Origin of the sequence: Maribacter zhoushanensis (assembly GCF_029350975.1) — a bacterium.
In the GTDB taxonomy this organism is placed as follows: Bacteria; Bacteroidota; Bacteroidia; order Flavobacteriales; family Flavobacteriaceae; genus Maribacter; species Maribacter zhoushanensis.
The window spans coordinates 1-57,671 of the sequence record NZ_JARKMR010000008.1; the positions used below are offsets into that span (position 1 = coordinate 1).

Genomic DNA, 57,671 nt, shown 5'->3' on the forward strand with positions numbered 1-57,671 from the left:
GGCTTTTGGCTTTTGGCTTTTGGCTTTTGGCTTTTGGCTTTTGGCTTTTGGCTTTTGGCTTTTGGCTTTTGGCTTTTACTGATAAAAATTTAGCATAGCTAAATACTTGAAATCAAAAAAGTCTATTTTCTAAACTCTATTTTCTTTATTCCAACCTTATACCTCGTACTTCAGAATTCATACTTACTACTTTATACTCTTTACTTAATACCGGCTTTGGTCGATTTGCGATTTACCCTTGACACCTATAAATTTCTTATCTTAGTCATTGGCTTACAAATCAACTAATTGCTTCAAAAACACTTAACGCTATGGACTACCTATCCCCTACCTATTTTTTTGATTTTGAAAGTGACGAGATTCAAGATTTGGTTTCTGAATTTAAAAACACCACACTTTCTGAAAAAGAAATTTCCATTGCACTATACAACACGGTAAGAGATACCTGGCGTTATGACCCCTACAGCTTAAGTTTTAATAAAGAGAAATACCGTGCCAGTGAAATTGTAAAACGCACCAACGGTCATTGTATTGATAAATCTATCATCTTGATTGCCGCACTCCGCGCGCTTGGCATACCTGCACGAATTCACTTGGCGAAAGTTAAAAACCATATTGGTGTAGAACGGCTTATTGAAAAATTTGGCTCTAATGAACTTACTCCCCATGGTATGGTAGATGCTTTTATAAATGGTAAATGGCTGAAACTATCGCCAACCTTCAATACATCTTTATGTGAAATGCTACGTGTGGCTCCTTTAGATTTTGATGGAGAAAATGATGCCGTTTTACAAGAATACAATGAAGAAGGCACCCAGTTTATGGAATACCTAGAAGATTACGGTCATTTTGAGGACCTCCCTCTAACTTTCATGGAACGGAACGCCCGTGAGCACTATCCTAATATTTTTGACACCGGCACCAACCAAACAGAGTTTCAGTTATAGGCTTTAACAAACTTTAATACTCAATTCTATTGAAAGGCGAATTGCGAATTACTATTTGTAGTACTTTCGATTCAAAATTGTATCCCGTGAAAAACATTTTTCTAGTACTGATAATAGCATTCTCATCATCATTTGCGATAGCACAAGAACCAATAGTCTGGAACCCAGATTACGAATTACAGCTAAGCGACTATCAGTCGCCCGAATCAGAAATTAACCCCGCACTTACCTCCTATTCCATTTATTCGGGCTCAAAAATCGATTTCAGTTTTAATATGAATTCGGTTTCTTTCATGTTCACCAAGAACTTCAACAGCAAGGTCAAAGCTATTTTTCAAAAGAACTTAGCGGTATTGGTTGCCCCAGATTCATTAACAGCGAATCAGCTACTACAATTTGGTCGGTATGATTTTGACCTGGTAGAATTGTACTCCAGAAAAATACGCAAGAAGATATATGAGGAAAAAGGTGCTTTTAGTGATTCTAGCTTATTTCAACCTATTTTTAATGAGCTACAAAAAGAGATGAATACCGTAAGCGCACAAGTTTTTAAGGCAACGGATTTTGGTAAAGATGCTGAATTGCTACAAAAAGAACACAACAAAGTCATTGATGAAATTAATACCCTTTCAGATTTTTGTATGACATGCAAGCCTAAGAAGAATAGGAAGTAGTTGTTTGTTGATGGTTTTTTTTAACGCTGCGCGTTTTTTTGTATCAGGTAATAAGTACGAAGTATTAAGCCGTTTGCAATAAGCTATTGTCTATAAAAATTGGTACTACGCACCTTTTACTATAACGGAACAAAATATCAGTTCGAGTGAATTTTCGAAGTATGAGAAAATTTGCTTGCACGCCGACAAGGAGGGTATCGAGAACCTATCGTGTTCCAAACCTGTTCTCGATACAATTTTATGACTCAGCTTTGCTACGTCATAAAACCACTCGAACTGACAATATCACAATTAAAACTTTGTTTTCAATAGATTACCACATTGCTAAAAATCCCCTCGCAAAGACTTTGTACTTTTTACTTAATACTCTTTACCATATCAGAACAAAATATCAGTTCGAGTGAATTTTCGAAGTATGAGAAAATTTGCTTGCCCGCCGACAAGGAAGGTATCGAGAACCTATCGTGTTCCAAACCTGTTGTCGATACATTTTCTTTCAGAAAACACTCGAACTGACATAGGTAAATTACATGGAGTGAAAATTCAATAAAACCTCCTCGCAATGACACATACTTTTTACTTGTGACTTTGTACTTAATACTCTTTACTTCTCTACCAACACAACTCAGCACCCAAAACTTACAATTGGGTAACTTAACTTATCTTCAAAACAATGATACCTCCATCTTTGTAAAACATTAAACCAACCGAACATGGAAAACATCATTAAAATTTTCATTTACATACACGCCTTTTTTGGAGGAGTAGGACTTATAACGGGTATTGCCAGCATAATCGTCAGAAAAGGACAACGAAACCATAAACTATTAGGGAAATGGTTTTCTTGGTCTATGATCATTAGCTCTGTAATTTCTTTGGTAGTCGCCAGAATGCCCAATCACATCAATACCTTTTTATTTTTGATCGGTATTTTTACCATCTACATGGTTTTGGCGGGCAATAGAGCACTTACATTCAAATCGACCAAAAAAACAAAAGCAAACTTGACCGATAAACTAGTTTCTGGGATTATGGCTATTTGTGCCCTGCTAATGATCGGCTTTGGTGTCACCGGATTACTAAACGGCTATTCTCACAGTATTCTTTATCTGTTCTTCGGGATCATCGGTCTGTTTCTACCTTACGGAGATTACAAGCTCTTTAAGAATACCTTGAACAATAGAAAGCTATGGCTCATAAATCACCTAAGCAGAATGTTGGGTGCACTCATTGCATCGGTAACTGCATTTTTTGTTGCCGGTATGCACCAAGACAATCTATGGGCATGGATTACTCCGTCCGTACTAGGAACTGCCTATATTATCTACTGGATTAAAAAAACAAAAGGTAAAAAGAAATTGAAAACGGCTTAACCTTGATCCTTAAGATTTAGATTTTCTGCGAAGTAATCACAAAAATCTTTCATGGTAGCGGTCATTTTTTCGTCTTGTGTTGCCTTTAGAAAAGTATCTGACAAAGAAACCAAGGTCTGATGAAAGAATGTTTTCATTTCGTCTACAGGCATATCTTTTGTCCACAAATCTATTTTCAAAGACTCTTGGTTCTTGCTATCCCAAACGGATAATAACATTGCCTTTGCGGCTTCGTTCTCTATACCGCCGTCTTGTGCAGACCAGTTTAATGTTTCCGGAATTCTATTATCATCTAATCCTACGCGCAGTGTAATTTCTGAAGTATGTAAATCTGCCATCTAATTTCTCGGTTTGTAATTTGATTTCTTAAATATTTCATCTGCAGGCATTGGCATTAACTGCATCATGCTTACATCATTGTTTTCCATAAAGGCACGTACAATTTGCCAGCCTATATAACGACCAAGTCTCCCCGGCGACTCATTATCTAACTCTAAACCGAATTTAGAAAATGGTGCAGGTTCTAAAAATCGCTGATTCAATTTATTATCGGTACTATATAAATATTCGTTCTCTATAAAATTTCTCCACATTGGCTCTTCATTGGCAACCGCCCAGTCTATTTCTTCTTGAGAATATCCTATCTTTTTTCCATCGCTTGCCTCAGGCATCAACTTATCCTTAAGGTATAGTTCTTTTCCAAAATAAATCATACGGGCAAGATAGCTGCGGTCTCTAGGTCTTGGCACAACCTGCTTTGCAAATGCGCTTGCTACATCGCTAATCAAATAATTGCGATCTAGAGATTGCGCTATGTAACGCTGAAAACCACCGTAATACTTATGCTCAGACCCCAAGTAATTATCAAGGCTAATGAACAGTAAACTATCGGTCAAAATAATTCTGTTGTTGTAATCAACATCATTGGTTACGGTAAGAATTTTTGGAACCTTGTACTGCGGAAAATAATATTTAATGTGCTTAAACAACTGTACCAAACCTTCTTCCTCATCTTCAAAACTACGAAAGGCATTACCCACCTCTTGAAATAGCTCTATCTGAAGCGAATCTTGCATTTTAGCGATCCAAACACTATCTGGTGCCGGAAACAAATACGGATATGTTTTACGTAATGCCGGTAAACCTTTTTCACCTGCAGCGGCGAACTCACGATCAAATCGAGATATTTTAAGATCCATTGGTATTGCGGCAATCTCTTTTGCTACCTTATCACTATCATTACAGCTAGAAAGAATGAAAAAAACTGATAATAGCATAAAAATAGGTTTGACCTTGGCAAGTATTTTACAATACATTTTATTATTTACAGTGTTCAACTTATTTTTAGGGCAAAGTTAATTGATTTTACTAAATAATTAGAGCGGTATGCAAACGGAAAAGGTAATTGAGCACATTGTTAAATGGTTAAAAGATTATGCTACAAATGCAAAACAGAAAGGTTTTGTAATTGGCGTGTCTGGCGGAATTGATTCTGCCGTTACCTCAACCCTCTGTGCAAAGACGGGTTTAGACCTTCTTTGTTTAGAGATGCCAATTCACCAAGCAGAGAACCAAAGTGACCGTGCTTCTAGACATATTGACTGGTTAACAGCCAATTTCCCCAACGTAAAAAGACAACCGGTTAACCTTACACCCGTATTTGACAGTTTGGTTGACGCACTACCTAGTGTTGATAATGAGGAAGACAGATTTATGTCTTTAGCCAATACACGAGCACGTTTACGTATGACCAGCTTATACTATTTCGCCGCCCTAGAAAGATATTTGGTAGCAGGTACAGGTAATAAAGTGGAGGATTTTGGCGTAGGGTTTTATACCAAGTACGGTGATGGCGGGGTAGATTTAAGCCCGATTGCCGATTTAATGAAAACCGAAGTATATGATATTGCAAAAGCTTTAGGAGTAAACGAAGAGATTGTAAAGGCCGCACCAACGGATGGTCTATGGGGAGATGACAGAACAGATGAAGATCAGATAGGAGCCTCTTACCCTGAACTAGAATGGGCAATGAACATGAAAGACGAGGGTAAAAAAATTGATGATTTTGAGGGTAGAAAAAAGGAAGTTTATACTATCTTTACAAAGTTGAATACCATGAACCAGCATAAAATGCTACCAATTCCGGTTTGTGAGATACCAAACGAGTTAAAATAACAACTCAACTAAGAATCAGGGTATTAAATCGAAAATAAATTCGAAAATTATACGTTAATAATAAAAAAATGCAACTTTGACTTCTAATTTAGAATTTTAAGCCTTACATTGCATGTTGTCTTTTCATACAAAAGAAGGTCCTGAAATCTATATAAAAAAATAATTAATGATCAAAGTTTTAATAGCGGATAACCATCCTATCATAAGAATGGGAGTTAGGAAGGTTCTAGAATCCGCTGAGGGATTTGAACTGATCGATGAGGTAGCTAATACCGAAGAACTTTTTGAAAAACTCAAAGACACAACCCCCGATGTGGTCATGCTAGAAATGGATATTCCAGATATTAATGGAATAGCGGCATTACGCAAAATCAAAAAAGATTACCCAGACGTAAAAGTTCTTATGTACAGCGGTCAATCTGAAGATGTTTATGCACTTAGCGCCATAAGAGCCGGTGCTTTTGGATATTTATCCAAATCATCTGGTGTAGAATACATTACTGCAGCAGTAACGAAAGTTAGCGAAGGTAGCATGTTCATTACTAACGAACTTGCACAACGTCTTGCTTTTGATGAAGGAACTAAAAAACCAAGAAGGTTCTTTAGAAAATTATCTACTAGAGAAATAGAAGTACTAAAACTTTTAGCTAGTGGTAAACGTAACAAAGAAGTTGCATTAGGTTTGAACCTAAATGAAAAAACAGTTAGTACCTATAAAGCTCGTTTAATGAAAAAATTAAATGTAGACAACATGGTAGATTTATTACAACAGGCAAAAGCCTTAGAATTGTACTAAATTCTTACAACTGTATAAAACACAAAAAAGACCTGCTATGAGCAGGTCTTTTTATTTATATACCTTTTACGTTTTTAAGACAATACCCTGTTCAGTTTCTTGTTCAACAACTTATTTAACTGAATGTAATTCATAATTTCCTCTAACACCTCTCTATGATCTGTAGTAGAATCTTCAGTAGTATTTTGCAAGGTGTTCATTCTCTTTTTAATCAAAAAGCAACGTAAAGTCAATATGGTCTCACTTACCAATTGTGCAACACCTATTTCTTTACTCTTCGGAAAAATTTCTTTACGCTCCCAATCATGTAATATGTAACGTTCTTCTTCCATTAAAATAGAAGATATTTGATTGGCCATTTCTTGCTCTAGACTATTGACGAAGGCTGTTATCGAAAATTCTTCCTTTTCATTTAAAGCCTCTATTAGTCTAGCATACATTTTACGAAAATCCTCATTGGCCAATTCTATTTCATCTTCCTGCAAATCCAAGTAGATTTTCTCGTACACTTTAATTTCAGATATTTCTGGCTCCAACACTAAATCTCCCGCATCGTTTTCTTTCAATACTAGATCCTCAAACTGTTCTTTGAGATTTCCATACAGCATAAGCGATTCAATAATTTTTCGCTCTAATAGATACTGTACATCTACTTTTTCCTGTTTTTCTTGATTGGTATTACGAACAACATCAAAAGCCTTTTGCTCCTCTTTTTGTTGAGCTTGTGCATTCTTGTCTTCCTTCTTACCGATCTGCGCAAGTGTATTGAACAAAACAGCCTCAGAAATATTCATGATCTGGGCACACTCTTGAATATATATTTCTTTTTGAATACGATCTGGAATTTTAGAAATACTATTTACAATATCCCTAACCGTATCTGCTCTTTTAATAGGATCATTATCCGCTTCTTTTACAAGTAGCGATGCCTTAAACTGTATAAAATCTTTAGAATTGTCATTTAAATATGTCATGACATCATCTAACTCATTATTCTTGGCAAAACTATCTGGATCCTCACCTTCCGGAAATGTACATACACGCACATTCATACCTTGCTCCAAGATTAAATCTATACCACGCAATGATGCACGCAGACCTGCCGCATCTCCATCAAATAACACGGTTATATTTTTGGTCAATCTGTTGATCAATCTAATTTGTTCCGGAGTCAATGCCGTACCACTAGAAGACACTACGTTATCAATACCGCGCTGCGCAAATTGAATAACATCTGTATAACCTTCTACCAGATAACAATTATCTTCTTTTGCTATAGATTGCTTTGCATGGTAAATACCGTACAGCACTTTACTCTTATGGTAGATGTCGCTTTCGGGTGAATTCAGGTATTTAGCCGCTTTTTTATCGTTCGTTAAAATACGCCCTCCAAAACCAAGCACACGACCACTTAAGGAGTGGATAGGAAACATAACCCGACCTTTAAATCGGTCAAATTTTCGTGAACCATTTGGGTTGTTGGCATCTTCCTTAACAATGGTGAGCCCTGTTTTTGAAAGGTATTCTAATTTATATCCCTTATCTAGAGCCGCTGTGGTAAAACCGTCCCATTGATCTAAGCAATACCCTAACTCAAATTTCTTGATGGTTTCATCTGTAAACCCACGTTCTTTAAAATAGCTTAAGCCAATTGCTTTACCCAACTCAGACTCCCACAACATTTCTTTAAAATGTGTTTGGGCAAATTCAGATACCAGATACATACTCTCACGCTCACTGGCCTGTTCTTTTTGCTCGTTAGATTGCTCTGTCTCCTCTACTTCAATATTATATTTTTTAGCTAAATACTTTATAGCCTCTGGATAGGTAAAATGCTCGTGCTCCATTAAAAAAGCGACCACATTACCACCTTTACCACTACTGAAATCTTTCCAAATCTGTTTTACGGGAGATACCATAAAACTTGGTGAACGTTCATCTGTAAACGGACTAAGACCTTTGAAGTTAGAGCCTGATTTTTTGAGTTGTACAAAATCACCAATCACCTCTTCTAAACGAGCGGTTTCATAAACTTTATCTATGGTAATTTTTGAAATCATATTGCTACCTCAGCCCCTTTGAAAAGGGCAAATAAATTTGTGTAAATTAGAACATCAAAAATAGCAATAATGATTCTATTCTTTGGCACTAGACCTGGAAAGCCCGAAACTAAACATCTTTTTAATTGTACATGCCCTTATTGTCAGCAACATGGAACATTGACAGCTGTTACCCAAAAGAACTACTTTCATATATTTTGGATCAAGCTTTTTAAGATTTCTAGTTCTACGGTAGCAGAATGCAACCACTGTAAACGTGCATTTTACGAAAATGAATTTACCGAGGAAATGAATAGCGAGTTCTCTAAAACAGTTAATTAGCTGTAGTAACCGGTTTTTACGCACGGCACCACAGCTAATTTGATTGATGAATATTTTGCTAAAGGTCGAAACGAAGACCTAAAGAGATATTTCGTTGCTCTACAGCTGCATCTTTAAATATAGGATTCAAATCATACTTTACATATAATAGAAAACCATCTACACCTGCATAGGCACTTAATCCATAAATTAAATCATTGGTATTATAGCTACGCTTCAACTTATCTTTTACATTATCGCCATCAAGGTTATACTTCAATTTTTGACGCGTGCCAATATTAAATCCACCATAACCACCTATACCTAATCTAAATTGGTTCCTAAGAGAGTACCTCATCTTTTTATCCGTAGTAGTCTGCTTGGATGGTCCAAACTCTAAATGCAAAGGAAAAACAAAATTATCCATCCTAAATTTAGATTTATCCAAATCATATTGGAACTCTTGAAGTTCTGATTGCCCATTTTCTAACGATACTAAGTATTGATTGTTTTTCGCTTTCAAACCATTAAACTGAAATGAAAATCCATAGTTGAATCTTAAAAAATTAGAATTCTTAAATACACGAGTTCTCCATTGCCAGCCCAATTCAAAAAATCTACTACCTCCTATTTTATAAGGAGAATCATTTAGTGACTGCCCATCGACTATTGCATTATTAAGACCCACAGCAACTACCAAATCAGAATATGTTCTTCTATCGTAAATAGGTTCTTTTCTATTCTGGTTTTCATTAAGTCTAAAATCCAGTAGTTTCCCTCCGTCCTTGTCATCATCACCAAACCCTATTTGAAAAGCAAACTTATAATTCAAGGTATCCAATTCTTTTACATCGCCATTATTTCTTTCTAACAATGAAATTTTATTATTGATAATGGCAATTCTATCTTCAATGTTCAGCGCATGCTTTTCAGCTGCTTTCATTTTCAAGGCATCTGCCTCTTCTTGAGTGATTTCTCCACGCTCTAATTGCTTTACTATTTCCGCTATTTCAAATTTCAAAGCTTCTTTTTCTTGCGTTGTAATATTGAGCTTTTGCTCTTTTAGAGTATCTATTGTCTTTTGATAATCTTCTTGCGCTACTGAATTTTGCACCATAAACAGTGTCAGTAACACCATTAAATACATTGTAATTGTTCTCATTTCGATTTTGATTTTTTGATGAATAAAACTCCGCTCCCTGTCCCTATAGCATTTTATAGAGATGAAAGAAAAAACGATTTGTAATTGATTAATTATTGCGGTCTGCCACTGCAGTACGCACTTTTATAAAACTGGCTTTTAAAGAATTAAAAATTTGGTCTCGGAAGGTTTGATCAAGTTCATCTTCAACCTCTGTTAACAAAGCCATGGCATCAACAGATTTATCTTTATTAAATATTCTATCTCGTAAAATTTCATCTTGTGCTCGTTTCAACAACGAATCTACTTCGGCATCAGTTACCGTACTTTGCTGCTCTAAAACATCTATTTGTGCTACAATATCTGCAACCTTAGAATTTATGATTTCTTCTGACACCGCTAAATTTGTATTAGAATTACCTATAGACACCTGTTCTACAACTGCTACCCCTACAACATCATTTAATGTCTTGTTCTCTTGTATTTCCTGTGCTTTGTACTGTTCCTTTTTAACAGTAACACTTTCGGTTTTCATAGTAGTTTCTACCAAAACTACTTGTTCTTCTTCTTTAAAAAGTACTGGTTCTTTATCAATTACCTCTTCTAAAACTTCTTCTTTTTCAATGTCAACAATTTCTGCCGGACTACTATTTACCACAGCACTACCATTAAAGTAAAAGAAGGCAACACCTATTAGCACAACAACACTTGCCGCAATACCCATCCATAAATACACGGGTTTCTTCTTTGCATCGTCATCTTTTAATTCTGAGGCTATTTTAGACCAAGCATTTTCTGAAGGCTTTATCTCGCGTTCTTGAAACTTGGTTTTTATATGTTTTTCAAATTTATCGGTTTCCATACCCTATAATATTTTGCTGTCTTAGTTGCTCTTGAAGCAATTTTCTAGCTTTTAGTAATTGTGTCTTTGAAGTACTTTCAGATATAGAAAGCATTTCTGCTATTTCTTTATGCTTATACCCTTCTACGGTATACAATACAAATACCATTTTATAGCCTTGCGGCAAAGCATCAATTAATTGTTGAATATGCTCGGTATCCAAATCGGTACTTTGCGATATTTCTTCAGATTGGTTTTTTTCATATACCTCATCATCATATACTACGAACTGTTGTTTTCTTAAATAAGAAATACTTTCCCTAATCATAATGCGTCTTAACCAGCCCTCAAAACTACCTTCAAACTTAAAAGTGTCTAGCTTAGTGAACATTTTTAAAAAACCTTGCACCATGACATCTTCCGCAAAATGAATGTCTTTTATGTACTGCCGACAGACACTCAACATTTTGGGAGCATGTTTTTTATACAAACGCTCTTGAGCATCGCGGTTTCCCGCTGTTGCTTTTTTAATGAGTTGCTTCTCGTTTTTATAAAAAGGTATAATTTTCAAAATATTGGTTTGGTCTTCTATTAACATAGACGCAGAAGAAGAAGGTATGGTTGCCTGAAGGTCAATAAAAATTAAAATTAATTTTTAAAATACTGTATTTCAAATACTTAAATAGATAAAAAAATAGAGTAATAATTACTTTTTACGATCAACTACGTAATTCACCATTAATTCTAAGGCGCTTTTATAGTCAGATTCAGGATATGTACTAAGAAGTTTCAAAGCTTCATCTCTATACTGTAACATTTTGGTTACCGCATAATCTAGTCCGCCTTTATCTTTCACAAAAGCAATAACTTCTTTGACGCGCTTTTTATCCTTATTGTGATTTTTTATGGAATTGATAACCCAGCTTTTCTCTTTCTTGCTGCAATTATTTAAAGCATAAATTAAAGGCAATGTCATTTTCTGCTCTTTTATATCTATTCCTGTAGGCTTCCCAATTTTTTCCCCTCCATAGTCAAACAAGTCATCTTTAATTTGAAATGCCATACCACATAGTTCTCCAAATTTTCTAAAGGTTTCTACATCTGGACTATCCGGCTTTACAGAACAAGCTCCCAAAGAACAACAAGCCGCTATTAAGGTTGCCGTTTTTTGTCTTATAATGTCATAATACACATCTTCGGTAATATCTAAGCGCCTTGCTTTCTCTATCTGCAATAATTCGCCTTCGCTCATTTCACGAACGGCAACAGAGATTATTTTAAGTAAATCGAAATCTTCATTATCTATGGAAAGCAACAGACCTTTAGAGAGTAAATAATCACCTACTAGAACAGCAATCTTATTTTTCCATAATGCATTTATAGAGAAGAAGCCCCTGCGTTTATTACTTTCATCTACCACATCATCATGAACTAATGTTGCGGTATGTATTAATTCTATTACAGAAGCACCACGATAGGTTCGTTCATTTACCTCACCGTTATTCAACATTTTTGCCGTTAGAAAAACGAACATAGGACGCATTTGCTTCCCTTTTCTATTTACGATGTAATGGGTAATTCTATTAAGCAATGCAACCTTAGAAGTCATTGAATCTCTAAACTTTGATTCAAACAGCTCCATTTCCTGATAGACAGGTTCCTTTATTTGTGCTACTATTTTCAGTTGCTCTTAATTAGAACGTCAAAATTAGTCAAAAGCTAGCAGTTAACAGTACTCAGAGAAGAGATATTGATATTTGGTTGTTGTGAAATATAAGTTCAAGTTCAAAACTCAAGTTCAAGTTCAAAAAACAAACTCAATCTCAAAATGGCTTTTGGCTTTTAACTTTGCCGCTTCACGTTTTTTAGTATTAAGTAACAAGTATAAAGTACTAAGATGTTACGTTAGCAATTGTTCTAGTAATTGGTTTGACTAAATACGCTATGTACCCTTTTGGAATCTAGCATTACTAATTTTGGACTTCGTACTTAATATTCTGTATTTCTTAAGTTTAGCTTTGCTAAATACAACACTTCGTAACAAGTCTATTTTCTATACTCTGTTTTCTCTGTTCAAACTTCAGACTTCTTACTTAATACTTTGTACTCTTTACTTTGTACTTAAATCAAGATTTATTCGCTAACTGCCCACATGCGGCATCTATATCCTTTCCTCTAGAACGACGAACGGTCACTACTATATTATTTTTTTCCAGTGAATTTACATAGCGGTCAATAGCAGCGTTAGAAGCTTGCTTAAACTCGCCGTCATCAATAGGGTTGTATTCTATTAAATTTACTTTAGATGGTGCAAAACGACAGAATTCTACCAAGGCATCTACATCTTTTTGGGTATCGTTGATTCCGTCCCAAACTACATATTCATAAGTAATACGACTTCTGGTTTTCTCATACCAATATTGAAGAGACTCACGTAAGTCGCTCAATGTAAACTTGGCGTTAAAAGGCATTATAGAAGTACGGATTTCATCAACAGCGGAATGTAGCGAAACAGCCAATTTAAATTTCACCTCATCATCTGCCATTTTCCGAATTAACTTGGGCACACCAGAAGTGGAAACCGTTATTCGCTTTGGAGACATCCCCAATCCGTCAGGAGAAGTTATCTTATCAATTGCCTTTAAGACATTATTATAATTCATTAAAGGCTCTCCCATGCCCATAAAAACTATATTGCTCAAGGGTCTTTCAAAATACAATCTACTTTCATTGTCTATGGCAACTACTTGATCGTAAATTTCATCAGGATTCAAATTACGCATTCGTTTTAAACGAGAGGTAGCACAGAACCTACAGTCTAAACTACAACCAACTTGACTAGATACACAGGCAGTAGTTCTTGATTTAGTAGGAATCAATACAGACTCCACAATTAAATCGTCATGTAACCTAACGGCATTTTTTATGGTACCGTCACTACTACGCTGCATTTGATCTACCTTAATGTGGTTAATGACAAAATTAGCTTCTAGCATTTCTCTAGTTTCTTTTGACAGATTTGTCATCACATCAAAAGAATAGGCTGCTTTCTGCCATAGCCATTCATATACCTGGTTACCACGAAAAGCTTTATCACCATTAGAAACAAAGAATTCTCTAAGCTGCTCTCGCGTTAGTGCCCGAATGTCTTTTTTCTTTATTTCTTCCATCTTTTTAAAGGTAGGTATTACTAGTGATAAAAATCCCGCTTTCTCAATATGTAGATAAAGCGGGATTTTTTATTTGTCCTTTTTACAAAGGAATATATTTTGAACTTATATAATCAACATGGCATCACCATAAGAATAGAACTTATAGCTTTCCAATATTGCTTCTTTATATGCTTTGTTCATTAAATCATGACCCATAAATGCAGATACCATCATCAATAACGTAGATTTTGGTAAGTGGAAATTGGTAATCATGGCATTTGCAATACTAAAATCATATGGAGGGAAAATGAATTTGTTCGTCCAACCTTCATAGGTATTCAATGTTTGCTTAGAAGAAACTGCACTTTCTAAACCACGCATTGCCGTTGTACCAACAGCACAAATACGACGCTTTTGCAACTTTGCATTATTAACGATTTCCGCAGCTTTTTCATCAATGAACATTTCTTCACTGTCCATTTTGTGCTTAGAAAGATCTTCAACCTCTACAGGATTAAAAGTACCTAAACCAACATGCAATGTAAGCTCAGCAAAATCTACACCTTTAATTTCTAAACGCTTTAACAAGTGCTTAGAAAAATGAAGACCTGCTGTAGGAGCAGCCACTGCACCTTCATGCTTTGCATATATTGTCTGGTAACGACCTTCATCTTCTGGCTCAACATCTCTTTTAATATACTTAGGTAACGGAGTTTCACCTAGCTCTCTTAGTTTTCTTCTGAAATCTAAATAAGCACCATCATATAAGAAACGTAATGTTCTACCTCTAGATGTTGTATTATCAATAACCTCAGCTACCAACGTTTCATCATCACCAAAATATAATTTGTTACCAATACGTATTTTACGTGCCGGATCTACAAGAACATCCCATAAACGTTGTTCTTCGTTTAATTCACGTAAAAGAAAAACTTCTATACGAGCACCTGTTTTTTCCTTATTTCCGTACAAACGAGCAGGAAAAACTTTAGTGTTATTAAGCACCATCACATCACCTTCATCAAAATAGTCGATCATGTCTTTGAACATCTTGTGCTCAATTTTTCCGGTTTCTCTGTGGATAACCATTAATTTAGACTCATCTCTATTTTCAGATGGATGCTCCGCCAATAATTCTTCTGGAAGCTCAAAATTAAAATTTGATAATTTCATGTAGCTGTTATATTTATTGTAGCAAATTGCGGCTGCAAATATACAATCTGCAGATAGGCCTTGTCAAGTAAATCCTTAATTATAATTCTTTTATATTGAAATCTAGCTGTTTTAGGTCCTTCCAAAAATCTGGATAAGACTTTGAAACTACCTCTGCATCATTAACAACAAGTGTAGTTTTTATAGCCAATGGCGCAAAGGCCATTGCCATTCTATGATCGTTATAAGTATCTATAGCAATATCTGTATTAATCTCTGTAGTTGGCAGTATAGTTAGCGTTTTATCTGTTACCGAAATATTTGCCCCCAATTTTGAAAGCTCTGTATTTAAAGCTTCCAATCGATCGGTTTCTTTAATCTTCAAGGTGTGCAAGCCTGTTAAATAACAGCCTACCCCTAGCCCAAAACAAGTTACGGCAATTGTTTGTGCTATATCTGGCGCATTGGCCAAATCGATCTCATTTTCTTGTAGTACTTTTTTATCGGTCTTTTTTAGTGTAATCCTATTCTCCCCAAAAGTAGTCTCTACTCCAAAAGCCTTATAAATATCTGCAAGAACACTGTCTCCTTGAAGACTTTTCTTTTTATACGCAGATAAAGAAATTTCTGTTCCTGGAGATGCAAGTGCACAAATACCATAAAAATAAGAGGCAGAACTCCAATCTGACTCTACAACCAAGGTCGTTGGAGCAACTTTGTCTTTTGCAGCAACTTTAATCACATTACCTTCAAATGAGGTTGTTACCCCTATTTCCTCAAGCAACGCTAAAGTCATTTTTATATAGGGCACCGATGTAATTTTACCTACAAGTTCCAATTCTAATCCATTTTCTAAACTTGGAGCAATTAGCAACAATGAGGAAATATATTGACTACTAACATTTGCTGGTAGACTAACCTTATCTTTTACAATGCGTTGACCTTTTATCTTTATAGGCGGATACCCTTCTTCTTGCTCATAAGAGATTTCCGCACCCAATGTTCTCAATGCTTCGACAAGAATTTTAATTGGTCTTTCTGTCATTCTCTTTGATCCCGTAAGAATAACATCTTTACCTTCTTGAGAAGAAAAATAACCTGTTAAAAAACGCATTGCCGTACCTGCGTGATGAATATCTACAGTACCATTAGAAATATCCAATCCTTTTGCCATTACCTGGGCATCATCAGAATTTGATATATTCTCTATTTTAATATCTGGAAATAAAGCCGCTAAAAGCAAACTACGGTTAGATTCACTTTTTGAACCTGTTATAGTAATAGTATCATTTAGCTTGGCATTAGCTGGACCGGTAAGATGAAGTTTCAATGCGTGTCGTTTTAAAAATCAAGCGACAAATATACGCCTATTTCAACTTTTTATTGTTGTGATGGCGGTCGTGATCACGCTTTGTTTTTAAATCTAACTTTTTATCAAAAGCTTGTTGTAAATCAATACCAGTCTGATTGGCCAAACACAGCACCACAAACATAACATCTGCCAATTCTTCGCCTAAATCTTTGTTCTTATCTGACTCCTTTTCGCTTTGTTCACCATAGCGTCTGGCAATAATTCTTGCAACTTCACCTACTTCTTCCGTAAGCTGTGCCATATTGGTAAGTTCGTTAAAGTAACGAACACCATGTTCTTTTACCCACTTATCTACTTCTAACTGTGCATTTTCAATGTTCATACTGTACTTTATTTTTTTTCAAAAACAATCAATGACTGATTTTGACTTTTTACCGCTTCATTAAAAAGCTCTTTTAATCCTTTATAATAACCATTGGTGTAATGGGCAGAATTCAAATCAAAAGTAAAAAATAAATTAAGGCTTCCCTTATTGTTATCAGATACATTTAGTTTTAGCATTCCACCATTATCCGGCATGCTAAAATTTTTATTTTCTGGCAACGACTTTACCTGATATCCTTCTGGTATTTTAACATTGAGAATGTATTGATACTTCATAGGATAACCAAAATCAACTGGATAATTTCTTTCTGAAGCAACGAACGGATTTTTATCAAAAAACTTTAATACAAACGGATTTAAATAAATGTTATCGCCCTGAATTAAATTCTCAATTTCGAAATTAAATCTCTCTGTAATTTTCTTCTCATTTGTGTATTTTGATATTGTTTCATGAGAAGTAATATAGAAATCATCTGAAATCTCTTCTTCTAATTTTTCAATATAACTATCTTCTTTTACAGTTGCCAAAACTTCATCTTGAGCAACCTTTTTGTAACCTGAATTTATTAAATCAAAAACCCCAGACAGCTTATTTTCATTTGGATCAATAGTCATTTGAGCGCGTAACATAACAGCATTTGACTTTTCTGGCACAATATCATACCAATAACTATTATTATCAAAATCCATTACCCTACCATAATAATTTAAACAACGAAAAGGCAGCATGCCGAAAGGCATATATTTATCAGTAGCATCTAACAAATAAGATTTGCCCTCAATATCAACTTTCGCAATTATGTAATTAAAATCATTCATAACTGGATGCGTCTTTTTTGGCAACCCTCTTTTCCGTGTAGCCATAACCATCATATTCGCTTTTATGTCTGCCGCGTTCAAGAGATTTATTAAAGCAATATTAATTTCTGCAACATTACCTTTTTTCTCATCAAAGGCTTTTTTAACCTTATTACCTTGCCAAATGCTATATTTTTCATTCCAGGTAAAATGATTTTTTACATATTCATAAATATTCTTGGCACGGGTAATTTCATCGCCCTCTGTCAATAAACTTTTATCTACATTTTTTTCAAAAAAACTCTTTTTACGAAGCTGACTTCCTATGTCCTTATCAGTTTTGAATTCCTTATCCACATCATCCCAAGATTTTGTGTACTTATCCGTACCACCATAAAAACTTTTATATTCAGAAAGTTCAAACTCTAACTTAGACCTATAGTTATTAGATGAAAGCATAAACTCCTCAGAATCTTTAAAAGCAGGTATATCATTCATAACATACTTTAAAGACTCACAATCACTATCATCTTTAGTACCCGGAAAACTAAAACAACCTTTTACAATATCTGCCTCATTAACATCTAAATTCAGCTCACCTTTTAAACTTCTATTATATAACCAATTACCTGGTATTTTAGCATTGAATTCAGAGTATAATTTGGGAATATCCGATTGAAATTCCCATCCCGTGAAATTAAAAAAGAAAGGAGATTGCATTTCGTATTCATATTCAATAATTGACCCTTCTTTAACATTAGGAAATGTGAATTTTGTCTGTGTCCATTTTTCATTGACTTCCTCATTGAAAAACTCACTAGTTTTAACAGAATACTTCATTTCTCCGTTATGTGTAAGCGCCTTTATATTTACAATTTTCTCCTTCCTCTTTTTGGAACGAAAAAGTGGTATTTCAATATTTGCATATTCAAATCCTTCTTTTTCTAGTATTTTAATTTTAGCATGGTATTTTGTTATTAAGTAGATGTAGTCATCTCTAATTTCAAAATAATTATTACCATATTCATAAAGATAAACCGCGGTTGCCTCTGAATCTTTTGCGTAAGAAGTAAATTCACCTTCTGATTTTGAAATAGCACCAAACTCTGGTTTTTCTTGGGCAACCATCTGGTTAGCCGAAAATAGTAAGGCAATAACGAGTAATACAAAATAGATGATTTTATACATTTGAGTTGATTGGTTTATTTTTCTAATTAGAAATTAGCTGTTGAATAATTAAGGTTATATATTTCTTTATGCTCTTAATAGCAGTTTCTTTCTATATTTTAGTTAATACTACTTTTTCTGTTTGTTTCTGTACAATTTGATTATAAAACTCTTTTATTGAAGTATAATAATCAGGAGAGAACATTGCATTTTTAATTTCATAACTACTAACCAATTGTATGTTATTTCCATTCTCTTTCATGGTGAAATTATAGATTCCTTTACCCTCAGGTAAACCAATCGCTAAATTCTCTGGCAAGTATTCTACTTTATATCCTTCAGGTATATTTAAACTGATGTTAATTTTCTCTGCTCTTGGAAATATAAAATCTATAGGGTACTCTCTTTTCTCCATTTTGAACGGATTTTCTTTTATTGCCAAAAACAACATAGGATCTACATATATTTTTTCTCCAATACGTTCTAATCCATTTTCATTTTCAAAAGAAATAGTTTCTACCATTGACAAACCAGGTACATTTAGATTCTTTACTTCTAAATTTAAAATTTCGGTATATGTTAACAATTCTGATTTTTCCTCCTTAATATCTTCAATACTTTTACTGCCATTCGTATCTCTATAATCATATGCTAAATTATCTGTTAAACTGGTTCGCATATTTCCATTAACCAAGCCATCTTCCTGAAGTTTAACATTCATAAAAATAGTTTTCGAAGAAATTTTCTTAGGACTAAGATCAATGGAAGTTGAAGTACCATCTTCCCTTACTAAACGTCCATACCAATTTATAGCCCGATTAGGCAGCTCATTTACTGCCAACATATTATTCGTAGCATCTAGCAAAATATAATCTCCATCATTTTCAATGGCAGCTATAACATAATTAAAACCATTAGTAGTAGGAAATAACGGGATACCATGTTTTTTGGTAGATACCAGTACAGGGTTTGCCTTAAAACCCGCGTACCTCAACATAGATGTCAACATTAAATTAATATCGGCAACGTTTCCTTTTTGCTCTTCAAGAGTTTTTTCAAATCCATTTTCACAGCCAAAACCATAATAACCATCCCAAACGATTTTCTCTTTCACATAATTATAAATCGACGCTGCCGGCTCTGCTTTATCTGTATATTTTGAAATTAATATATCGATATCTTTTCTAAAAACTTTATCCTTACTTAACTCTCCACCGAAATCATCATACTTGTAAATTACATTTGCAACATCTCCCCATGTTTGACTATACATTCTATAGCCTTCACTTGGAAATTTTGTAGATTCTAATTCAAAAACTATTGCACTTCTATAATTTTCAATATTATCTGTGTATTGTTCTTCTTTAAAAGCAGGAATATTATTAGCTGTAATACTATAATCTGTTTCAAAGTATTCGAGATTACCTCTTCTAATTCCTTGAGACTGCTCACCACCACCAAGAAATGCTTTAGTATCTCGTTCTTCTCTATACTGAAAATCAATCTTCTTTTTCTCTGTTACCTCACCAATTTTAACAGGATAAAACCCTCTAGTATTTTTCTTATAATTAAAATATTCTGGTATTTCAACCTTTATATCCACTAGGTTAACCGGTATGCCATACTGAACAACAAATGGCGCAATAGATCCTACAAAATCTGATGCAATTTCATATTCTATATCTATAATACTTCCTTCTTTGACATTTGGCAAAGTGATGGAAACTTTATCCTCATATTTATTAATATTTTGCGTAAACACACCGTCTTTCTTCAGTTTATCTTTGACTATTTTATTATTCTGAATATTAAATGTCAAACCCTCAACCCCATAAATTTTCTGTTTTAAAGCACCGTTATTACGTAACGGAACCGTTATAGTTGACCAACTCAATCCCGACTTTTTGTAAATTTTAATTCTATAATGGACCTTACGTGAATAGTTAAAACCTTTTTCCGGATTATAGTCGTAAACTAAGCGCTCTTTTTGAAATAAAATAGCTGCATCGGCTTCTTTGTCAAGGCTATGCTCCTTCTGCCTTACCTCGTCCATAGATACCTTGCCAAATTTCACTTCACTGGATTGTGCATTTACAAAAAAGGAACATAAAGCTAAGATGATTGTAATATGTAATTTCATTGATTTTTTACTTTTTAATAAATACAATTTTAGATGCGTCAACTCTAGAAATAGTTTTTCTGAAATCTCTATAATTATCATAGTTGATTTTTGAAAATTTACCAGGCTTCAATAATAATTTTCTCTTATAGCGTAATGTTGATTCTGATATTTGCTCAACACTAACTTCAAATTCACCAAACTCATTACTTAATTTAGTCTGCTTTAAATTTGACTCTATTTTATAACCTGCTGGTATTATTATCTCAAAATCATCTTCATCTAAATACCCTCTTTTAATTACTACATCGCGCTTTCTATCTTTACTTCTTTTAGGAACATATTCATTTCTATTTAACATGTTTGGAGCAAACAGTAGACGCTCACCCGCCCTTGATAAATAACCAGATGTTATAATATCAATATTTTCCGTTGTGATAATATTATCCCTGTCGTTTTCGATACTATGGTTTAGAATATGAACGTCATTAACATAATCCCAATAATCTTTGTAATATTTCTCTACATCTTCTTTACTTTCATTAGACAGACCATATTTTTGATTATACTGTATTCCTGTACTTTTTATTTCTACTCGTGCCTTAACCTCACTTTCGCTAATTGTAATTTTAGCTTTTGTAATTTGCTTACTTTGTTCTGGAGCATAATGTCTAGACTTTACCATTTCACCACCATTAGGACCCACTTTTAACACATACCTATCGTCAGTAAATGTGCCTGAAAAATTTGCCGGTACTACTTGACTTGTGCATTCCAACCAAAGTTCTTCATCGGCTAACGGAACATTCAAAAAGGCATGATTCCCTTGTAATGAAGGAAAATCAAAATCTAAACTCCGCATATTTGGACCTGCCGAAACAATGGTATAATAAGATTCAACACCTACGGCTTTCAATAAAGACATCGTATAATTCGTTAACCCTTTACAATCACCATACTTTACTCTATCCACTTCTTTAGCACTAATAGGCTCCCAACCACCTATGCCCATTTGTACACTGATATACCGCGTATTGTCTTGAACAAATTGATATATTATTTTTATCTTTTCTTTTGGGTCGTTTACACCTCTTACCAAAGTCTGTACTTTTTGAATGGTTGATGGACTAAGCTCTCCTCGCCCCTTTAATAGAGAGTTGTATATCCAACCTCCGAATTCTTTCCAAGTTGTTGCATGACCATCTACCCCTTTTAGATGAAAATCTTCTAATGCGAATTGAACATTAGGAGCAAAATCTATTAGTGCTGGGTCCAAATCTTCTGAAGTTATAGCTGGAATATTTTTTACAGAATAATTTACACCCGTTCCACTTACATTACCTGTAACACCAAAAGATTCTAAATTATTTTCTTTGTGACGAAACTTTAAATTAGAAGGTAAATTAAGGGTAAACTCACTTATTTCTACACTAACCTTATAACCATCTAAAAAATACCATCTTGGCATAAAAGCAGTGTCAGAAGTAGTGTATTTGGTAATAACTTCAGCTGTATATGGGTATTTTGTGGGCGTATAATTAAGATATTTTATACGTGAATCTGAATATAACGTACCCTCTCCAGTAGCTGTTTGGTCAACGAAATCTTTTTCTTTATAACTTTCAATTTCTTTACCATTAGCATCGTAAATGGTTAAAGATAATTTTTTAATTGAGGTTTCTTTATCGTAATAAGCCATAGCATGCACGGCCTCTACTCCTTCTTCATTTAAAACAGTTACAATTCTTGATGAATTAACCTCCATAAAATCTGAAGATTTTACATCGACAGTCATTTGGTCCAATCGCACAATTGCGTCAGCATTTTTTAAAAGCGAAAGGTTTAATTTAGAAAAGTTATTATCTTGAGCGGATATAGTATCGCATGATACTATAAAAATTAGTAATAAGAAAATGCGCATGTAGTTTGGTAAGCTGGTTTTTAACAGAACGTTAAAATAGGCATATTTCTTACAAAATATTAAGAAAAATTTTCAAATCCTAAGTTTTATGCTTCGTATCTATAAGTATAGTAACCGGTCCGTCATTCAACAGTTCCACCTTCATATCTGCTCCAAAAATTCCGGTTCCTATTTGTTTGCCGAGCTTATTTTCTAAGGTTTTTATGAAAGACTCATATAGAGGTATAGCCACCTCAGGCCCTGCTGCTCTTATGTATGAAGGGCGATTTCCCTTTTTAGTGCTGGCATGTAAGGTAAATTGACTTACCACAATGGCATCTCCATTTATAGAAAGCAAAGAGTTGTTCATGACACCTTCATCATCATTAAAAATACGAAGGTTAGCTATCTTATTCGTTAACCAGTCAATATCAACTTGAGTATCTTCATTCTCAATTCCTACAAAAATGAGCACTCCTTCATTTATGGAACTGATCTTTTTTTCTTCAACCGTTACACTGGCTTTTGATACGCGTTGTATTACTGCTCTCATTTTTTCTCGTCGTGTATATCTACCCTATAATTCTCATCTTCACCTTTTATCATCTGTAAGTAACTATTATACCTACTCCATGCAATATCACCAACATCTAAGGCATCTTTTACGGCACATTTTGGCTCATCTACATGAATGCAATTATTAAATTTACAGTCTTGCTTCAGTTCAAAAAACTCAGGAAAGTAGTTTCCTATTTCCTCTTTTTCCATATCTACAATTCCGAATCCTTTTATGCCTGGCGTATCAATAATCCGCGCGTTAAAACTTAGATCGAACATCTCTGCAAAAGTTGTTGTATGCTGTCCTTGTGCGTGTTGTTGAGAAATTTGTTTGGTCTTAATATCTAAATCTGGCTCTATGGCATTTACCAAGGTAGATTTACCAACCCCAGAATGACCGGAAAACATTGAAGTCTTACCCGCCATCATTTCTTTGACCTTATCTACATTTTTCCCTGTTGCCGCAGAAATACCTATACAGGTATAACCTATATTACGATATAATGCCGCCAAAAACTTAATTTCATCTAACTCTTCTGGAGCATACGTATCTACCTTATTGAAAAGCAGTACTACAGGAATTTCATAAGCCTCTGCTGTAATTAAAAAACGATCTATAAAAACTGGATAGGTAGGCGGATTGTTCAAAGTGACCAATAAAAAAACTTGATCCAAATTAGCTGCTATAATATGTGTCTGTTTAGAAAGGTTCACAGACTTGCGAATAATATAGTTTTTACGGGTTTCAATTTCATTGATAATACCAATGGTATCATCTCCAATGGTCTCAACCTCAAAGCGAACGCTATCACCAACAGCAACCGGATTTGTACTTTTAATTCCCTTTATTCTAAACTTACCTTTTATTCTACATTCATAAAAATCGCCATTTTCTGCCTTGACAGTATACCAACTTCCCGTAGATTTATAAACAATTCCTACCATTTACCCTAAAATCCTTCCTTTTATACAAAGTAACTGCTTTAAATATAAAAATTAATATAAATTTGAGATTAGAACTATTATATTAAATAATAACCAAATTCAAGAAAATGAAATTCATTAAAAAATCACTGCTGATATTAACTCTATCTGTATTCACTTTTGGTACGGCCCAAGAAACCATAACCAATGAATCTGTTATACAAATGGTTGAACTTGGTTTCGACGATTATATGATCATTGATAAGATAAATACTTCTGATGTAAAATTTGACGCCTCTATTACCGCGCTTGGTCAAATGAAAAATGCTGGTGTTTCTTCTGAGGTGTTATCATTGATAATGGACAAATCGAAGCAGAATACTAAATCTAAAACTGGTATCTATTATACAGATGCTAGCGGAGCTGATAAATTAGTACAGCCTAGTGTATTTTCTGGATCAAACTCTAACCAAGTTGCCCAAAAATTAGTTTCTGGTTTAATCAATGCCAAGAAAAAGGCACAATTACCAAAAACAAAATCTAACAATGTCATTCATCAAAGTCAACCTGAGTTTACTTTCATATTCGACCCTAGTGTAACCGAAGTTGACAACATGCAGAACAACCAAGGTAACAATGCAGGTATTTTTAACTGGTGGTTTAGAATGGCCAGTAACCCTAACGAGTTTGTTTTAGTAAAACTTACGGTTAAAGAGAAAAAGAACCTTAGAGAGGTAATTACAGGAAAAAGTAGTTGGATTACAAGTAGCAGCGGTATTGACCCTAAATACGCACTTAACTTTGCCATTGAAGAAATTGAAGGTAATAAGTTCAAGGTTACTCCAGATAGTTTAGAGCCAGGTGAATATTGCTTTATTTACCAAGGTCAAGTACCTCAAGGTAGAGAGAACCAATCTGTTTTTGATTTCTCTATTCAATAAACAAAACATACTTCATTAAAAAAGCCCGGTACAAACCGGGCTTTTTATTTTTACTTATTTAAGACTATTGCGCTAAATTAATTTCAACACGTCTGTTTTTCTGTCTTCCGTCTTTATACATATTTGTGGCAATTGGTTTGCTTTCGCCGTATCCCACTGCAGTTAATCTTGCTGGAGAAATACCACCGTTAATCAAAAACTGTAATACTGCCTGAGCTCTTTTCTCAGATAACTTTTGGTTAGTAACTTCTGAACCAATACTATCTGTATGGCCTTCAATAGTAAAATTGGCATTAGGATATTCATTTAAGATACTTATGATATCTACTAATACAGGTGTAGATGCATCTTTAATAGTAGATTTACCTGTATTGAACAAAATGGTCTTGGCATATTCGTTCAATGATTTTTGAACCTCCGCAGTAACTACAGGCTCTGGACAACCGTTGTTTGCCACCGTACCCATTTCATTAGGACATTTGTCATCTTTATCAATTACTGAATCACCATCAGAATCTGTCCAAGGACATCCATTATTCTCTACCGAACCAGCTTCGTCCGGACAATTATCTTCGTTATCCAAAATAGTATCACCATCACTATCTACCCATGGGCATCCGTTATTTTCTACCGGACCAACTTCATCTGGGCATTGATCTTCATTATCTAAAACAGAATCACCATCTGTATCTCCCCAAGGACAACCGTTATTTTCAATAGGACCCGCCTTTTTAGGACAACCGTCTTCTTTGTTTGGTATACCGTCCCCATCAGAATCTTTAGGTTGACCATAATATACAGGCACTTTTAATCCTGCATACACATCTGCTCCTTGAATTTCATTTTTAGTGAACGTAGAAATTAATGACCCTGAACCTATATACAAAGGTCCGGCACGCAATCCTGCACCTACTTGCAGACCGCTATATTGGTAGCTACTTACCGGTAAGTAAAAGCTAAACCATTTACTTTCAAAACGTGGCGTCAATGAAAATACATTCGCTGTTCTTAGATTATTTTCACCTGCAGAACGCATTGACAGATCGGTATTAAAATTCAAGTAAAAATTGTTCTTAATATTCCAATCTGCATTAAAATGTAATGCCGTAGGCAAACCCGCCTTTAAATCCTCTGTAGCTTGGGTAAATGTATATAAGTTCTGTAAATCATCAGAATCTTCAATATTATCATAATCATCTTGGGTGATGGTATTGTTAATATTATAAGTATCTACCAAGCTACCCTTATAATTTACCGAACCTACATCTGTAAGGGACAAACCAAATTTAAGTTTGTACTTATTTTTATCTTTCATTACGGTTTTCTCGCCGTCAGCACCTGTAACAACATAGTCTTCATAATCTGGTCTCCACTCGTAAACGAAACCTAAGTCGAAACCGAATCCGTTTACGTTTGGCACTTCATAATCATAACCATCTGCATCGTAATCATCTGCACGACCATAAATTAGATCTCCTGTAGATTCTAATGTTCCAATAGTAGAGTTATCTGGCAAGGTGGCACCATCTGCATCATAATCTATGGTTACATTTCTACCTGTTACATAGGCATTACCAAATCCCTTTAAGTATTTTAATGAAAGTCCACCTTTTAAAAAGTGTTCTTCGTTATTCATTAATTCTTGCGCATAGGTAATACCTACTTCTGCCCAACCGTGACCCGCCGCAAAAAAGTCGCCCTCGTTCACTAAAAAATCTTGACTTTCATCAATACTATCATCTAGGTCATCAATGCTTTCCCCGTTAAATTCATTGCCGGTCACAAAACTTCTTGCCCTAGTAAAAACGGCAATGGAAGATTTCTTACCTATATTGAACATAAACGAAGGACCTAAAATATCTACATTACCCGAAAAATTGTTGTTATCTGAAAGAGATAATGTGGCGTCCGTATCATACTCAAAATCGCTAGAAATTAAGTTAGAATAGCCAACACCTACATAATCATTCGCTAAAAATGCACTTACACCAACTAAATTTATATCTGTCTTAAAACGGCTATCGGCAATATTCGCCGGATTGGAAATTACACTGTTGACTCCACTATAATTATCTGTCAAATAACCTACGTAAGACTGTGCTTTAATGGATACCGTAGCAACCAACATTATGGCAACTAAAATTACTTTCTTCATACTTTTGTTTGGTTAAAAATGGTTCTTTAATCCCCTTAACGACTCTTATTTAAGGATATTGTTAAAATGTAGCATTTTTCTTACTTTTTAAAATTTGAACATAAAAAAACATCCGCATATTACGGATGTTTTGTTTTTATAAAGTTAAGCCAACTTTAAGCGTTTACTATCTTCTCTTGGTGGTTGATAGACTCTTGGTGAATAGCCTTGAACATACGAAGAACAAACTCTTCACTTAGTCCTTTACTTTCCCCTTCTAGAATCATTGCCCCTAGAATTTGATTCCATCTATTAGATTGAAGTACTGCTACGTTCTTTTGCTTTTTAAGTGCTCCAATACCATCAGAAACCTTCATTCTTTTTCCTAAAGTCTCTATTAGCTGATTATCGATGATATCAATTTGAGCTCTTAGGTTACTTAATTCTGAATTGTATTCCGCTTCTGGATCACTTTCTTTTCTGATTCTAAGATCTCTCATGATCTGAACCAATTTCTCTGGTGTAACCTGTTGTGCAGCATCACTCCATGCGTTATCTGGATCGTGGTGTGTTTCAATCATCAACCCGTCAAAGTTCAAATCTAAAGCTGTTTGCGATACATCAAAAATCATATCTCTCTTACCTGTAATATGCGAAGGATCGTTTATTAACGGAAGATCAGGGAACTTGTTCTGAAATTCAATAGCAACTTGCCATTCAGGTATATTTCTATATTTTGTTTTCTCGTAAGTAGAAAAACCCCTGTGTATTGCTCCTAATTTTTTAATACCTGCAGTATGCAATCTTTCAATACCACCTAACCATAGCGCTAAATCTGGATTTACCGGATTTTTAACTAATACAATCTTGTCTGTACCTTGTAAAGCATCTGCCAATTCTTGCATGATAAACGGACTAACGGTTGATCTTGCTCCGATCCACAATAAATCGATATCATGCTCTAACGCCAACTCTACGTGTGCACGGTTTGCAACTTCCGTAGCTGTCTTTAAACCTGTTTCTTCCTTAACTTTTTGCAACCATTTTAGCCCTAAAGCACCAACACCTTCAAAATTTCCTGGGCGAGTACGAGGTTTCCAAATACCAGCTCTGTAATAGTTTACATCGGTATCTTTTAGAGAGTGTGCTATACCTAACACTTGTTCCTCTGTTTCCGCACTACATGGCCCTGCTATTACTAGTGGATGGTCAAGGTTTAAATCATCCAACCATGTTCTCATTTGTTTTGAATTTTCCATTTTTACTTATTCTATTTCTTGTTTAACGGTATTTCTTTTTAATATTCCTTTAATCTTATTCGTATTATTCATTTCATTATAAATGCCTTCATAATCATCTTTCAACAACAATTCTTTAAACGCCGTAAGATTTTGAATGTACTCTTCTAATGTCTCTACTACATTCTCTTTGTTCTGTTTAAAAATTGGTGTCCACATGGCTGGCGAACTCTTTGCCAAACGCACCGTACTTTCAAATCCACTACCAGCCATATCAAAAATATCGCGCTCGTTCTTTTCTTTTTCTATTACTGTTTTACCCAACATAAATGAACTTATGTGAGATAAATGAGATACGTATGCTATGTGCTTATCATGTGCTACAGGGTTCATATAGCGTATTCTCATACCTATTGCTTGAAAAACCTTTAAAGCTCTTTCCTGAAGCTTAAATGCTGTTAATTCAACCTCGCAAATAATATTTGTTTTATCCTTGAACAGATTATTAATAGCTGCAGACGGACCTGAAAACTCTGTTCCTGCAATAGGGTGGCAAGCCAAAAAATTTCTTCTCTTTGGATGATGCTCCAACACCTTACAGATCATAGATTTCGTTGATCCAACATCAAAAACCACACAATCTTCATGAACGGCATCTAAGATCACCGGCAACTCCTTTACCATTACATCTACAGGTATACTAACAATTACCATATCAGCAGATGGCAAATCCTTGTAACTTGCTTTTTTATCTATGACACCCAAACTGATAGCTTCTGTTAAGTGACCGTCATTGGTATCTATACCATAAATAGTAACGTTTTCTTGAGTAGACTTTATGTCTTTTACCAGAGAACCTCCTATTAAACCAATACCAATTACAAATACATTCATTTTAAAGCTACGCTTACGTTATTACTCTATTTTATTTCAAATAATCCAGATTACTCAAATCTGCTTATTGCTTCCTCTATTTTATCTTTTGGTATACAAAGTGAAAAACGAATATAACCTTCGCCATTACTTCCAAATATGGTTCCTGGGGTAATGAACAGATCTTTTGTATACAATATATTATCTATAAACTCTTCTGACGACACACTATCTTCAGGTAGTTTTGCCCAAACGAACAACCCTACGGCATTTCGGTCATATGTACAACCTAGCTTATCTACCAATTTAAAAATCAACTCTCTACGTGAATTATATACAGCGTTTAAATCAGCAAACCAGTCTTCACTACTTTCCAATGCTGCTATAGCTCCTTTTTGTATTCCGTAGAACATACCAGAATCCATATTACTTTTCACCTTCAAAATTGCATTAATATGCTCTTCGCTACCCAATACAAAACCTACACGCCAACCGGCCATATTAAAGGTCTTGCTCAATGAATTTAATTCTAAACAAACCTCCTTTGCATTAGGAATACTTAATATACTTGCCGGCTTATCATTTAAGATAAAGCTATACGGATTATCGTTTACCAATAGAATACCATGCTTTTTGGCAAAGGCTACTATTTTTACAAACTGCTCTTTTGTTGCCGTAGCACCTGTTGGCATATGTGGGTAACTTAACCACATAATTTTCACCTTTGATAAATCTTGCTTACCCAAAGCCTCTAAATCTGGAAACCACCCAGTATCTGCGGTTAGGTCATAATACTTAGGTAACGCACCTACCAATTTCGTTACTGACGTATAAGTAGGATAACCAGGATTAGGTATTAATACCTCATCACCTTCATTTAAAAAAGCAAGACTGATATGCATAATACCTTCTTTTGACCCCATTAAAGGCAAAATCTCGGTATCTGGGTCAGCAACTACATCAAATCTATTCTTATAAAAATTAGCAATGGCACCTCTTAATTGAGGTAAACCTTGATAACTTTGATATTGATGCGCTCCATTATCCAATACAGCTTCCTGTATTGCATTCAATACTTGCTGGGAAGGAGCCAAATCTGGACTACCAATACCCATATTAATGATAGCCTTACCCTGAGCCATTAAACCACGTACCTCTCTCAATTTTTTTGAGAAGTAGTATTCTTGTACGGTTTCTAACCTTTTAGCGGTTTGTATCATTGTCTTACATTTTTATATTCACCCAAAATCTTAAAGTCTTCTGCCATGATGTTCAATAGACTTTTTGCCTTTGAGAAATCAGCATAATCAGTAAATGTTACATCCACAAAAAATGCATATTTCCATGGTGTTTCTATTACTGGTAACGACTGTATTTTTGTCAAGTTCAATCGGCAATCGCTCATAACATTAAGCACAGCAGCCAAACTTCCCCTTTTATGGTCGGTAATGAACCTTAATGAAGCCTTGGTAATCTCTACCTCTGGCAATGCATCATTTTTTGTTTTTACAATGATAAAACGAGTGGCATTATTTTTAATAGTCTGTATGTCGCTCGCTACGATGTCCAACCCATATAATTCTGCCGCAACGTTTGGTGCTATGGCAGCTACATGCTTTAATTCCTGTTCTTGAATTCTCTTTGCAGTCTCGGCCGTATCTACATCTTCTACCAATTTTATATCTGGATATTGCCTAAAATATTCTTTACACTGCAGTAATGCCATTGGGTGAGAACTAACTTCTTTAATATCTTCTATTTTTTGCCCTTTCAGCATCATTAAATTATGATGGATGTTTAAATAATACTCCCCGATAATATGTAGGTCATTATGATTTACCAATGCGTAATTCGGTATTATTGAACCCGCAATAGAATTCTCGATTGCCATTACACCTTGGTCAGCTTCTTTAGATAATAATTTATCTACCAAAGCATCAAAAGAAAGACACTCTATCAACTCTATATCATCACCAAAACAATCTTTTGCTACTTGATGGTGGTTGCTTCCTTTAATTCCCTGAATGGCTATTTTTAAACTCATAATTCTAATTTCTACTAACCTGCAAACCTTTTCAACTTTATCAAAACCCCAACTTTAAAATTTACTGTTGGTGCTTATATGATTTGACTTTTGAACAAAAAAAAGTTCCGATACATATCGGAACTTAGATTCTATTTTATATTTAAAATATACTACAACAGTCCCGTACCTCTCTTAAAAAAGAAGTAAAAATAAAAACCGTTCCAGAAATATTGTTTTGTCATTGTGCTTGTAAACTTTAGCTAATGTAGTAATTATATTTAAAAACGGTCGTTTTCCGTTTTATTTTTTTAAAAAATTCAATATCTATCTCAAAAAGTGAAGTTTTTGTGTTAAAAATTAAATTAAACATGAATTACTCATTAAAATAAAAAAGACCTCTAATTAGAGGTCTTTTAAATATAATCAAGAGTTACGTTTTATTTTTTATTGAAAAAATATTCGTAAAGTTCTGTTTCACCATTAAAAGTATCTGATTCTGAAATAATTAATTCATTGGCTGAAAGTCTTATTTCTCCTTCTAACAATAAGTAACCTTCCGGCTCTACATCCGTATAAGTTTCACCGTCTTCCGTTTCTGTATATTCAAATTCAACCAAGGTCAAAACATTCTCCTCTTCGTTAAAAGCCCAGTTACCTGATGATGTATAAGACTCTCCACCATCTTCTTCATATATAACCTCACAAGCTTCATTAGATGCTGTGTAATCCAAGTTTTTATAATCAGATTCTTGGCTAAAGAAATAAGTCCCGTTTTCATTAAATGTAATTAGTAAATTATCAAGGGTATAGCAATCATCCAATTCCACATCTAATTGAGTTCCATTATCGCAAAATAACGTAGAATCATAACTATCACATGATTCTTCACCAACGGCAATTGTTTCTCCATTATCTATTTGTTTTGTAAAATCCCAGTCGCCCACAAGATTAACATTACCTCCCCATGATTCAACTGTTACACAAACTTCTACTGGCTGACTAATGTTACCTTGGCTGTCATATACACAAATTGCATAACAAAATGTTCCGGCAGGAACAGTATTAGAAAAATTGACATCAATTACAGTATCCTCATCTTTTTGAGTCGATGCACCTTTTTTTGTGAAAATATCTTTTCTTTCTTTTGATAAAAATTTACCTCCATAATAATTATCTGTAGCACTTGATGGCACATCAATATAACTATCAGCCATACCATTTTCATCAAACAATTGGATATAGGCTCCGGCAAAATCTGTAGGCGCATCAAATATGATTTCAAAACCATAATCTTGAAATGCGGTTTGTTTAGAATAATCTAAATTGAAGTCTATACCTCCCGTTGGCGTTACGCCACCATCATTCATTGTAGCACCATCAATTGCAATACCTGAGGAAGTAGCATTAATATCTAATAAATCTTCTTCTACTACATTAACTCCGTCTGGATCAATTTCATCGGATAGACTCTCATTAGCATCATCACTAGAACAAGAAAAGATGATCATACTTAAAAAGAACAGAATAAATAAATTGGTTTTTTTCATAATTAAAAATTGGTTAACATTTAATATTTACTAAACTAATATTAAGTACTAACTGTAAACTTGATTGAAAATTGTAAAAAACAAAGCAATATGTACCAAAGACGACTTTATAAAATTGAAATTAAATCTGATGAATACTTTAACAACATAAGCCTTAATTTAGGTCTAACCTAGTTCAATGTTCTCATAACAGCACCCTACTGAAAGTAAAAAGGTATAGTCCAAGTGAACTCTTTCACATCGCCCAAAGCTTTAGTGACAACCAAAGTATTGTTGCCTTTCTTTAATACATCTTTATCTATAAAACCAAGGATACCAAATTGCTCTGTAACAGCATGATCTTTCTTTAGAAAATTGATATTTAATAATTGACCGTTCAACATAATAGAATGGTATTTCTCATAACAATTGAGATAAAACTGGCGACCTTTTACAAGGTTTTCATCCGTACCTAAATTCTTATTATCAATGAATTCACCACATTTATCTTTTTGATAACTACGTTCATGACGAAAAACAGGAATAAATAACTTGACAGTTTCACTCTCTATAAGATCAGATTGAATTTGCGGAGTAAGCAAAAAAGTTTTATCAGGATTTTGATCAAAATAATAATTAGAATACATATACTCTTGATCATTTGGTTGTTGAAAAAAAAGATATAGAATATTAGTATCTACTATCTTTACAGCCGCCACAAACATCCCAGAAAACAAAAAGACTATAATTAAATATACTAACGATTTTTTCTTTTTAAAATTAGAACCAAACACCATGAAGACTTGCATAAAATAACGGTATAGAGGACCATAAGTTACCATTGATGTTAATTTAACTAGTTTAAACATCCAAGTTTGTACCCATACATTAGACTTATACTTTTTTAAATTTCCAATGACATTAAAAATCATTTGTAACACAAGCAGACCTGAAATTATAAATAGAGGTATTAGCAATATATAACTTGGAACATAATCTAATAACAAATTATAGATAAGCATGTAAACACTTAAAAACAAAGACATGTAGGAGTAAATCAAAAGAATAGTAAATGCCGCTGAAAAAATGACACTACATAATTCATCTACTTTTTGAATAGTATCTTCTTGTTTAGGTATTATCCCTAAAATCTTTTCAGTATAAATTTTGGAGTATATACTATCCTCAACACTATAATCTGAAAAAACTGAATTTAAACCAACTAATCCTATCCAATACGCACGTAAAAAGAAGTGAATTACAAACATTGATACAAGAACACTAATAGCAGCTAGCCCCATAAAAGAAATCATATATCCATAGATATACTGTTCAATAGGCAATAAATCTATGTATTTATTTGTAGCCCATTCTATCAACCCAAATAGTTGAAACGTACCAAAAATAGCAATTGCAGAGACTAGCAATTCTGCTTCCCAACTTTCTTCTTTAAGTCGTTGCAGCCATTTTATATTCTTTTTATTTTCTACAATTGGTGTGGTTTCTGGTGGTAAGCTCATTCTGTATTAAAAATCTCACGGTTAGTGAGACTAATATACCCTTTCTTTAAAAATTAAAAAACATTAAATCACTAAGAATCAACTTCGTCAAAAAAGGAATTGATTACAACATCTAACTCTCGTTGTATTTTTGAATCGGTACTATTAATCAGTATGGAGAATACCAATTGCTCTTCTGGATAAACAAAAAAATTTGAATAACCACCAACTCCGCTACCCACATGACCATAGAACTTTCTGCCCTTTGCATCTTCACTTACCTGCCAACCTAATCCGTAATATGTAGAATTATCATTTATGTGCTGAGCAGTTAAAAATTGATTTAAAATCCCATCATCGATTTGAACCGTTTTATCTAAAAATGCTTGTCCGAAATTTACAATATCTTCTGACGTAGACAAATAACCGCCACCTGCTAATTTGTAAAAATTATCTACAGGTATCGCTTTTCTAAATCCTGAAAAGGCTTTTGTATAAAATGTGGTGACATGGTGCCTATCATTGGATGCTGTAATAGCATTAACCGTAATATCAGTTTGACTACGCTCCGGGTGACAGGCCGGAGTATACGTATTCAACAACCCTAAAGAATTTAACACCTTTTCTTGTACATATTCTTCAAAAGGAATTCCGCTAGCTCCTTGCATAGCTGCAGAAATCATCACCCAATCAAAACTATTATACAAATACTCGGTTCCTGGTTTATACACCAATGGGTCATTAGCTAATAACACAAGACTATCCGTTATACTAAAAGGCTCGTTCAAAGCAAATTCCTTTCCTCTGTAAACACGAATACCTGCGGTATGACTTGCTAATTGCCTAATGGTAAAATCCCATTCTTTTCTAGGGAAATCTGGCACATAAGAATAGAATGATTCATCCAAATCAATTAGCCCATCTTGTACCATGTGTGCCAACGCAGTTGCCGCAATAGGTTTAGAAACACTGGCTACCCTAAAAACTGATTGTTTAGGATCAATTCTTTTTTTCTGTTCCAAATCAGCATAGCCAAAACCTTTTTGAAAAATTGTTTTCCCTCCTTTTAAAACGGTAATTGCAATACCTGGTACTTTTTCGGCATTGACTAATTCTTGTAATAAAAAATCCGCTTTCACTAAACCTTTTAAATGAGCATCATTGGCTAAAACACGTTTAGCAGCAAATACATTTTTCAAGTATTTAATGATTGGGTTCATTCCACAAAAATAAGTTTGCCATTAAACAACTCTTCTATTTCTACCGTAGGCGGCCTATTATAACTTTTTAAATCTCCAGTACCTCTTAGCACTCCAGTTAAACTTTCTTGCGGATTTACCAGAATATCATTAGACCCTCTATGATTAACGCTTACACGCTGTGTCAACAATTCTTGAGCCTCTATTCTTGAATCTCCTGCCGCTATGCTTATAGTAAAGCTCTCTGCATTTCCTTTTAAATTGAAATAAGAAATTCCGTTGCTGGTAATACTCAAACTCGCTACATCTAATTCTAAATTAAATTCCCCGTCTGTGGTTTCAGCCTCTGGATCAGTAAAACTCTCTGACAGCAAGCTTAATCTCTCAAAGGCTAATACTCCTTCACTCTGAATAGGTGAACCCGTGCTACTGCGAATACTAGTCAAATTTGGAGTGGTTACATAAACGACGGTAGTGCCATAATCCCGCACATAATTACAGTCGTTGGTATCGGTCAACAACAATTGTCCTTCTTCAACAACGGCTGATACTTCATTGCGAAGATTTTCTCCTGTTTCAATTTCTACTTTTTGATTATCGCCTTGCTTTACAACCAGGGAAACATTTTCAAAAACCGTTATAGAAGTAAATTCATCTACTACAACCTCTTCACGAAATATCTCTCCAGTACTTTGAAAACAATCTGAAGCATTTTCAGAATCGCACGCAATAAAAAACAGCAACAGCATAGATAAAGCAATTAGGCTACCTACCGGTTCCAATCCCTTAAAATTCAATTTCAGTTTTTTAGTTTTCAACATCTTATCTCTACAATCTTATTCCTATTCCAAATTCTACCGCCTCAGCCTTTGCCCCATGAGATTTAAGCGTTACCGCTCCAAAAATCTTATCTCCAAAATAACGTTTTAGACCCATTCTTAAATATGTACGCCCTTCAAAATCAAATGGATAATAGACATAATAACCAAACTGAGAAATTACCGACATTTTGTTAAGGAATAATTCATGACCAGCGAATACCCCTACTCTTTTATAATCATCATCTGCATTAACTCCGTTCTCAGGAAAAGCTATACTTTGATAACGAATTAATTCTTTTAAAAAACTAGAAAAGTAAACATCTGCACCTACTTGAAGAGCACTTTTTCTACTCAAACGTTTATCGGCGTAAGCAGATAAAACTACAAAACCATATTGACCTGAATCTATGACATCACTCTCGTTAAGCCCTGCTCTTAAAGCTAAATTATAACGCACGGGTTCTGTCATTTTTTCTTTCTCTCTGTGTATATATTCTAGTTCTTTACCTCCGTCCAAATCATAAATAAAACCGGCATTAAAAGCTAGAGTATTAGTAGATGTATTTGGTGCCCTAAAGTTGGCATTAGAATAATGAATTATAGAAACACCCGCTTTAAAACCTAGCCCCTTAACAATATTTTCTTTATGAAAATTAAACATTAAATAAGTAGAACTTAGTATATCAGAACCATAGGCATTATTTCTAAAGTTGGTTACCTTGTCATAGGGATTTGTAGCGTATGATATCCCCTGCCCTATTCGTAACTGCATGTTACGCCTAAAAAAATAAAAATTATAATGTGCGTACAGTCCGTAATTATCACCTAGCGTACTATTATTAGAATTTTGATAGATAAAAGAATACCCTAAATCAGGATAGTTATATGCTTCTTCCCAAGATTCTAAACCATAGGTTTTACGATTATAACTTAGAATTACACCCGCAGGGTGCTCCGTAATTAAGTGAGATATATCTGGATTGTGAAGAATTATAGAACCGTAAAACTGATTGGCGTCTAGCGTGTACTTTTTAGACTCCCCAGGTTCTTGACCAAAACAATTGGCTGCGATGATCAATAAAGCGAATAATAACTTGAAATTCATTGAGGGCAAAAATAAGTAGTAAGTGCGAAGTACAACGCACAAAACTCAAAGTTCTTTCTCACAATTACTTTAATTTCTAGAGCAAGAATGTAAGTTCAACTGAATTTATAATGCACGAAGAAATTTTTACCGAGAAGCTGTTATGTTCAAAAGGTTCCCGGTATATTTTAACATCTCCGATACTCTGCGATATAAAAACACTCGAACTGACAATCTAGCTACCCAAAGACTAAAACAATGCTTCAGCTATCGCTTTAATATTATCAGACTTACCCATAGAATAGTAATGTAGTACAGGTACGCCCGCCGCTTTTAATTCCTTAGACTGTTGTATTGCCCATTCAATACCTACTTTACGTACATCTTTATTGGTAGCACAGCCATCAACCGCTTCAATTAAATCTTGGGGCATATCTATTCTAAATACTTGCGGCAATAACTGCATATGCCTTTTTACGGCAATAGGCTTAATACCAGGTATAATTGGCACTGTAATACCCATGTTTTTAGCTGCCTCAACAAATTCAAAATACTTTTTATTATCGAAGAACATTTGCGTAACCACATAATCTGCACCGGCATCTACCTTTTCTTTCAAGCGCTTTAAATCTGATTGTAAAGAAGGTGACTCCAAATGTTTTTCAGGATACCCAGCTACACCAATACAAAAATCACTGCAATGCTCGCTTTCTATAGTTTCGTGTAAATATTTACCACAATTTAATGCTTGTACTTGCTTCACCAAATCAATAGCAAATGGATGACCGCCATCTGTAGGTTCAAAATATTTCTGCTCGCTACGGGCGTCACCACGTAAAGCCATTACATTTTCTATTCCTAAATAATGACAATCTACCAGCATGTATTCTGTCTCTTCTTTTGTAAACCCACCACATAGCACATGCGGTACCGTATCTACGTTATATTTATGCTGAATAGAAGCACATATACCCACCGTACCAGGTCTCATACGTGTGGTTTTCTTATCTAGAAGTCCTTCTTTTTTCACGTAAATTGTCTCTTCTCTTGAGGTTGTAACGTCTATAAAAGGAGGGTTGAACTCCATCAGAGGATCAATATTGTTATACAATTCTTGAATATTACGCCCCTTTACCGGCGGTACAATTTCAAAGGAAAAAAGTGTTTTTCCTTTTGCGTTATTAATATGGTCTGTTACTTTCATTTTCTAATCTATTCCTCAGTTCAAGAGTAAACCTTTAACAGGTATTTTTACTTCTATTCTATTCTTTTGGGCGTTCTAGCGGGCTTTTCGCTGTATTTTTTCTGTTTCATCTACTGCCCTTCAAATCAATATACGAACACAGAAAAAGATGCCGCTTCAATCCCTAACGCACTAAACTTCTACTATATTCGGCGCTAACCATCTTTCAGCATCCTCTAAAGACATGCCTTTTCGTTCTGCAAAATCTTTTACTTGATCTTCCTTAATTTTTCCTAATCCGAAATAACGTGCTTCGGGATTCCCGAAATAATACCCACTTACAGATGCCGCTGGCCACATGGCTAAACTATCCGTTAGTTCTACACCAATGGTTTCCTTTACTTTCAACAACTCCCAAATGGTCAATTTCTCTAAATGATCCGGGCACGCAGGGTAACCTGGCGCAGGTCTAATACCTTTATACGACTCCTTAATTAAATCTTCATTACTTAAATCCTCATTAGCGGCATAACCCCAATGTTTCATACGTACCTCTTTATGTAGGTACTCTGCAAAAGCTTCTGCCAAACGATCTGCAATTGCTTTTACCATAATAGAATTATAATCATCTAAATCCTCTTCATACTTTGCTGCCAATTCAGCGGTTCCAAACCCTGTTGACACACAGAAACAACCTATATAATCTTGCTTGTTAGAATCTTCTGGGGCAATAAAATCTGCCAAAGCATAATCAGCAACACCTTCTCTACGCTCCAATTGTTGGCGAAGGGTACGGAAAGTATGACTCTCCTTCGCTTCGGCTCCGCTCAGCGACCCGATGTTCTCATCTAGATTTGAGCTTGTGTCAACTAAAATATCATCATCATTAATTGAATTTGCCGGAAACAACCCAAAAATTCCTTTTGCCTTCAATTTTTTCTCGGTAATAATTTTTTGAAGCATCTCTTGAGCATCTGCAAATAAATCCGTAGCCTGAACACCTACCACCTCATCGGTTAGAATTGCCGGGTATTTACCGTGCAATTCCCAGCTTCTAAAAAAGGGTGTCCAATCTATAAACGGAACCAACAGATTTAAATCTAAATCTTTAATTACCTGTATCCCCAATTTGTTCGGTTTTACAATTTCAGATGTATTCCAATCAATCTTAAACTTATTTCTTCTCGCAGCGCTTATAGGTTTATAGGTTTTACTAGAAGAACGATTCAAGAATTTCTCCCTGAATACATCATAATCATCCTTTATACTTTTTTTATAGGCTTTTGAAGTTTCTTTTTGCAACAAATCCCCGACAACGGTCACCGCCCTAGATGCATCATTAACATGTACGACAGACTCATTGTATTGCGGATCAATTTTTACTGCGGTATGGGCTTTACTTGTAGTTGCACCACCGATCAATAACGGAATCTTAAAATCTTTACGCGCCATTTCTTTGGCTAAATGTACCATTTCATCTAACGAGGGCGTAATCAAACCACTTAGTCCAATAATATCAACGTTATGCTCAATTGCCGCCGCTATAATTTTTTCGGGCGGAACCATTACCCCCAAGTCAACAATCTCATAATTGTTACATGCCAATACAACACCTACAATATTCTTACCAATATCATGTACATCTCCTTTCACGGTTGCCATTAATATTTTACCGGCATTGTCAGAATCACCACTTTGTGGATTCAGCAATTTTTCTTCTTCAATATATGGCAATAAGTATGCTACTGCCTTTTTCATTACTCGCGCAGATTTCACCACTTGTGGCAAAAACATTTTACCACTCCCAAAGAGATCTCCCACCACGTTCATACCAGTCATTAAATTACCTTCAATAACCTCTATTGGTTTATCGGCAGCTACTCTGGCTTCTTCTACATCTTCAACAATATATTGATCAATACCTTTTACCAAGGCACGTGTAATTCTATCCTGTAAAGGTTCTTCTCTCCAGGATAGATCTATTTTACTTTCCTTGGTTTTACCGACTACAGATTCTGCAAAATCTAATAAGCGCTCTGTTGCATCATCTCTTCTATTTAAGATAACGTCTTCTACATGTTCCAATAAATCTTTAGGAATATCATCGTATACCTCTAACATACTAGGGTTTACAATACCCATATTCATACCTGCTTTTATGGCATGATACAAGAAAACGGAGTGCATAGCTTCACGCACAGGATTATTTCCCCTGAACGAAAATGACACATTACTTACCCCACCACTTACACTGGCATGTGGTAAATTTTCACGCACCCATCTGGTAGCTTCAATAAAATCAATGGCATTGAGCTTATGCTCGTCCATACCTGTAGCAACAGGGAATATGTTTAAATCGAAAATAATATCTTCTGGAGCAAAGTTTACCTTGTTCACCAACACATCATAAGAGCGCTTGGCAATTTCTATACGACGATCATAATTATCTGCTTGCCCTACTTCATCAAAAGCCATAACGATTACTGCCGCCCCATATCTTTTAATCAGCTTTGCATGATGAATAAACTGTTCTTCACCCTCTTTTAAACTTATGGAATTTACAACACATTTACCTTGAACCACTTGTAAACCAGCTTCAATGATTTCCCATTTAGAGCTATCTATCATAATAGGCACACGAGAAATATCAGGCTCAGAAATTACCAAGTTTAAAAACTTGACCATTGCCTGCTTGCCATCGATAAGCCCGTCATCCATATTAATATCGATCACCTGAGCACCATTCTCCACTTGCTCTCTGGCAACTGCCAATGCCTCCTCAAATTTCTCTTCCTTTACAAGACGTAGAAACTTTTTAGAACCTGCAACGTTTGTACGCTCACCAACGTTTATGAAGTTCGTTTCTGGGGTAACTATTAGGGGTTCTAAACCGCTTAATTTTAAAAAGCGTTGTTCGTTGTTCATTATTCGTTGTTCGTTTTCTATACTCATAATTTCTTGTGATAATTTATGAATCCGTTCAACAACTTTTTCACTCTTTCTATTTCTTTCAAAACGTTATCTATATCTGAAATATAATTTAAATCTCCTGCTAAAATCAACTGAGTTTCTAACTCAAATAATGAGCCTCTTGCTATGTGTAAAAAATGGATTGTTTCTTTATTGGACTGTCTTCCGCAACCTTCAGCAATATTTGACGGAACAGAAATAACACATCGTCTAACCTGCGAGGTTAGAGAAAATTGTTCATCACGAGGAAAGGACTTAGTCAAAACATAAACTGTTTTCACTAGCATTCTAGCCTGCACCCAAATATCTAATTCTTTATAATCCATTTACTATTTAAAAACTACGATAAACCATTAACGAGAAACGAAAAACGATTTATTTACCAGCAACTAAAATTGACGTGGAGCGAAATTTCCCACCACCTCAGCAATTGCCGTAATGTGTTCCGGAGTAGTTCCGCAACATCCACCAACTATATTAACTAGCCCCTTCTCTGCGTATTCTTTTATTTGTTCTGCCATTTGCTCAGGGGTTTCATCATACTCCCCAAATGCATTTGGTAATCCTGCGTTTGGATGTGCGGATACGGCATGCTCACTTTTGGAAGCAATCACCTCTAAATGTGGCACTAATTGATTGGCTCCTAAAGCACAGTTAAACCCCACCGATAAAATTGGAATATGGGATATTGAGATCAAAAAAGCTTCTGCCGTTTGCCCTGACAATGTTCTACCAGACGCATCGGTAATAGTACCGCTTACCATAATGGGCACATCTACATTTCTTTCTTCTTTTACTTCTTCAATAGCAAACAATGCCGCCTTTGCATTTAGCGTATCAAAAATGGTTTCTACCAATAATATATCTGATCCGCCATCTAAAAGCGCCTCTACTTGTTGTTTATATGCAATACGCAACTCATCAAAAGAAACTGCTCTATAACCAGGATCGTTAACATCTGGCGACATACTGGCCGTTTTGTTTGTTGGACCTATACTACCCGCTACAAAACGTGGCTTATTCGGCTCTTTTTGTGTAAACTCTTCCGCTACCATTTTTGCTATACGTGCAGATTCATAGTTCAGCTCGTACACCAAGTCTTCCATATAATAATCTGCCATTGCAATCGTGGTACCTGAGAATGTATTTGTTTCTACAATATCAGCACCTGCTGCAAAATATTTACGGTGCACTTCAGCAATTGCTTCTGGTTGGGTAAGTGACAATAAATCATTGTTACCCTGCAACGGATGTTCATAATCTTTAAAACGCTCCCCTCTAAAATCTTCTTCCGTAAATTTATAACGCTGAAGCATGGTACCCATAGCACCGTCAAGTATAAGAATTCGCTCTTTTAATATTTCTTTTATATCCTTCATTTTACGCTGTAAAATATTATGGTCCAATAAAAAGTTAATTCGAAATCAAGTAAGGAAAGTTCGGCTAGGTGCCTTATCTTTTGTTATCTGTCTTTGTTTGTACTGTAAAATAACAGCTTAAGTTTGCTATTGCGAACAAAGATAGAATGTAGCACCTTCTTTTCCGTAGAGGAAAGGGTTGCCAAGGTTTCAATGGGTCTAGTCCCTCCACCTTTCTTGATAACGAGTCAATTTATATATGAACTGTTTGCAAAGTAACGGCACAACATACTCTTATCCAAGAGTAATCTTGTTTTTTAGCAAACGAATTTTTTAAAATATGTCATAAAAAAAGCCTCTAAATCAAATATGAAGTAGAGGCTTTAAATACTAATTTTTGATTTTATGCAATACTTTGCACCACTTCTTTTTTGGCTTCTTTCTTAGAACCATCAAATCCTTCAACACCGCCAACAGTCGTATATTTCATTACATAGCGCTTACCTGGGTTGATTTGTTGGTATGCAAACTGACACATTACCGCCGCTTCATGGAAACCTGAAAGTATTAATTTTAGTTTACCTTCATAGGTGTTTACATCACCAATAGCATATACACCCGGTATATTGGTTTGGTAATCTTTTGCGTTATTTACCTTAATGGCGTTTTTTTGAATCTCCAAGCCCCAATCACCGATCGGACCTAATTTTGGAGATAGACCAAACAAAGGAATAAAATTATCTACTTCTAAATAAGTATCTTCTTTCTCTTTATCCGTATGCTTAATAACAACAGCCTCAAGACTATCCTTACCATGTAATTCTTTAACCTCAGCCTTTGTAATCAGTTTAATTTTACCAAGCTTTGCCAATTCAGATGCTTTTTCAACAGAATCTAAAGCTCCTCTAAACTCATCCCTTCTATGTACAAGGGTTACTTCTGATGCTACATCGGTTAAAAATATGGCCCAATCCAAAGCAGAATCACCACCACCGGCAATCACCACTTTTTTATCGCGATATACTTCTGGATCTTTAATCATGTAAGACACACCTGCGTCTTCAAAATTTACAATGTTTTCAATAGGTGGTTTTCTTGGTTCAAAAGAACCTAGACCACCAGCAATTACCACTACCGGAGCATTGTGCTTTGTTCCTTTATTCGTAGTTACTACAAATGAACCGTCTTCTAACTTATCTAAAGTTTCTGCTCTTTCACCTAGCGTAAATCCTGGCTCAAAAGGTTTAATCTGCTCCATTAGATTATCTACTAATGTACCTGCCAATATTTCTGGAAATGCCGGAATATCATAAATTGGTTTTTTAGGATATATCTCTGAACACTGCCCGCCTGGCTGAGGCAATGCATCTATTAAATGCGTTTTTAATTTCAATAATCCCGCTTCAAATACCGTAAACAATCCGGTAGGTCCCGCTCCTATAATGAGCATATCTGTTTTAATCATAGCTTTTTTTTTGATAAAAAGTAATACGCTTTAAGTACATGGTTACCAATATACCGTTCATCACTTTCCTCTTCTTTAATTTTACTTAATCTATATACACTAAACTCTTTACTTTGTTTTAATTCTATTACTAAGAACCAACTTCATTTAACCTAGCATTCTTATTTGAATACTGATTTTTTGCATTTAACAACGCTTCGCGATGCCTTACAACCTCACCTATTATTATAATAGCTGGGTTGGACAGCTTTTCTTTTTCAACTACATCTACTATAGTAGACATGATAGCAATACCGATTTTCTCGTTCTTGCGTGTACCGTTCTGGATTATGGCAATGGGCATATTTGATTTGCCTTCCTCCTTAAATAATTCTACTATTTGTGGAAGTTTAGACATACCCATTAATATAACCACTGTTGCGTTGCTTTTAGCAGCCAAAGCAACATCAGCAGATAATTTATGCTCTTTAGTAGTTCCTGTAATTACCCAAAAACTTTCTGACGAACCTCTTTTTGTAACTGGTATGTTTTGATATGCGGGTACACTTAAACTTGATGAAATACCAGGCACCATGGCAACTTCCAATCCGTGAGAGGCAGCATATTCCATCTCCTCAGACCCACGACCAAATACGAAAGGATCACCACCTTTTAACCGTACTACGTGTCCTGCAGATTTTGCCCTGCTAACAATCAACTCATTTATTTGTTCTTGCTGATATGCATAGCAACCTTTTCGTTTACCCACAAAAATTAACTCTGCGTTCTGGGCATACTTCAACAACTCTTCGTTGACCAAGGCATCATACAAAACCACATTGGCATTTTCCAAAGTCTTGATTGCTTTTAAAGTAATCAACTCTACATCACCAGGTCCGGCACCTACAACAGTTAATCTCCCTTGACCTTGCGAGGGAGTATCAACTATTGAATTGATTGTTTTTTGATTGGATAGATTATTGGTATGCATGTTATGCTTCTGCTAATTCTTGTTCTCTAAATTTCGCTACAGTCTCTAAAAATGCTTTTGCATCTTTAATATAAGATGTTGCAAATTCTTTTGTTGGTGCATTTTGATTCAATTGAAGTACCAATTTTTCAAATCCGCCAGCAACAGCAATTCGACCTTCGGCAACAAATTTCTCATCAAAATCCTTAATGATACTTGCGTGTGTATTTACTTTTGTATTCTCTGACGTCAACATAGCCTTTGCAGAGTTTACCATTGAAGAATATGCGTGATAGATACTTGCAGACCATTTTTCATCTTTGAACATATGCTCAGCGTTCTGTATTTTCTCCTCACTTTCAAAAAGTAACGTTGCAATTAAATCGATAACCACACCTGCACATTCACCTACACCAATTGCTTTCTCATAGCGTTCAGTATTACCCCAATCGATAAAATCTTCTGGCGTTAAATCATCTATAGAAGATAATGGTGTTAGAAAGTCATAAAAGTACATTTGACCTTTTTCTGCATAATAATCCGGGAAAGATAAGTCTCCGCCATTAGCATCAAAATCATTAAGAATTAAACGCAAAGCTTCAGGACCTCTTTTACTTGGCACTTTCACAACCTTATCCGCAAAACGACCTTGACCGTTACCATCCGTACTACCACCTAACAATACTTGTAATGCCGGGGCTACCAATTTATCTTTTGTACGAACGGACATTCCTTGAAAACCAATATTCGCCATATTGTGTTGACCACAAGCGTTCATACAACCGCTGATTTTTATAACAACATCTTCGTTATTGATATAATCAGGATATTCTGTTTTTATAACTCTTTCCAATTCTTCGGCTATACCTGTACTACTGGCAATACCTAAATTACAAGTATCAGTACCTGGACAAGCAGTAATATCCAATGCCTTATTATAACCGGCATCAGTAAAACCTAATTTTTTTAATTCTGTATAGAAAAAGGCTATATTTTCTTGTTTTACAAACGGGATCAATATGTTTTGACGCAATGACAACCTCAACTCCCCAGCAGCATATTTCTGAACTAAATTTGCTAGTAAACGCGCCTTATCCGTATAAAAATCACCTAATAGCACTTTAATACCCAAAGCGACATAACCTGGTTGTTTTTGTGCAATAACATTTGTTGACCTCCACAATTCAAACTCTTTTTCATCCTCTATTTCAACTGCAGGAACTTCTAAACTAGAAACTTCTGTTTTTGGGTAGTCTTCTGGATTTATTGGAAAAGAATCAAAAGGGACAGCAGTCTTTTCTGCAGCCAACAATTCTTTGAAACCATCTAAACCTAAATCCTTTAACAAGAATTTCATTCTTGCTTTAGCTCTACTCTTACGTTCACCGTAGCGATCAAAAACACGTACAACTGTTTCCATCAAAGGAATGATTTGATCTGCCGGTAAAAAGCTATATAGCTCATCTGCATGTCTTGGCTGTGAACCTAATCCGCCACCCAACATGACCTTAAAACCAACTTCTCCATTTTCAATTTTAGCAATAAACCCTAAATCATGCATGTAAGACAAACCAGTATCTGCATCACTAGCGGAGAAAGAAACCTTGAACTTACGTCCCATTTCTTGACTGACAGGATTTCTAAGAAAATATTGGAACAATGCATGCGCATATGGTGAAACATCAAAAGGTTCGTCTACATCTATCCCTGCAGTTTCACTTGCCGTTACATTACGTACAGTATTACCGCAAGCTTCCCTTAAAGTAATATCATCCTTTTCTAATTCTGACCAAAGCTCTGGTGTTCTATTCAGATCTACATAATGAATCTGTATATCTTGACGTGTAGTAATATGTAACCTACCTGTAGAATATTCATCCGATACATCACAAATACGTAACAATTGCTTGGAAGTAACTTTACCATATGGCAATTTAATACGAATCATCTGAACCCCTTCTTGACGCTGACCGTATACTCCACGGGCCAAACGTAGGCTTCTAAATTTCTCCTCATCTAATTTGCCGCCGTGAAACTCATGAATCTTGCGTTCCAATTCTAAAATATCATTCGCAACTACTTGATTCTCTATTTCTGTTCTAAAACTCTGCATCGTTAGGTATTAAGTATTCAGCACCAAGTACTGATATAAATTATTACTATATTTTGCCTATAGATTTTATAGACTTAATGGAAACGGTCAATATTAAAATTGACCTTTTATATTTAACTAATGAATCCGGCTCCTACCGTACTATTAGATTTAGTATCTATTAATATGAACGAACCATTTGTTCTATGATCTTTAAATTGATCGTAAAAAATTGGCTTATTTAATCGAAAACTTACTTGTGCAATATCATTCATACCCAATGCATCTGTTTCCGTATCTATACCTGAATAATCAGGAGCAATTTTATGATGAACCTGTTCAACTTTAGCCAACACCTTATTTACACCATGTTGCACTATGTATTTATTTCCAGCAGCTAATGGCAATGAATCCATCCAAGATATTGTTGCCGTAAACTGCTTGTCTACCGTTGGCAAATCATCAGCTTTTACTAACATGTCTCCACGGCTTAGATTAATCTCATCATTTAAAGTGATAGTAACCGAAGAACGTCTTGATGCCGTTTTATACTTCTTATCGTGAAAGTATATATCTTTTATAGTAGAACGTGTTTGTGACGGAAGCGCTACTACCTCATCACCTACACTTAACTCCCCACCATAGACTTTACCTGCAAAACCTCTAAAATCATGATGCTCATCGGTCTTTGGGCGGATAACATATTGTACCGGAAAACGTGGTGTACCTACATTGAAGATATCTTTTCTATCCAAAGCTTCAAAATGCTCTAACAAAGACTGCCCTTTGTACCATGGCGTCTTATCTGAAAGATTTACTACGTTATCACCTTTTAAGGCACTTACCGGAATAAATGTGATTTTTTGATCTTGATAATCTCTTTTAGACATTAATTCCTCAAAATCTGCTTTGATGGCATTATATGTTTCTTCAGAATAATCTACCAAATCCATCTTATTAATCGCTACTACCACATCTTTAATGCGTAGTAGGTTATTAATGAAAAAATGTCTGTTTGTTTGCTCGATTACACCCTTACGCGCATCGATCAATATAATTGCTGCTTGAGATGTAGATGCACCTGTAACCATGTTACGGGTATACTCTACGTGCCCAGGAGTATCTGCAATAATGTAACTTTTCTTAGCCGTTGAGAAATAAATATGAGCAACATCTATGGTAATACCTTGCTCACGCTCTGCTACCAAACCATCTGTAGCCAAAGAGAAATCTAAATAATCATATCCCTTTTGCTTACTGGTTTTTTCTATTGCTTCTAACTTGTCGCTGGTCAAAGATTTTGTATCATAAAGCATTCTACCAATCAAGGTACTTTTACCATCATCTACACTACCTGCCGTTGCTATTTTTAGTACTTCCATTTTTATGCTGTTAGCCCTTAGCTTATAGCTTTAGACTTTTAATATTATTGTTATTGCTAGCAGGTAATTATTAAACTGCCTACTGCTACTGAATACTGCTTTCTAGAAGTACCCTTGTTGTTTTCTTTTCTCCATTGCCGCTTCAGATCGTTTATCATCTATACGTGCACCACGTTCTGAAATTGACGAATCCCTTATTTCCTCTACAACTTTATCAATTGTTTCTGCATCTGAAAGTACCGCAGCAGTACAAGACATATCGCCCACTGTACGGAAACGAACCAATCTTTCTTCTACCACTTCATCTTCTTCCCTAAATACAATACCATCTTCTGCCGACCATATCATACCATCTCTCAAGAATGTTTTTCTTTTATGTGCAAAGTAGATTGACGGAATTTCTATTTGCTCTTCTTTAATGTAAGACCACACATCTAATTCTGTCCAGTTGGATATTGGAAAAACTCTTACGTTCTGACCCAATTCTATTTGTCCGTTCAACATATCAAACAACTCTGGGCGTTGATTACGCTCATCCCACTGACCAAAATCATCACGAACAGAAAAAATACGTTCTTTAGCACGAGCCTTTTCTTCATCTCTACGTGCACCACCAATACAAGCATCGAACTTAAATTCTTCAATGGCATCTAATAAAGTTGTGGTCTGCAGGCTATTTCTACTAGAGTATCTACCTGATTCTTCTTTTACTTTACCCTGATCAATTGAATCTTGTACATTACGTACAATCAACTCCAATCCTAATTCTTCTACCAATCTATCTCTAAACTCAATAGTTTCCGGAAAGTTATGACCCGTATCAATGTGCATTAATGGGAAAGGAATTTTTGATGGCCAAAACGCTTTTTGCGCCAAACGAACCAATGTAATTGAATCTTTTCCTCCTGAAAATAAAAGAACCGGCTTCTCAAACTGAGCAGCAACTTCCCTTATGATATAAATAGCCTCATTTTCAAGCGCATTTATATGGGCAGTATCTTTTAAAAGTTCTTGGGATGGTGTTACTTCCAATTCCGTACTTGTATTACTCATTCTATATTTTCTTAGATAAATTATCTTATTCTTTTCTACGACCTCAGCTTAACTATGCAGTCCACACTCCCTGTTTTCCAAAACTTTGGTAGGATCAAAGTAGTTATGCTCGTTAGGTAGCTTATATTTTCTTAAATAGGCATCTAATTGTGTATCGTTCCAGTGGTAAAAAGGACTCACCTTTAACACGCCGTCTTTGCTTAGACTTAAAATATCTAAACTATCTCGATGTGCAGTCTGCCCTTTTCTCAGGTTCGTAAACCATACATCTGGCTTAAATTCTGCCATAGCTCTTTTAAAAGGCTCCAACTTAACCTGCTCAGTAAATAATGCATGTCTTGGATCATCAATTTGTGGAATACCCATAACAGCATCTCTATGCGCAGTAGTCTGCTTAGGAACAAACAATTTTACGTTCAAATTCAATTTATTGATTACCTCATCTGCATGTTTGTACGTTTTAGGAGTATTGTAACCCGTATCGCACCAAACTACTGGAATATCTTTTTTTACACCAGATACCGCATGTAAAATAGCCACTTCATATGGTCTAAAGTTTGTTGTTACTACGGGAGTAGTAGCATGCTTTACTGCCCAAGAAATAATTTCTTCCGGCGGTATACCCTTAAATTGAATGTTCAACTTTTGAACCTGTGCTTCTGTCAATGCCATAATCCTTCTCTTTATTATTTACCCCACTTTACTAAATTCCAAAAACGCTCGTGAAAGAAATACAATATCATTTTTGTTACAAAATCTATAGAGGCAATTGATGCTGCTACCGAAAACTTACCCGTAAGTAAATAGGATATAACCAATGTATCTACGGTACCTATCACTCTCCAACTGAAAGCTTTGGCAATACTACGAATTGGCTTTTCAGATGTTTTATCATCTTGATACGTAGTTTTGTTTTCCTTTTTATTTAATACAAGTTGATCTGCAATCATCTTTTACTTAATTTTTATTACCCTACTAATTTAATAGAGTTTTCAAAAATAGTATTATTTTCCAATGTAGTCGCCCTAATTTTAGATAAATTTCATTTACCCTATAGATTTAGTAGATTATTAACAAATGGGCGTGAAAAATTTATAATTCGCAATGAACTGATGCCCTGCGCATTAAGAATTTATTGAAAAACAGAATTTAGGAGATGATATCCTTTAAAGTATTATTTCGGTATACATCTAAAGCGCTATCCCTAACTTGAAGCATTAATTTGTGAACAGAGCAAGTATTCTCATCAGGACAATCATCACAAGTTTCATAGAAATTAAGACTTACACAGGGTACCATAGCAATTGGACCTTCCAAAACTCTCATAACATCTGTCATGGAAATCTCTTCTGGGGTTTTCAACAAATAATAACCACCGCCTTTGCCTTTTTTAGAACCTAAAAAACCTGTCTTTCTTAAGCTTAGGAGTATACTCTCCAAGAATTTTTGAGAGATATTCTCCTTTTCAGCGATTTCTGAAATTTGTACGGGTTTCTTATCAGGCTGCGACGCTAAATACGCCAATGCCTTTAAACCATATTTTGTCTTTTTCGAGAGCATGTTGCTAAGATAGCCAAATAAAAAAATATGTATCAAATACTTGAAGATGCAATTTTTACGTTGTAGACTCTCATGATCCCAAATCATCTATGAAAAAAATACACCTATTATTCGTTGTTATAACGTACGCTATAGCGCTCTCATCATGTTCTAATGATGAAGATGCCGTTTCAAACGCCAGTGAATCTCAAATTACAGGTACATGGAACCTTACCGCACTTGAATCTAATGATGGTCAATCAGACACCAATTTTGACGGCACCTCCATACTCACAACTTTCACCGAAGTGGGCAAAGATTTTGATACCGTAATTACTTTTACAGAAAACCCTAACATAGTCACTAGTGAAGGTAACTACACTACAGTAACCACTACTACAATAATGGGAGAAACATCGACCGAAGAAGTAATTGGTGAAGACTTTTTTGAAAATAACGAATGGAGGCTAGAAGGAAATATTCTTTATTTTGGTTCTGGCGAAGAAGAAGTTGGTTTTACGATTACAGAATTATCAGATTCTAGAATGTCATTACGATATGAGTTGGATGAAACCGTAGATTTTTTAGGATTCGAAACTAGTGTTAGCGCAACCTACAATATGAAGTTAAGTAAATAATCACAATATATATTTATTTAAAAATGCCCGGTTAATACCGGGCATTTTTTATTTCTAATATTTTACGATTATCCTAGTGCCTGAGCAATATCTGCTATAATATCATCTATATGCTCTAACCCTACCGAAATACGAACCGTACCGTCAGAAATACCTACTGCAGCGCGTTCTTCAACACTCAATTTACTATGTGTTGTAGATGCCGGGTGCGTTACTATGGTTCTTGAATCTCCTAAATTGGCAGAAAGAGATAACAACTTAATAGAATCGAAAAATTCTCTACCTGCTTCTAAACCTCCTTTTACTTCAAAAGCTACAACGCAACCACCTGCTTTCATTTGCTTTTTGGCAATCTCATATTTAGGGTGCGATTTTAAGAATGGATATTTCACCCAATTCACCTTATCATTAGCTTCCAAGAATTCAGCTAATTTTAAAGCATTATCACAGTGTCTATCTACACGTATTGCCAGTGTCTCTAAACTTTTGGAAAGTACCCATGCATTAAATGGCGATAACGCGGGACCTGTTATACGTGAAAAACGATAAACTTTATCCATCAATTCTGCACTACCTACCGTAATACCTGCCAATACCCTACCTTGACCATCCATCAATTTTGTTCCTGAGTGAATAACCAAATCCGCACCGAACTTAATGGGCTGCTGTAAATAGGGAGATGCAAAGCAGTTATCAATTACCAAAATCAAATTATTCTTTTTGGCAATCTTTCCCAATTCTTCCAAATCCAACACATCTACACCAGGATTCGTAGGCGTTTCCGCATATATTATTTTTGTTTTTGGAGTAATTAGACTTTCAATTTTGTCCAATTCATCTATCTTAAAATAGGTATGGTCAATATTCCATTTCGGAAAGAAATTCGTAAACAATGAATGCGTAGAACCAAATATACTTCTTGCCGACAATACATGATCACCACTATCTAACAATGCCGCCAACGTAGAAAAAACAGCAGCCATACCAGATGCAAATGCAAAACCGCTTTCCGCACCTTCCATTTGGCAAACCTTATCTATAAACTCAGATGAATTTGGGTTAGAGTATCGAGAATAAATATTACGCTCTTTCTCTTCTGCAAACGACGCTCGCATATCTTCTGCATCTTCAAACACAAAACTAGAGGTCAAATACAAAGGAACGGAATGCTCCAAGTTCTCACTTCGTTTTAACTGTGTACGTATTGCGTTCGTTTCAAATTTATTATTGTTCTTGCTCATTATTTTTCTTTTCGGCTTCGGCTATGCTCAACCACCTAATTTCAATATACTTTCTACTAATCAACCTTTTTGGCTTCGGCTACGCTCAGCCACCTTATTTCGGCTACGCTCAGCCACCACATTTCACTTTTCTTTAAAATATCTATAGTGTGTATCGTTTATACATTCCGCTAAACTAGGCAACTTCTCTAATTCACCATTTATTAAAGCTTGTTTCTTTTCCCTTCTCCAACCTTGTATTTGCTTCTCTCTATAAAATGCCGAATCAACACCTAAATACTCTTCTACATAAACCAACTTCACAGGTAATCTTTTCCTTGTATGATTGGCACCTTTACCTTCATGATGCTCTGCTATTCTCTTATCTAGGTCTTTTGTACTACCCGTATAATAACTTCCGTCTGAACATTTTAAAATATACATGAATCCTGACATACGATTATCATTTATCGGCTTCGGCTTCGGCTACGCTCAGCCACCAACATTAAACTTTCTTACTTTTATCTATCTTATTTGGTTTCGACTTCGCTCAGCTACCAGCAATTAATCTAATTTTATGTTTTTAGGCGGTGACTGAGCGGAGCCGAAGTCATCCTTTCTCCGCAATCCTTAATATATCTCCAAATACGCCTCTGGCGGTAACTGCCGCTCCTGCGCCTGCGCCTTGTATTACTAACGGATTTTCTCCATAAGACTCCGTGTATATTTCTATGATGGAATCTGAACCTTTTACTTGCCCTAAAGCACTTTCTTTAGGTACTGAAATCAGTTGTACGTCTAGTTCTCCCCTTTCTTTTTGCAAGTTACCATGCAAATCGCCAACATAACGCAATACGTGATTTGGTTTCTGATTCTTTTTTATTTTATCGAATTTGGCATCCAATACATCTAAATTTTCTAAGAACAATGCAACCTCTCCATCCTGTAATTTCTGTGGGATAAGATTATCAATATTTATATCTGCAAACTCATTATGCAAATCCAACTCTCTTGCCAAAATCAACAACTTTCTACCGACATCATTCCCTGATAAATCTTCACGAGGATCTGGCTCAGTAAAACCTTGTTCCATAGCATCTTTTAAAATAGATGAAAATGGCACATCTGATTCTGAAAAGGTATTGAATATATAACTCAATGATCCTGAGAATACTCCTTTTATTCTGGTAATATTCTCACCGGACAAATGCAATAACTTAATCGTATCTATCAAAGGTAACCCTGCACCAACATTGGTCTCATACAAATACTGCTTCTGATTTTTCTGTAACTCTTCGCGTAGCAATTGATAAAAATCGTATCGTAAGGTATTGGCAATTTTGTTCGATGACACAATATCAAATCCGCGTTCTACAAATTCAAAATAATTAGCTACAAAATCTTTACTTGCCGTATTGTCTATAACTATTAAGTTTTCTAAATGATGACGTTTTGCAAAGTCAAATACTTCATCAACTTTATATGGTTTTCCTTTTTGTTTTAGATTCGTTTTCCAGTTTTTGGTAATTCCTTTCTCATTCAATAAAATCTTTCTAGAATTGGCGATTCCAAATACACGTAAATCTAGTTTTTTACGATCCTTAATAGTTTTGGCAGACTTGAGAATTTGATCGATTAACGTACCTCCTACATTACCATGTCCAAAGACAAGAATGTTTATCCTTTTACTGATGCCAAATACTTGACCGTGCATAACGTTTACAGCCTTATGTAAGTCGGACTTTTTAACCACCAAACTTACATTATTACCTGACACCGTGTTATTGAATAACAAAGGCACGATCTGGTTTTTAATCAATGCATTAAATGGATTATGGAAGGTACTTAAATCTTGACCTACAATAGATATGATAGAAACATCATCTATCACCGTAATCATATTCACATCTTTAGATTCAAAATCATTACTGAATTCATTCTCCAATGCCAATTTTGCCCTTTTTGCCTTATCTTTCTTTACTACAAGACCGATACCTCTCTCAGAAGAACCCTGAGAAATAATACTAACACTAATATTACTTGACTGTAACGCCTTAAATATTCTAGCATCTACACCTACCTTACCTAACAAACCACGACCTTCAATATTGATCATAGCAACATCTTCTATCACTGAAAGCGATTTAATACCTTCTTTGCTAGATTTTGCACTGATCAAGGTTCCTTCATTATCATCGTTATACGTATTTAAAATACGCAACGGAATGTTCTTTTCTATAAGGGGAATTATCGTTTTAGCGTGCAATATGGTAGCTCCAAAATTTGCTAGCTCATTGGCTTCTTCATATGACAGATTTTCAAGCTTTTTAGCTTCTGGCACATAATCAGGATTTGCCGTGTAAATTCCGTCAACATGCGTGTAGTTCTGTAATTCTTCCGCGTCTAAAAAATTAGCTAATAAAGCTGCGGAATAATTACTACCGTTTCTTCCTAAGGTAGTAGTTTCCCCATCTAAAGTTGATGAAATAAAACCGGTTACAACTGCTACGGTATCTTTAGGAATTTCAGCAAATTTCAACAATACCTGTTCTTTTGATTCTGCTTCTAACACTTTGGCATCACCAAATGTATTGTCGGTTTTAATAACATCGCGCGTGTCTACCAATTTTGCTTTGATGCCTTTACCTATCAATAATTTCGTAACCAATTTCGCTGAAATCAACTCGCCGTAAGCAAGTACCTCATCTTTGATTTTTGCACTGTAATCTCCCAATAATGAAACACCTTCATATAACTTTGCCAAGCCTTTAAACTCTGCAGATAAGCTGATGTTCTTATAGGTATGCTTCTGGTATTTTTCTAACGCCTCAAAATCAGCTATATAATCTTTGCCCTTCGCTGCTTTCTCCAACATCTCTTCTAACTGATCTGTTGCCTTTTCCCTAGCGGATAAAACAATGGCAATGTTCTCGTCATTCTTCACCTTATTGGCAACAATATCTAAAACGCGCTCTAGTCCTTCTCCATTACTTAAGGACTTACCACCGAACTTCAAGATTTTAATTTTCTTAATGTTGCCGTTGGTATTGAATATACCACCTAGCAATTTTTCCATTTGGTCAAACTCGATTAAAAAGGCATCATGCCCATGTAAAGATTGTACTTCGCCATAGGTTACGTTGCTCTTTGCCTGCGCCAATTGCTTAAATGTATCTTTATTTTCTTGTGCGGTAAAGAACATGTCAGAATCAACACCAATGATATGTATGTTGGTATCACTATTTTGCAGCTTAATGAAATTTTCATCTCCACCTCTTGTAACATCAATTGTCTTCAATAACTGATTCATCAACTTGTAAGCCGATAATTGAAAACGCTCTTGCAGCTTATCACCATGATGCATTAACCAGCTCTCTACATTAAAAACCTTTAGCTCTTCGTTCGTACTTCTTTTGAATCGCTCTTTAAAAGAAGCCGGTGTTCTATAACACAACATTGCATGCATACGAGCATCATGTACAGGCTGCTTAGAATTCACCAGAAATTGCTCTTGAATCTGACAATTGGCAATTAACCAGTCGGTAGATTTCCAATCTGATGCTACAGGTATTAAATGCTCTGTCAGTTCTGGCTGCAATGCCGCCATTTCCCAAGCTATACCACCACCTAATGACCCACCAATCAAAGCAAACAAACGGTGTACTTTCAACTGCTGCAGACCTAACAAAAACATTCTTGCTACATCACCCGCCACAAAATCCTTATAGTTTTCAATCACAAACTTATCATGACCGTTACCGGGAATATTGAACGCCAAAATGGTATACTTTTGGGTATCTATACATTTCTCATCACCTATAAGTGCAGACCACCAACCATCTTCACCTGTAACATTAGAATTACCGGTGAGGGCATGATTTACCAAAATTATAGGCGCTGTGTGCAGCTCTTTACCAAATACCTGATAAGATAATTGTATGTCTTGAGAAGCACCGCTTAAGGTCTTATATTTCTTAATCTGTAATTGATGTAGCATCTATTTCAAAATCAATTTATGGCTTGGCTTCGACTTCGCTCAGCCACCAGCACTAGTATTTTATTTTCAAATAATCGGTTACTTGAGCTTTACTCAGCAACCGATTGTTCTGTTTTTTTTGCTTATAACTTGTTCAGCAGTCTAAATTAAAGACTAGCAAACGCCTGTTCTAAATCGGCTTTTAAATCTTCAATATCCTCAAGACCAACCGACAAACGAATTAAGTCTTGACCTACACCGGCGCTTTCTTGCTGTTCTGCCGTTAATTGCTGGTGTGTTGTACTTGCCGGATGAATGATCAATGACTTTGTATCACCAATATTAGCCAACAGTGAGAATATCTTAGTAGCATCGGTTACTTTCTTGGCAGCTTCAAACCCACCTTTAACACCAAAAGTTACCAAACCGCTTTGTCCTTTTGGCAAATATTCTTTTGACAACTCATTGTACTTATTGCTTTTTAGTCCAGGATAATTCACCCATTCTACTTCTTTTCTACCTTCTAACCAAGTAGCCAATTCTAATGCATTTGCACTGTGCTGCTTGATACGAACCGGCAAGGTTTCCAAACCTTGAATAATCTGGAATGCGTTAAACGGACTCAATGCTCCACCAAAATCACGCAAACCTTCTAATATCAATTTAAAGGTAAATGCAGCAGCACCCAATGCTTCGCTATACACCAAACCGTGGTAACCTGCAGATGGTTCT

At 35.3% G+C, this 57,671-nt stretch carries 50 protein-coding genes and 1 riboswitch (1 of these 51 running past the window's edge); of the genes, 8 read left to right on the forward strand and 42 right to left on the reverse strand.

All coding sequences use genetic code 11. The features are described from left to right. The first annotated feature begins 311 nt into the window (after nt 1–311). The 3 genes from PXD56_RS17050 to PXD56_RS17060 all read left to right on the forward strand — a co-directional run bounded on the left by PXD56_RS17050 (nt 312) and on the right by PXD56_RS17060 (nt 2,994). On the forward strand, nt 312–947 hold the full coding sequence (locus PXD56_RS17050; RefSeq protein WP_276494541.1) for a transglutaminase-like domain-containing protein: 636 nt from the start codon (nt 312–314) through the stop codon (nt 945–947). Nucleotides 948–1,033: 86 nt separating this feature from the next. After that, complete coding sequence (locus PXD56_RS17055; RefSeq protein ID WP_276494542.1) at nt 1,034–1,621, forward strand: hypothetical protein; 588 nt, start codon at nt 1,034–1,036, stop codon at nt 1,619–1,621. 713 nt (nt 1,622–2,334) lie between these two features. Further along, entirely contained in the window at nt 2,335–2,994 is a 660-nt protein-coding gene (locus PXD56_RS17060; RefSeq protein WP_276494543.1) for a DUF2306 domain-containing protein, read from the forward strand. Here the strand turns inward: PXD56_RS17060 and gldC are convergent. Next, nucleotides 2,991–3,332, reverse strand: a complete 342-nt coding sequence (gene gldC, locus PXD56_RS17065) for a gliding motility protein GldC (protein ID WP_276494544.1) — start codon at nt 3,330–3,332, stop codon at nt 2,991–2,993. The genes PXD56_RS17060 and gldC overlap by 4 nt on opposite strands. Then, entirely contained in the window at nt 3,333–4,310 is a 978-nt protein-coding gene (gene gldB, locus PXD56_RS17070) for a gliding motility lipoprotein GldB (RefSeq protein ID WP_476703482.1), read from the reverse strand. Nucleotides 4,311–4,380: 70 nt separating this feature from the next. Here gldB and nadE point away from each other — a divergent pair, with 70 nt between their 5' ends. Both nadE and PXD56_RS17080 read left to right on the forward strand, forming a co-directional pair. Then, nucleotides 4,381–5,169: an NAD(+) synthase gene (nadE, locus tag PXD56_RS17075; protein WP_276494546.1), complete on the forward strand. Its 789-nt coding sequence runs from the start codon at nt 4,381–4,383 to the stop codon at nt 5,167–5,169. Nucleotides 5,170–5,335: 166 nt separating this feature from the next. Further along, the gene (locus PXD56_RS17080; RefSeq protein WP_276494547.1) at nt 5,336–5,965 is read left to right on the forward strand and encodes a response regulator; all 630 of its coding nucleotides are present in this window, start codon (nt 5,336–5,338) and stop codon (nt 5,963–5,965) included. Between the two features lie 74 nt (nt 5,966–6,039). Here the strand turns inward: PXD56_RS17080 and dnaG are convergent, their stop codons facing one another. Further along, entirely contained in the window at nt 6,040–8,025 is a 1,986-nt protein-coding gene (gene dnaG, locus PXD56_RS17085; protein ID WP_276494548.1) for a DNA primase, read from the reverse strand. Between the two features lie 69 nt (nt 8,026–8,094). On the opposite strand from dnaG, the gene PXD56_RS17090 reads away from it, so the two are divergent. After that, a complete protein-coding gene (locus tag PXD56_RS17090) occupies nt 8,095–8,346 on the forward strand; it encodes a zinc-ribbon domain-containing protein (protein ID WP_276494549.1) in 252 nt (83 codons plus the stop codon). A gap of 58 nt (nt 8,347–8,404) precedes the next feature. Here the strand turns inward: PXD56_RS17090 and PXD56_RS17095 are convergent, their stop codons facing one another. The 13 genes from PXD56_RS17095 to rsgA all read right to left on the reverse strand — a co-directional run bounded on the left by PXD56_RS17095 (nt 8,405) and on the right by rsgA (nt 23,794). After that, a complete protein-coding gene (locus PXD56_RS17095; protein WP_276494550.1) occupies nt 8,405–9,487 on the reverse strand; it encodes a porin family protein in 1,083 nt (360 codons plus the stop codon). Nucleotides 9,488–9,575: 88 nt separating this feature from the next. Then, complete coding sequence (locus tag PXD56_RS17100; RefSeq protein WP_276494551.1) at nt 9,576–10,328, reverse strand: hypothetical protein; 753 nt, start codon at nt 10,326–10,328, stop codon at nt 9,576–9,578. After that, entirely contained in the window at nt 10,315–10,878 is a 564-nt protein-coding gene (locus tag PXD56_RS17105; protein ID WP_276494552.1) for an RNA polymerase sigma factor, read from the reverse strand. Before PXD56_RS17105 ends, PXD56_RS17100 begins: the two co-directional genes overlap by 14 nt. A gap of 135 nt (nt 10,879–11,013) precedes the next feature. Next, entirely contained in the window at nt 11,014–11,991 is a 978-nt protein-coding gene (locus PXD56_RS17110) for a polyprenyl synthetase family protein (RefSeq protein WP_276494639.1), read from the reverse strand. A gap of 442 nt (nt 11,992–12,433) precedes the next feature. Then, the gene (rlmN, locus tag PXD56_RS17115) at nt 12,434–13,477 is read right to left on the reverse strand and encodes a dual-specificity RNA methyltransferase RlmN (RefSeq protein WP_076549730.1); all 1,044 of its coding nucleotides are present in this window, start codon (nt 13,475–13,477) and stop codon (nt 12,434–12,436) included. A 105-nt stretch (nt 13,478–13,582) separates the two neighbouring features. Beyond that, on the reverse strand, nt 13,583–14,632 hold the full coding sequence (gene queA / locus PXD56_RS17120; protein ID WP_276494553.1) for a tRNA preQ1(34) S-adenosylmethionine ribosyltransferase-isomerase QueA: 1,050 nt from the start codon (nt 14,630–14,632) through the stop codon (nt 13,583–13,585). Between the two features lie 79 nt (nt 14,633–14,711). Then, complete coding sequence (aroA, locus tag PXD56_RS17125) at nt 14,712–15,941, reverse strand: 3-phosphoshikimate 1-carboxyvinyltransferase (protein ID WP_276494554.1); 1,230 nt, start codon at nt 15,939–15,941, stop codon at nt 14,712–14,714. A gap of 37 nt (nt 15,942–15,978) precedes the next feature. Then, entirely contained in the window at nt 15,979–16,305 is a 327-nt protein-coding gene (locus PXD56_RS17130) for a nucleotide pyrophosphohydrolase (protein WP_276494555.1), read from the reverse strand. Between the two features lie 8 nt (nt 16,306–16,313). Further along, nucleotides 16,314–18,293, reverse strand: a complete 1,980-nt coding sequence (locus PXD56_RS17135; protein ID WP_276494556.1) for a transglutaminase domain-containing protein — start codon at nt 18,291–18,293, stop codon at nt 16,314–16,316. A 91-nt stretch (nt 18,294–18,384) separates the two neighbouring features. Beyond that, nucleotides 18,385–20,412: a transglutaminase domain-containing protein gene (locus tag PXD56_RS17140; RefSeq protein ID WP_276494557.1), complete on the reverse strand. Its 2,028-nt coding sequence runs from the start codon at nt 20,410–20,412 to the stop codon at nt 18,385–18,387. Between the two features lie 7 nt (nt 20,413–20,419). Then, nucleotides 20,420–22,312: a DUF3857 and transglutaminase domain-containing protein gene (locus PXD56_RS17145; protein ID WP_276494558.1), complete on the reverse strand. Its 1,893-nt coding sequence runs from the start codon at nt 22,310–22,312 to the stop codon at nt 20,420–20,422. Between the two features lie 79 nt (nt 22,313–22,391). After that, a complete protein-coding gene (gene dtd, locus PXD56_RS17150) occupies nt 22,392–22,844 on the reverse strand; it encodes a D-aminoacyl-tRNA deacylase (RefSeq protein WP_276494559.1) in 453 nt (150 codons plus the stop codon). Further along, nucleotides 22,841–23,794 carry a ribosome small subunit-dependent GTPase A gene (gene rsgA, locus PXD56_RS17155; protein ID WP_276494560.1) on the reverse strand — a complete coding sequence of 318 codons (954 nt, stop codon included), beginning with the start codon at nt 23,792–23,794 and terminating at the stop codon, nt 22,841–22,843. Before rsgA ends, dtd begins: the two co-directional genes overlap by 4 nt. A 107-nt stretch (nt 23,795–23,901) precedes the next feature. Here rsgA and PXD56_RS17160 point away from each other — a divergent pair, with 107 nt between their 5' ends. After that, a complete protein-coding gene (locus tag PXD56_RS17160) occupies nt 23,902–24,714 on the forward strand; it encodes a hypothetical protein (protein ID WP_276494561.1) in 813 nt (270 codons plus the stop codon). Nucleotides 24,715–24,778: 64 nt separating this feature from the next. Here the strand turns inward: PXD56_RS17160 and PXD56_RS17165 are convergent, their stop codons facing one another. The 22 genes from PXD56_RS17165 to PXD56_RS17270 all read right to left on the reverse strand — a co-directional run bounded on the left by PXD56_RS17165 (nt 24,779) and on the right by PXD56_RS17270 (nt 51,126). Then, nucleotides 24,779–26,869, reverse strand: coding sequence for a DUF5723 family protein (locus tag PXD56_RS17165; protein WP_276494562.1), 2,091 nt, complete (start codon nt 26,867–26,869; stop codon nt 24,779–24,781). Between the two features lie 155 nt (nt 26,870–27,024). Continuing rightward, on the reverse strand, nt 27,025–28,107 hold the full coding sequence (locus PXD56_RS17170) for a bifunctional 3-deoxy-7-phosphoheptulonate synthase/chorismate mutase type II (RefSeq protein WP_036156262.1): 1,083 nt from the start codon (nt 28,105–28,107) through the stop codon (nt 27,025–27,027). Nucleotides 28,108–28,113: 6 nt separating this feature from the next. Then, the gene (locus tag PXD56_RS17175) at nt 28,114–28,980 is read right to left on the reverse strand and encodes a prephenate dehydrogenase (RefSeq protein ID WP_276494563.1); all 867 of its coding nucleotides are present in this window, start codon (nt 28,978–28,980) and stop codon (nt 28,114–28,116) included. Between the two features lie 50 nt (nt 28,981–29,030). Continuing rightward, complete coding sequence (locus PXD56_RS17180) at nt 29,031–30,179, reverse strand: pyridoxal phosphate-dependent aminotransferase (RefSeq protein WP_276494564.1); 1,149 nt, start codon at nt 30,177–30,179, stop codon at nt 29,031–29,033. Next, nucleotides 30,176–31,003, reverse strand: a complete 828-nt coding sequence (locus tag PXD56_RS17185) for a prephenate dehydratase (protein ID WP_276494565.1) — start codon at nt 31,001–31,003, stop codon at nt 30,176–30,178. Before PXD56_RS17185 ends, PXD56_RS17180 begins: the two co-directional genes overlap by 4 nt. A 419-nt stretch (nt 31,004–31,422) precedes the next feature. Then, nucleotides 31,423–32,532, reverse strand: a complete 1,110-nt coding sequence (locus PXD56_RS17190; RefSeq protein ID WP_276494566.1) for a hypothetical protein — start codon at nt 32,530–32,532, stop codon at nt 31,423–31,425. Nucleotides 32,533–32,729: 197 nt separating this feature from the next. Beyond that, a complete protein-coding gene (locus tag PXD56_RS17195) occupies nt 32,730–34,031 on the reverse strand; it encodes a hypothetical protein (RefSeq protein ID WP_276494567.1) in 1,302 nt (433 codons plus the stop codon). 71 nt (nt 34,032–34,102) lie between these two features. Next, nucleotides 34,103–35,230 (reverse strand): serine hydrolase domain-containing protein, encoded by a 1,128-nt coding sequence (locus tag PXD56_RS17200; RefSeq protein WP_276494568.1) that lies wholly within the window; start codon nt 35,228–35,230, stop codon nt 34,103–34,105. Beyond that, the gene (locus PXD56_RS17205; RefSeq protein WP_276494569.1) at nt 35,227–36,006 is read right to left on the reverse strand and encodes a head GIN domain-containing protein; all 780 of its coding nucleotides are present in this window, start codon (nt 36,004–36,006) and stop codon (nt 35,227–35,229) included. Before PXD56_RS17205 ends, PXD56_RS17200 begins: the two co-directional genes overlap by 4 nt. A gap of 31 nt (nt 36,007–36,037) precedes the next feature. Beyond that, complete coding sequence (locus tag PXD56_RS17210) at nt 36,038–37,135, reverse strand: acyloxyacyl hydrolase (protein WP_276494570.1); 1,098 nt, start codon at nt 37,133–37,135, stop codon at nt 36,038–36,040. Between the two features lie 229 nt (nt 37,136–37,364). Beyond that, entirely contained in the window at nt 37,365–38,318 is a 954-nt protein-coding gene (metF, locus tag PXD56_RS17215) for a methylenetetrahydrofolate reductase [NAD(P)H] (RefSeq protein WP_276494571.1), read from the reverse strand. 171 nt (nt 38,319–38,489) lie between these two features. Further along, the gene (metH, locus tag PXD56_RS17220; protein ID WP_276494572.1) at nt 38,490–41,249 is read right to left on the reverse strand and encodes a methionine synthase; all 2,760 of its coding nucleotides are present in this window, start codon (nt 41,247–41,249) and stop codon (nt 38,490–38,492) included. Beyond that, nucleotides 41,246–41,593 carry a four helix bundle protein gene (locus tag PXD56_RS17225; RefSeq protein ID WP_276494573.1) on the reverse strand — a complete coding sequence of 116 codons (348 nt, stop codon included), beginning with the start codon at nt 41,591–41,593 and terminating at the stop codon, nt 41,246–41,248. The genes metH and PXD56_RS17225 overlap by 4 nt, the downstream gene beginning before the upstream one ends. Before the next feature lie 63 nt (nt 41,594–41,656). Continuing rightward, nucleotides 41,657–42,646: a homocysteine S-methyltransferase family protein gene (locus PXD56_RS17230; RefSeq protein WP_276494574.1), complete on the reverse strand. Its 990-nt coding sequence runs from the start codon at nt 42,644–42,646 to the stop codon at nt 41,657–41,659. A 123-nt stretch (nt 42,647–42,769) separates the two neighbouring features. Then, nucleotides 42,770–42,872, reverse strand: a riboswitch (SAM riboswitch). A 156-nt stretch (nt 42,873–43,028) separates the two neighbouring features. Continuing rightward, nucleotides 43,029–44,090, reverse strand: a complete 1,062-nt coding sequence (locus PXD56_RS17235; RefSeq protein ID WP_276494575.1) for an NAD(P)/FAD-dependent oxidoreductase — start codon at nt 44,088–44,090, stop codon at nt 43,029–43,031. A gap of 130 nt (nt 44,091–44,220) precedes the next feature. Continuing rightward, nucleotides 44,221–45,060 (reverse strand): uroporphyrinogen-III C-methyltransferase, encoded by an 840-nt coding sequence (cobA, locus tag PXD56_RS17240; RefSeq protein ID WP_276494576.1) that lies wholly within the window; start codon nt 45,058–45,060, stop codon nt 44,221–44,223. Nucleotide 45,061: 1 nt separating this feature from the next. Next, a complete protein-coding gene (locus tag PXD56_RS17245) occupies nt 45,062–47,152 on the reverse strand; it encodes a HEPN domain-containing protein (protein ID WP_276494577.1) in 2,091 nt (696 codons plus the stop codon). A 113-nt stretch (nt 47,153–47,265) separates the two neighbouring features. After that, nucleotides 47,266–48,513 (reverse strand): sulfate adenylyltransferase subunit 1, encoded by a 1,248-nt coding sequence (locus PXD56_RS17250; protein WP_276494578.1) that lies wholly within the window; start codon nt 48,511–48,513, stop codon nt 47,266–47,268. Nucleotides 48,514–48,615: 102 nt separating this feature from the next. Then, nucleotides 48,616–49,566 (reverse strand): sulfate adenylyltransferase subunit CysD, encoded by a 951-nt coding sequence (gene cysD, locus PXD56_RS17255; RefSeq protein WP_276494579.1) that lies wholly within the window; start codon nt 49,564–49,566, stop codon nt 48,616–48,618. 48 nt (nt 49,567–49,614) lie between these two features. Beyond that, the gene (locus tag PXD56_RS17260) at nt 49,615–50,238 is read right to left on the reverse strand and encodes a phosphoadenosine phosphosulfate reductase domain-containing protein (protein WP_276494580.1); all 624 of its coding nucleotides are present in this window, start codon (nt 50,236–50,238) and stop codon (nt 49,615–49,617) included. Between the two features lie 14 nt (nt 50,239–50,252). Then, complete coding sequence (locus PXD56_RS17265) at nt 50,253–50,516, reverse strand: DUF2061 domain-containing protein (RefSeq protein ID WP_276494581.1); 264 nt, start codon at nt 50,514–50,516, stop codon at nt 50,253–50,255. 199 nt (nt 50,517–50,715) lie between these two features. Further along, entirely contained in the window at nt 50,716–51,126 is a 411-nt protein-coding gene (locus tag PXD56_RS17270; RefSeq protein WP_276494582.1) for an RrF2 family transcriptional regulator, read from the reverse strand. Nucleotides 51,127–51,215: 89 nt separating this feature from the next. Between PXD56_RS17270 and PXD56_RS17275 the strand changes: the two genes are divergently transcribed. Continuing rightward, nucleotides 51,216–51,743 (forward strand): hypothetical protein, encoded by a 528-nt coding sequence (locus tag PXD56_RS17275; RefSeq protein ID WP_276494583.1) that lies wholly within the window; start codon nt 51,216–51,218, stop codon nt 51,741–51,743. Nucleotides 51,744–51,811: 68 nt separating this feature from the next. On the opposite strand, the gene PXD56_RS17280 is transcribed toward PXD56_RS17275, so the two are convergent. The 4 genes from PXD56_RS17280 to PXD56_RS17295 all read right to left on the reverse strand — a co-directional run. Further along, nucleotides 51,812–52,984, reverse strand: a complete 1,173-nt coding sequence (locus PXD56_RS17280) for a trans-sulfuration enzyme family protein (RefSeq protein ID WP_276494584.1) — start codon at nt 52,982–52,984, stop codon at nt 51,812–51,814. 123 nt (nt 52,985–53,107) lie between these two features. Further along, the gene (locus PXD56_RS17285; protein ID WP_276494585.1) at nt 53,108–53,419 is read right to left on the reverse strand and encodes a GIY-YIG nuclease family protein; all 312 of its coding nucleotides are present in this window, start codon (nt 53,417–53,419) and stop codon (nt 53,108–53,110) included. 154 nt (nt 53,420–53,573) lie between these two features. Further along, the gene (thrA, locus tag PXD56_RS17290) at nt 53,574–56,960 is read right to left on the reverse strand and encodes a bifunctional aspartate kinase/homoserine dehydrogenase I (protein WP_276494586.1); all 3,387 of its coding nucleotides are present in this window, start codon (nt 56,958–56,960) and stop codon (nt 53,574–53,576) included. A gap of 146 nt (nt 56,961–57,106) precedes the next feature. Beyond that, on the reverse strand, nt 57,107–57,671 hold the 3' end of the coding sequence (locus tag PXD56_RS17295) for an O-acetylhomoserine aminocarboxypropyltransferase/cysteine synthase family protein (RefSeq protein ID WP_276494587.1). 710 nt of this gene lie beyond the right edge of the window; only the last 565 of its 1,275 coding nucleotides appear in the window; the start codon falls outside the window, past its right edge; the stop codon is at nt 57,107–57,109.

Bases quoted from the DNA above. Each gene is read 5' to 3' on its own strand.
- metF (WP_276494571.1), bottom strand. From the start codon at position 38,318: ATGAAAGTAACAGACCATATTAATAACGCAAAAGGAAAAACACTTTTT.
- PXD56_RS17210 (WP_276494570.1), bottom strand. From the start codon at position 37,135: ATGAATTTCAAGTTATTATTCGCTTTATTGATCATCGCAGCCAATTGT.
- PXD56_RS17200 (WP_276494568.1), bottom strand. From the start codon at position 35,230: ATGAACCCAATCATTAAATACTTGAAAAATGTATTTGCTGCTAAACGT.
- PXD56_RS17280 (WP_276494584.1), bottom strand. From the start codon at position 52,984: ATGAGCAAGAACAATAATAAATTTGAAACGAACGCAATACGTACACAG.
- dtd (WP_276494559.1), bottom strand. From the start codon at position 22,844: ATGAGAGCAGTAATACAACGCGTATCAAAAGCCAGTGTAACGGTTGAA.
- PXD56_RS17275 (WP_276494583.1), top strand. From the start codon at position 51,216: ATGAAAAAAATACACCTATTATTCGTTGTTATAACGTACGCTATAGCG.
- PXD56_RS17230 (WP_276494574.1), bottom strand. From the start codon at position 42,646: ATGAAGGATATAAAAGAAATATTAAAAGAGCGAATTCTTATACTTGAC.
- thrA (WP_276494586.1), bottom strand. From the start codon at position 56,960: ATGCTACATCAATTACAGATTAAGAAATATAAGACCTTAAGCGGTGCT.
- gldC (WP_276494544.1), bottom strand. From the start codon at position 3,332: ATGGCAGATTTACATACTTCAGAAATTACACTGCGCGTAGGATTAGAT.
- PXD56_RS17245 (WP_276494577.1), bottom strand. From the start codon at position 47,152: ATGCAGAGTTTTAGAACAGAAATAGAGAATCAAGTAGTTGCGAATGAT.
- PXD56_RS17190 (WP_276494566.1), bottom strand. From the start codon at position 32,532: ATGAAAAAAACCAATTTATTTATTCTGTTCTTTTTAAGTATGATCATC.
- PXD56_RS17175 (WP_276494563.1), bottom strand. From the start codon at position 28,980: ATGAATGTATTTGTAATTGGTATTGGTTTAATAGGAGGTTCTCTGGTA.
- rlmN (WP_076549730.1), bottom strand. From the start codon at position 13,477: ATGGAAGAAATAAAGAAAAAAGACATTCGGGCACTAACGCGAGAGCAG.
- PXD56_RS17050 (WP_276494541.1), top strand. From the start codon at position 312: ATGGACTACCTATCCCCTACCTATTTTTTTGATTTTGAAAGTGACGAG.
- PXD56_RS17095 (WP_276494550.1), bottom strand. From the start codon at position 9,487: ATGAGAACAATTACAATGTATTTAATGGTGTTACTGACACTGTTTATG.
- PXD56_RS17250 (WP_276494578.1), bottom strand. From the start codon at position 48,513: ATGGAAGTACTAAAAATAGCAACGGCAGGTAGTGTAGATGATGGTAAA.
- PXD56_RS17270 (WP_276494582.1), bottom strand. From the start codon at position 51,126: ATGCTCTCGAAAAAGACAAAATATGGTTTAAAGGCATTGGCGTATTTA.
- PXD56_RS17160 (WP_276494561.1), top strand. From the start codon at position 23,902: ATGAAATTCATTAAAAAATCACTGCTGATATTAACTCTATCTGTATTC.
- rsgA (WP_276494560.1), bottom strand. From the start codon at position 23,794: ATGGTAGGAATTGTTTATAAATCTACGGGAAGTTGGTATACTGTCAAG.
- PXD56_RS17260 (WP_276494580.1), bottom strand. From the start codon at position 50,238: ATGGCATTGACAGAAGCACAGGTTCAAAAGTTGAACATTCAATTTAAG.
- PXD56_RS17135 (WP_276494556.1), bottom strand. From the start codon at position 18,293: ATGTATAAAATCATCTATTTTGTATTACTCGTTATTGCCTTACTATTT.
- PXD56_RS17100 (WP_276494551.1), bottom strand. From the start codon at position 10,328: ATGGAAACCGATAAATTTGAAAAACATATAAAAACCAAGTTTCAAGAA.
- gldB (WP_476703482.1), bottom strand. From the start codon at position 4,310: ATGTATTGTAAAATACTTGCCAAGGTCAAACCTATTTTTATGCTATTA.
- PXD56_RS17195 (WP_276494567.1), bottom strand. From the start codon at position 34,031: ATGAGCTTACCACCAGAAACCACACCAATTGTAGAAAATAAAAAGAAT.
- PXD56_RS17225 (WP_276494573.1), bottom strand. From the start codon at position 41,593: ATGGATTATAAAGAATTAGATATTTGGGTGCAGGCTAGAATGCTAGTG.
- PXD56_RS17265 (WP_276494581.1), bottom strand. From the start codon at position 50,516: ATGATTGCAGATCAACTTGTATTAAATAAAAAGGAAAACAAAACTACG.
- dnaG (WP_276494548.1), bottom strand. From the start codon at position 8,025: ATGATTTCAAAAATTACCATAGATAAAGTTTATGAAACCGCTCGTTTA.
- PXD56_RS17180 (WP_276494564.1), bottom strand. From the start codon at position 30,179: ATGATACAAACCGCTAAAAGGTTAGAAACCGTACAAGAATACTACTTC.
- PXD56_RS17170 (WP_036156262.1), bottom strand. From the start codon at position 28,107: ATGGAAAATTCAAAACAAATGAGAACATGGTTGGATGATTTAAACCTT.
- PXD56_RS17140 (WP_276494557.1), bottom strand. From the start codon at position 20,412: ATGAAATTACATATTACAATCATCTTAGCTTTATGTTCCTTTTTTGTA.
- PXD56_RS17185 (WP_276494565.1), bottom strand. From the start codon at position 31,003: ATGAGTTTAAAAATAGCCATTCAGGGAATTAAAGGAAGCAACCACCAT.
- cysD (WP_276494579.1), bottom strand. From the start codon at position 49,566: ATGAGTAATACAAGTACGGAATTGGAAGTAACACCATCCCAAGAACTT.
- PXD56_RS17235 (WP_276494575.1), bottom strand. From the start codon at position 44,090: ATGATTAAAACAGATATGCTCATTATAGGAGCGGGACCTACCGGATTG.
- PXD56_RS17145 (WP_276494558.1), bottom strand. From the start codon at position 22,312: ATGCGCATTTTCTTATTACTAATTTTTATAGTATCATGCGATACTATA.
- PXD56_RS17080 (WP_276494547.1), top strand. From the start codon at position 5,336: ATGATCAAAGTTTTAATAGCGGATAACCATCCTATCATAAGAATGGGA.
- metH (WP_276494572.1), bottom strand. From the start codon at position 41,249: ATGAGTATAGAAAACGAACAACGAATAATGAACAACGAACAACGCTTT.
- PXD56_RS17090 (WP_276494549.1), top strand. From the start codon at position 8,095: ATGATTCTATTCTTTGGCACTAGACCTGGAAAGCCCGAAACTAAACAT.
- PXD56_RS17165 (WP_276494562.1), bottom strand. From the start codon at position 26,869: ATGAAGAAAGTAATTTTAGTTGCCATAATGTTGGTTGCTACGGTATCC.
- nadE (WP_276494546.1), top strand. From the start codon at position 4,381: ATGCAAACGGAAAAGGTAATTGAGCACATTGTTAAATGGTTAAAAGAT.
- PXD56_RS17130 (WP_276494555.1), bottom strand. From the start codon at position 16,305: ATGAACATTGAAAATGCACAGTTAGAAGTAGATAAGTGGGTAAAAGAA.
- cobA (WP_276494576.1), bottom strand. From the start codon at position 45,060: ATGCATACCAATAATCTATCCAATCAAAAAACAATCAATTCAATAGTT.
- queA (WP_276494553.1), bottom strand. From the start codon at position 14,632: ATGAAATTATCAAATTTTAATTTTGAGCTTCCAGAAGAATTATTGGCG.
- PXD56_RS17285 (WP_276494585.1), bottom strand. From the start codon at position 53,419: ATGTCAGGATTCATGTATATTTTAAAATGTTCAGACGGAAGTTATTAT.
- PXD56_RS17060 (WP_276494543.1), top strand. From the start codon at position 2,335: ATGGAAAACATCATTAAAATTTTCATTTACATACACGCCTTTTTTGGA.